Origin of the sequence: Actinomycetospora sp. (assembly GCF_036497585.1) — a bacterium.
Lineage (GTDB): Bacteria > Actinomycetota > Actinomycetes > Mycobacteriales > Pseudonocardiaceae > Actinomycetospora.
The window spans coordinates 1-56,933 of the sequence record NZ_DASXJD010000204.1 but is presented as its reverse complement, the minus strand read 5'-3'; the positions used below and the strand labels follow the sequence as shown (position 1 = coordinate 56,933).

The 56,933-nt window shown below is 74.9% G+C and carries 53 protein-coding genes and 1 pseudogene (1 of these 54 running past the window's edge); 27 read left to right on the top strand and 27 right to left on the bottom strand.

What is annotated here, in order from left to right:
- Positions 1-1,141, top strand: the end of a protein-coding gene (gene icmF / locus VGH76_RS20020) for a fused isobutyryl-CoA mutase/GTPase IcmF (RefSeq protein WP_331558478.1). The gene continues 2,111 nt to the left of window position 1, outside the view; the window shows 1,141 of its 3,252 coding nt (coding positions 2,112-3,252); its start codon lies off the left edge, out of view; the stop codon is at positions 1,139-1,141.
- Positions 1,142-1,212: 71 nt separating this feature from the next.
- Here the strand turns inward: icmF and VGH76_RS20015 are convergent, their stop codons facing one another.
- Positions 1,213-1,710 (bottom strand): hypothetical protein, encoded by a 498-nt coding sequence (locus VGH76_RS20015; protein WP_331558477.1) that lies wholly within the window; start codon positions 1,708-1,710, stop codon positions 1,213-1,215.
- A gap of 286 nt (positions 1,711-1,996) precedes the next feature.
- Here VGH76_RS20015 and VGH76_RS20010 point away from each other — a divergent pair, with 286 nt between their 5' ends.
- On the top strand, positions 1,997-2,236 hold the full coding sequence (locus VGH76_RS20010; RefSeq protein WP_331558476.1) for an SDR family oxidoreductase: 240 nt from the start codon (positions 1,997-1,999) through the stop codon (positions 2,234-2,236).
- 159 nt (positions 2,237-2,395) lie between these two features.
- Entirely contained in the window at positions 2,396-3,274 is an 879-nt protein-coding gene (locus VGH76_RS20005) for a DUF389 domain-containing protein (protein WP_331558475.1), read from the top strand.
- 6 nt (positions 3,275-3,280) lie between these two features.
- Here the strand turns inward: VGH76_RS20005 and VGH76_RS20000 are convergent, their stop codons facing one another.
- Positions 3,281-4,633, bottom strand: a complete 1,353-nt coding sequence (locus VGH76_RS20000) for a wax ester/triacylglycerol synthase domain-containing protein (RefSeq protein ID WP_331558474.1) — start codon at positions 4,631-4,633, stop codon at positions 3,281-3,283.
- 92 nt (positions 4,634-4,725) lie between these two features.
- On the opposite strand from VGH76_RS20000, the gene VGH76_RS19995 reads away from it, so the two are divergent.
- Positions 4,726-5,520 carry a helical backbone metal receptor gene (locus VGH76_RS19995; RefSeq protein WP_331558473.1) on the top strand — a complete coding sequence of 265 codons (795 nt, stop codon included), beginning with the start codon at positions 4,726-4,728 and terminating at the stop codon, positions 5,518-5,520.
- Positions 5,521-5,562: 42 nt separating this feature from the next.
- Here VGH76_RS19995 and VGH76_RS19990 read toward each other — a convergent pair whose 3' ends face one another.
- Both VGH76_RS19990 and glsA read right to left on the bottom strand, forming a co-directional pair.
- A complete protein-coding gene (locus tag VGH76_RS19990; RefSeq protein WP_331558472.1) occupies positions 5,563-6,324 on the bottom strand; it encodes an SDR family NAD(P)-dependent oxidoreductase in 762 nt (253 codons plus the stop codon).
- 13 nt (positions 6,325-6,337) lie between these two features.
- Entirely contained in the window at positions 6,338-7,447 is a 1,110-nt protein-coding gene (gene glsA / locus VGH76_RS19985; protein ID WP_331558471.1) for a glutaminase A, read from the bottom strand.
- Positions 7,448-7,524: 77 nt separating this feature from the next.
- Here glsA and VGH76_RS19980 point away from each other — a divergent pair, with 77 nt between their 5' ends.
- Both VGH76_RS19980 and VGH76_RS19975 read left to right on the top strand, forming a co-directional pair.
- The gene (locus VGH76_RS19980; protein ID WP_331558470.1) at positions 7,525-8,367 is read left to right on the top strand and encodes an LLM class F420-dependent oxidoreductase; all 843 of its coding nucleotides are present in this window, start codon (positions 7,525-7,527) and stop codon (positions 8,365-8,367) included.
- Between the two features lie 5 nt (positions 8,368-8,372).
- On the top strand, positions 8,373-8,792 hold the full coding sequence (locus tag VGH76_RS19975; RefSeq protein WP_331558469.1) for a TIGR03668 family PPOX class F420-dependent oxidoreductase: 420 nt from the start codon (positions 8,373-8,375) through the stop codon (positions 8,790-8,792).
- A gap of 92 nt (positions 8,793-8,884) precedes the next feature.
- Here the strand turns inward: VGH76_RS19975 and VGH76_RS19970 are convergent, their stop codons facing one another.
- The gene (locus VGH76_RS19970; protein ID WP_331558501.1) at positions 8,885-10,087 is read right to left on the bottom strand and encodes an MFS transporter; all 1,203 of its coding nucleotides are present in this window, start codon (positions 10,085-10,087) and stop codon (positions 8,885-8,887) included.
- 141 nt (positions 10,088-10,228) lie between these two features.
- Here VGH76_RS19970 and VGH76_RS19965 point away from each other — a divergent pair, with 141 nt between their 5' ends.
- Positions 10,229-11,134 carry a LysR family transcriptional regulator gene (locus VGH76_RS19965; protein ID WP_331558468.1) on the top strand — a complete coding sequence of 302 codons (906 nt, stop codon included), beginning with the start codon at positions 10,229-10,231 and terminating at the stop codon, positions 11,132-11,134.
- Here the strand turns inward: VGH76_RS19965 and VGH76_RS19960 are convergent.
- Both VGH76_RS19960 and VGH76_RS19955 read right to left on the bottom strand, forming a co-directional pair.
- On the bottom strand, positions 11,100-11,900 hold the full coding sequence (locus tag VGH76_RS19960; protein ID WP_331558467.1) for a glutamine amidotransferase: 801 nt from the start codon (positions 11,898-11,900) through the stop codon (positions 11,100-11,102). The genes VGH76_RS19965 and VGH76_RS19960 overlap by 35 nt on opposite strands.
- Positions 11,897-13,189 carry a MurT ligase domain-containing protein gene (locus VGH76_RS19955; RefSeq protein WP_331558466.1) on the bottom strand — a complete coding sequence of 431 codons (1,293 nt, stop codon included), beginning with the start codon at positions 13,187-13,189 and terminating at the stop codon, positions 11,897-11,899. Before VGH76_RS19955 ends, VGH76_RS19960 begins: the two co-directional genes overlap by 4 nt.
- 67 nt (positions 13,190-13,256) lie before the next feature.
- Between VGH76_RS19955 and VGH76_RS19950 the strand changes: the two genes are divergently transcribed.
- From VGH76_RS19950 to VGH76_RS19940, 3 genes are read left to right on the top strand one after another with little or no spacing between them, the layout of a single operon-like run.
- Positions 13,257-13,943, top strand: coding sequence for a response regulator transcription factor (locus VGH76_RS19950; protein ID WP_331558465.1), 687 nt, complete (start codon positions 13,257-13,259; stop codon positions 13,941-13,943).
- A 3-nt stretch (positions 13,944-13,946) separates the two neighbouring features.
- A complete protein-coding gene (locus tag VGH76_RS19945; protein ID WP_331558464.1) occupies positions 13,947-15,299 on the top strand; it encodes a HAMP domain-containing sensor histidine kinase in 1,353 nt (450 codons plus the stop codon).
- Positions 15,300-15,328: 29 nt separating this feature from the next.
- Positions 15,329-16,117 carry an SDR family NAD(P)-dependent oxidoreductase gene (locus tag VGH76_RS19940; protein WP_331558500.1) on the top strand — a complete coding sequence of 263 codons (789 nt, stop codon included), beginning with the start codon at positions 15,329-15,331 and terminating at the stop codon, positions 16,115-16,117.
- Positions 16,118-16,586: 469 nt separating this feature from the next.
- On the opposite strand, the gene VGH76_RS19935 is transcribed toward VGH76_RS19940, so the two are convergent.
- From VGH76_RS19935 to VGH76_RS19925, 3 genes are all read right to left on the bottom strand, one after another.
- The gene (locus tag VGH76_RS19935) at positions 16,587-17,288 is read right to left on the bottom strand and encodes an MBL fold metallo-hydrolase (protein WP_331558463.1); all 702 of its coding nucleotides are present in this window, start codon (positions 17,286-17,288) and stop codon (positions 16,587-16,589) included.
- An 82-nt stretch (positions 17,289-17,370) separates the two neighbouring features.
- Positions 17,371-19,350 carry a glycosyltransferase family 39 protein gene (locus tag VGH76_RS19930; RefSeq protein WP_331558462.1) on the bottom strand — a complete coding sequence of 660 codons (1,980 nt, stop codon included), beginning with the start codon at positions 19,348-19,350 and terminating at the stop codon, positions 17,371-17,373.
- Positions 19,351-19,467: 117 nt separating this feature from the next.
- Entirely contained in the window at positions 19,468-20,271 is an 804-nt protein-coding gene (locus tag VGH76_RS19925) for a hypothetical protein (protein ID WP_331558461.1), read from the bottom strand.
- Between the two features lie 101 nt (positions 20,272-20,372).
- On the opposite strand from VGH76_RS19925, the gene VGH76_RS19920 reads away from it, so the two are divergent.
- Positions 20,373-21,212 (top strand): hypothetical protein, encoded by an 840-nt coding sequence (locus VGH76_RS19920; protein WP_331558460.1) that lies wholly within the window; start codon positions 20,373-20,375, stop codon positions 21,210-21,212.
- Here the strand turns inward: VGH76_RS19920 and VGH76_RS19915 are convergent, their stop codons facing one another.
- Positions 21,213-22,901 (bottom strand): L-lactate permease, encoded by a 1,689-nt coding sequence (locus VGH76_RS19915; protein WP_331558459.1) that lies wholly within the window; start codon positions 22,899-22,901, stop codon positions 21,213-21,215.
- Between the two features lie 197 nt (positions 22,902-23,098).
- Between VGH76_RS19915 and VGH76_RS19910 the strand changes: the two genes are divergently transcribed.
- Entirely contained in the window at positions 23,099-24,631 is a 1,533-nt protein-coding gene (locus VGH76_RS19910) for an oligopeptide:H+ symporter (protein ID WP_331558458.1), read from the top strand.
- Positions 24,632-24,738: 107 nt separating this feature from the next.
- Here VGH76_RS19910 and ypfJ read toward each other — a convergent pair whose 3' ends face one another.
- Both ypfJ and VGH76_RS19900 read right to left on the bottom strand, forming a co-directional pair.
- Entirely contained in the window at positions 24,739-25,746 is a 1,008-nt protein-coding gene (gene ypfJ / locus VGH76_RS19905) for a KPN_02809 family neutral zinc metallopeptidase (RefSeq protein ID WP_331558457.1), read from the bottom strand.
- A gap of 207 nt (positions 25,747-25,953) precedes the next feature.
- Entirely contained in the window at positions 25,954-27,414 is a 1,461-nt protein-coding gene (locus VGH76_RS19900; protein ID WP_331558456.1) for a DUF4185 domain-containing protein, read from the bottom strand.
- A gap of 158 nt (positions 27,415-27,572) precedes the next feature.
- Here VGH76_RS19900 and VGH76_RS19895 point away from each other — a divergent pair, with 158 nt between their 5' ends.
- On the top strand, positions 27,573-28,787 hold the full coding sequence (locus tag VGH76_RS19895) for an acetyl-CoA hydrolase/transferase C-terminal domain-containing protein (protein ID WP_331558455.1): 1,215 nt from the start codon (positions 27,573-27,575) through the stop codon (positions 28,785-28,787).
- A gap of 89 nt (positions 28,788-28,876) precedes the next feature.
- The gene (locus tag VGH76_RS19890) at positions 28,877-29,257 is read left to right on the top strand and encodes a hypothetical protein (RefSeq protein ID WP_331558454.1); all 381 of its coding nucleotides are present in this window, start codon (positions 28,877-28,879) and stop codon (positions 29,255-29,257) included.
- A gap of 11 nt (positions 29,258-29,268) precedes the next feature.
- On the opposite strand, the gene VGH76_RS19885 is transcribed toward VGH76_RS19890, so the two are convergent.
- On the bottom strand, positions 29,269-29,583 hold the full coding sequence (locus VGH76_RS19885; protein ID WP_331558453.1) for a metal-sensitive transcriptional regulator: 315 nt from the start codon (positions 29,581-29,583) through the stop codon (positions 29,269-29,271).
- A gap of 95 nt (positions 29,584-29,678) precedes the next feature.
- Between VGH76_RS19885 and VGH76_RS19880 the strand changes: the two genes are divergently transcribed.
- The 9 genes from VGH76_RS19880 to VGH76_RS19840 are packed head-to-tail and all read left to right on the top strand — an operon-like array spanning position 29,679 to position 39,997.
- The gene (locus VGH76_RS19880) at positions 29,679-31,928 is read left to right on the top strand and encodes a heavy metal translocating P-type ATPase (protein ID WP_331558452.1); all 2,250 of its coding nucleotides are present in this window, start codon (positions 29,679-29,681) and stop codon (positions 31,926-31,928) included.
- Positions 31,925-32,275, top strand: a complete 351-nt coding sequence (locus tag VGH76_RS19875) for an NADH-quinone oxidoreductase subunit A (protein WP_331558451.1) — start codon at positions 31,925-31,927, stop codon at positions 32,273-32,275. Before VGH76_RS19880 ends, VGH76_RS19875 begins: the two co-directional genes overlap by 4 nt.
- Complete coding sequence (locus VGH76_RS19870; RefSeq protein ID WP_331558450.1) at positions 32,266-33,375, top strand: hypothetical protein; 1,110 nt, start codon at positions 32,266-32,268, stop codon at positions 33,373-33,375. Before VGH76_RS19875 ends, VGH76_RS19870 begins: the two co-directional genes overlap by 10 nt.
- Positions 33,368-34,303, top strand: a complete 936-nt coding sequence (locus tag VGH76_RS19865; protein WP_331558449.1) for an NADH-quinone oxidoreductase subunit H — start codon at positions 33,368-33,370, stop codon at positions 34,301-34,303. The genes VGH76_RS19870 and VGH76_RS19865 overlap by 8 nt, the downstream gene beginning before the upstream one ends.
- Complete coding sequence (locus tag VGH76_RS19860) at positions 34,300-34,806, top strand: NADH-quinone oxidoreductase subunit J (protein WP_331558448.1); 507 nt, start codon at positions 34,300-34,302, stop codon at positions 34,804-34,806. Before VGH76_RS19865 ends, VGH76_RS19860 begins: the two co-directional genes overlap by 4 nt.
- The gene (locus tag VGH76_RS19855; RefSeq protein WP_331558447.1) at positions 34,803-35,114 is read left to right on the top strand and encodes an NADH-quinone oxidoreductase subunit NuoK; all 312 of its coding nucleotides are present in this window, start codon (positions 34,803-34,805) and stop codon (positions 35,112-35,114) included. Before VGH76_RS19860 ends, VGH76_RS19855 begins: the two co-directional genes overlap by 4 nt.
- A 10-nt stretch (positions 35,115-35,124) precedes the next feature.
- On the top strand, positions 35,125-37,014 hold the full coding sequence (locus tag VGH76_RS19850; RefSeq protein ID WP_331558446.1) for a proton-conducting transporter membrane subunit: 1,890 nt from the start codon (positions 35,125-35,127) through the stop codon (positions 37,012-37,014).
- Positions 37,014-38,573, top strand: a complete 1,560-nt coding sequence (locus VGH76_RS19845) for an NADH-quinone oxidoreductase subunit M (protein ID WP_331558445.1) — start codon at positions 37,014-37,016, stop codon at positions 38,571-38,573. Before VGH76_RS19850 ends, VGH76_RS19845 begins: the two co-directional genes overlap by 1 nt.
- Complete coding sequence (locus VGH76_RS19840; protein WP_331558444.1) at positions 38,570-39,997, top strand: NADH-quinone oxidoreductase subunit N; 1,428 nt, start codon at positions 38,570-38,572, stop codon at positions 39,995-39,997. The genes VGH76_RS19845 and VGH76_RS19840 overlap by 4 nt, the downstream gene beginning before the upstream one ends.
- A 10-nt stretch (positions 39,998-40,007) precedes the next feature.
- On the opposite strand, the gene VGH76_RS19835 is transcribed toward VGH76_RS19840, so the two are convergent.
- Genes VGH76_RS19835 through VGH76_RS19825 form a run of 3 tightly spaced genes read right to left on the bottom strand, consistent with a single transcriptional unit; the run spans position 40,008 to position 43,445 of the window.
- Positions 40,008-41,468: a glucose-6-phosphate dehydrogenase gene (locus tag VGH76_RS19835; protein WP_331558443.1), complete on the bottom strand. Its 1,461-nt coding sequence runs from the start codon at positions 41,466-41,468 to the stop codon at positions 40,008-40,010.
- Positions 41,469-41,509: 41 nt separating this feature from the next.
- A complete protein-coding gene (locus VGH76_RS19830) occupies positions 41,510-41,902 on the bottom strand; it encodes an ACT domain-containing protein (RefSeq protein WP_331558442.1) in 393 nt (130 codons plus the stop codon).
- Positions 41,903-41,936: 34 nt separating this feature from the next.
- The gene (locus VGH76_RS19825; RefSeq protein WP_414637766.1) at positions 41,937-43,445 is read right to left on the bottom strand and encodes an MFS transporter; all 1,509 of its coding nucleotides are present in this window, start codon (positions 43,443-43,445) and stop codon (positions 41,937-41,939) included.
- A gap of 43 nt (positions 43,446-43,488) precedes the next feature.
- Between VGH76_RS19825 and VGH76_RS19820 the strand changes: the two genes are divergently transcribed.
- Positions 43,489-44,217: a M50 family metallopeptidase gene (locus VGH76_RS19820; RefSeq protein WP_331558441.1), complete on the top strand. Its 729-nt coding sequence runs from the start codon at positions 43,489-43,491 to the stop codon at positions 44,215-44,217.
- A gap of 6 nt (positions 44,218-44,223) precedes the next feature.
- Here VGH76_RS19820 and VGH76_RS19815 read toward each other — a convergent pair whose 3' ends face one another.
- On the bottom strand, positions 44,224-44,934 hold the full coding sequence (locus tag VGH76_RS19815) for a (2Fe-2S)-binding protein (RefSeq protein WP_331558440.1): 711 nt from the start codon (positions 44,932-44,934) through the stop codon (positions 44,224-44,226).
- Positions 44,935-45,073: 139 nt separating this feature from the next.
- Here VGH76_RS19815 and VGH76_RS19810 point away from each other — a divergent pair, with 139 nt between their 5' ends.
- Complete coding sequence (locus VGH76_RS19810; RefSeq protein WP_331558439.1) at positions 45,074-46,759, top strand: hypothetical protein; 1,686 nt, start codon at positions 45,074-45,076, stop codon at positions 46,757-46,759.
- On the opposite strand, the gene VGH76_RS19805 is transcribed toward VGH76_RS19810, so the two are convergent.
- The 8 genes from VGH76_RS19805 to VGH76_RS19770 form a co-directional block, all read right to left on the bottom strand.
- Complete coding sequence (locus tag VGH76_RS19805; protein WP_331558438.1) at positions 46,741-47,499, bottom strand: urease accessory protein UreD; 759 nt, start codon at positions 47,497-47,499, stop codon at positions 46,741-46,743. The two genes, VGH76_RS19810 and VGH76_RS19805, sit on opposite strands and share 19 nt — an antisense overlap.
- Complete coding sequence (gene ureG, locus VGH76_RS19800; protein WP_331558437.1) at positions 47,496-48,158, bottom strand: urease accessory protein UreG; 663 nt, start codon at positions 48,156-48,158, stop codon at positions 47,496-47,498. Before ureG ends, VGH76_RS19805 begins: the two co-directional genes overlap by 4 nt.
- Positions 48,148-48,972, bottom strand: a complete 825-nt coding sequence (locus VGH76_RS19795) for an urease accessory protein UreF (protein WP_331558436.1) — start codon at positions 48,970-48,972, stop codon at positions 48,148-48,150. Before VGH76_RS19795 ends, ureG begins: the two co-directional genes overlap by 11 nt.
- Complete coding sequence (locus tag VGH76_RS19790) at positions 48,969-49,487, bottom strand: methylated-DNA--[protein]-cysteine S-methyltransferase (protein ID WP_331558435.1); 519 nt, start codon at positions 49,485-49,487, stop codon at positions 48,969-48,971. The genes VGH76_RS19795 and VGH76_RS19790 overlap by 4 nt, the downstream gene beginning before the upstream one ends.
- A 32-nt stretch (positions 49,488-49,519) precedes the next feature.
- Positions 49,520-51,595: an urease subunit alpha gene (locus VGH76_RS19785; protein ID WP_331558434.1), complete on the bottom strand. Its 2,076-nt coding sequence runs from the start codon at positions 51,593-51,595 to the stop codon at positions 49,520-49,522.
- Between the two features lie 28 nt (positions 51,596-51,623).
- Positions 51,624-51,926: an urease subunit gamma gene (locus VGH76_RS19780; RefSeq protein WP_331558433.1), complete on the bottom strand. Its 303-nt coding sequence runs from the start codon at positions 51,924-51,926 to the stop codon at positions 51,624-51,626.
- A gap of 55 nt (positions 51,927-51,981) precedes the next feature.
- The gene (locus VGH76_RS19775) at positions 51,982-53,640 is read right to left on the bottom strand and encodes a hypothetical protein (RefSeq protein WP_331558432.1); all 1,659 of its coding nucleotides are present in this window, start codon (positions 53,638-53,640) and stop codon (positions 51,982-51,984) included.
- Positions 53,641-53,762: 122 nt separating this feature from the next.
- On the bottom strand, positions 53,763-54,770 hold the full coding sequence (locus VGH76_RS19770) for a cation diffusion facilitator family transporter (protein WP_331558431.1): 1,008 nt from the start codon (positions 54,768-54,770) through the stop codon (positions 53,763-53,765).
- A 164-nt stretch (positions 54,771-54,934) separates the two neighbouring features.
- Between VGH76_RS19770 and VGH76_RS19765 the strand changes: the two genes are divergently transcribed.
- A complete protein-coding gene (locus tag VGH76_RS19765; RefSeq protein ID WP_331558430.1) occupies positions 54,935-55,486 on the top strand; it encodes a GNAT family N-acetyltransferase in 552 nt (183 codons plus the stop codon).
- Positions 55,487-55,496: 10 nt separating this feature from the next.
- On the top strand, positions 55,497-56,135 hold the full coding sequence (locus tag VGH76_RS19760) for a class I SAM-dependent methyltransferase (protein ID WP_331558429.1): 639 nt from the start codon (positions 55,497-55,499) through the stop codon (positions 56,133-56,135).
- Between the two features lie 30 nt (positions 56,136-56,165).
- Here VGH76_RS19760 and VGH76_RS19755 read toward each other — a convergent pair.
- Positions 56,166-56,933: pseudogene (locus tag VGH76_RS19755) on the bottom strand (hypothetical protein); the annotation flags it as partial.

Genomic DNA, 56,933 nt, shown 5'->3' with positions numbered 1-56,933 from the left:
CGAGGACCTCGTCGCGCACGCGGTCGCGAACGTCCGCGGTACGGTGCAGGCCGACATCCTCAAGGAGGACCAGGGCCAGAACACCTGCATCTTCTCCACCGAGTTCTCGCTGCGCATGATGGCCGACATCCAGGAATGGTTCATCGCGCACAAGGTCCGGAACTTCTACTCGGTCTCGATCTCCGGCTACCACATCGCCGAGGCCGGGGCGAACCCGATCTCGCAGTTGGCGTTCACGCTCTCCAACGGGTTCACCTACGTCGAGTCCTACCTCGCCCGCGGGATGGACATCGACGACTTCGCCCCGAACCTCTCGTTCTTCTTCTCGAACGGGATGGACGCCGAGTACTCGGTGATCGGGCGGGTCGCGCGCCGGATCTGGGCCGTCGCGATGCGCGAGCGCTACGGCGCGAACGAGCGGTCGCAGAAGCTGAAGTACCACGTGCAGACCTCGGGTCGCTCGCTGCACGCGCAGGAGATGCAGTTCAACGACATCCGCACCACGCTGCAGGCCCTCTGCGCGCTCTACGACAACGCCAACTCGCTGCACACCAACGCCTACGACGAGGCCGTGACGACGCCGTCGCAGGAGTCGGTCCGTCGGGCGCTCGCGATCCAGCTGATCATCAACCGGGAGTGGGGCCTCTCGCTCAACGAGAACCCGCTGCAGGGCTCGTTCGTCATCGAGGAGCTCACCGACCTCGTCGAGGAGGCGGTGCTCGCCGAGTTCGACCGCATCGCCGAGCGCGGCGGGGTGCTGGGCGCCATGGAGACCGGCTACCAGCGCGGCAAGATCCAGGACGAGTCGATGCTCTACGAGGGCCGCAAGCACGACGGCTCGCTGCCGATCGTCGGCGTCAACACCTTCCTGCCGCCTCCCGACGCCGACGGCGAGGAGCCCCAGGAGATCGAGCTCTCCCGGGCGACCGAGGAGGAGAAGACCTCGCAGCTCGCGCGCCTCGACGACTTCCAGGCCCGGCACGCCTCGGAGTCCACGGAGGCGATCCGGCGGCTGCAGGACGCGGCGACCAACGGCGACAACGTCTTCACCGAGCTGATGAACGCAGCGCGGGTGTGCTCGCTCGGTCAGCTCACCGACGCGTTCTTCGGGGTCGGTGGGCAGTACCGGCGTTCCATGTAGGTGGGCGGAGCCCAGGTGAGCACTTTCCGGGGCTATGGCCCCGGAAAGTGCTCACGTGCGCGGCAGCGCACCTATTTCGTCCACGGGGCCGAGGTGAAGGCCGTGGCCCGGCTCGGGCAGGAGTCGGACACCGTCTGCAGGTTCAGGGCCGACCCGTTGACCGTCACCCGGTAGAGCCCGGGCTGGCCGGCGCACGGCGCGCCCGCGGCGCTCGTGAACGTCACGCGGTCCGCGGCGTTCTGGGCGAGCGTTCCCTGCCAGCTCTGTCCGCTGTTCGTGACCAGCTGGGTGTAACTGGCCCCGGGCCCGATGATCAGCGTCTGCGGCCCGTCGGGCGTGATCTGGTTGCGGTAGGTGCCCTGCGGGATGGCGCTGACGGGTGGCGCCATGGCGGCCGAGGCCACGGCGGGGTCCTGCGTCGTCGAGGTGGGGGCGCCCGGCGACGGCGGTGCGGCGGGGGTCGTCGTCGCCCCCGAGGTGTAACCCCCCGTGCTCATGCACGCGGCGGTCCCGAGGCCGAGCAACGCGCCGAGCAGCAGGAGCAGGAGCCCTCGGGCGAGGCCGCTCACGACCGGTTCCGCGGCGTCATCCCCGGCTCCCAGGGATCGTCGGTGATCATGCGGGCACCCCTCCTCCGCGACGTTGCCAGCACGAGTGTGACGACGTGCAACATCACCGGCACCACCCTCCTCCGTTCGGCCTACGTCAGAGCACCCGGTCGGCGCCGTGCAGGTGACCGCGCGTCCCCCCTGGGTCCACTCGTGTGACCGTCGCTCACTGTTTCCTGGCAGGACGTGTCACGAGGACGGGAGGGGCCATGGCGGGTCGGGTCGCGGGGAAGGTCACTCGATCCGCGTGAACAGCGTGCACCCCACCGGGATGGCGACCGGCATGGGCAGCGCGGCGATGCAGACCGCCCTCGGGGAGGCGATGACCGAGAACCCGCGGCCGGCCGGGATGTTCACCACGATGCTGCCGGTCGAGATCACCGCGCCCGAGGACGTCGCCGACACCGTGCTCTTCCTCGCCTCCGACGAGTCCCGCTACGTCACCGCACACGAGATCGCGCCCGACGCCGGCGTGACGGAGTACTGACCCGACCCGCCCACGCGCGAACGCCGTGTGCGATTCGTCCGGTCCGGGTAGTGCCCGGCGTCCCCGATCGTCGGTCGGCGGCGCACCGGAACGGGCGAGGAGGTCGGGTTGCACCACACCGTCGAGATTGTCCTGCCATCGGTTGCCACTGACGAGACGTTGGCGGCCCTCGAGAAGATCGACGGGGTGCTCGCGCTGTCGGTGGAGCGCGACGCCGGCATCAAGCCGCCCGGGGACGTCGTCACCGTCCACGCCCTCAACCGGTCGATCGACGACGTCCTCGCCGCCGCCTCGCACGCCCAGGACCACGGCCGCATCGCCGTCGCGACCGGCGGGATCTCGAGCATGGTCGCCACCGGCGCGCAGTCGGCGATCGACGACGACGCGGACGAGACCCCCTGGGAGGAGTTCGAGCGCTCCCTGCGCCACCACGGCCGGCTCTCGGTGAACTTCCTCGTGCTCATGGTCCTGGGCGGGGCGATCAGCGTCGCGGGCCTGCTCTCCCCACCCGTCCCCCAGGCGCTCGCCCTGGCTGCGTGCGCGGTGCTCGCGCCCGCCTTCGAGCCGGTGGCGATGCTCGGCGTCGCTCTCGTCCGGCGCAGCGCGTACGCGATCCGGCGGGCCGTCGTCTCGATCGTCGTCGGCTACCTGCTGATGGCGACGGGCGGCGGGCTCGCCTTCGTCGTGCTGCGCGCGCTCGGACTGGCCTCCCCGAAGACGCTCGCGAGCAGCGAGGGCATGCACCTGATCATCGACCCGACCGCCGCGGACTGGCTCGTCGCCGCGGCCGGCGCCGTGGCCGGCCTCGTGATCGTGACGTCGTTCCGCGAGGCGGTCCTCGCGGGCGCGCTCATCGCCCTGGCCCTCGTGCCGGCCGCGGGCGTGCTCGGCATGGGGGTGGTGAGCCTGGACGCCGGGCTGGCCCTCGAGGGGCTGCAGCGGCTCGGGGGCGACATGGCGCTCGTCGTGGTGCTCGGCGGGCTCGTCGTGCTCGGCAAGGACCGGATCGTGCACCGCGGCCGCAAGCCGCTCGCCTGAGGCCCGCTACAGGCGCGTGAGCTCGGCGTCGAGGGCGTCGGTGAACCGGTCCATCCCCTCCTGACCCCCGATGAGACCGAGGTCGGCGTCGACGCCGAGGCGCACCCGCCCGGCGTAGGAGAGCACCGAGACCCCGAGTCCGAGGTTGCCCGAGCACGGCACCCAGAACATCAGGTCGCGGACGCGCACGTCGCCGACCACCAGCTCCTCGAGCGGGCCGGGGACGTTGGAGATGATCAGGGACGCGGCGCGGGCGTAGCGGCCCACCAGGTTCTGGGTGTGCCCCGGCGTCCCGAGCCCGGCGACCGCGATCCCGGAGAAGCTCGCCAGCGCCTGGTTGGTCCGCTTGATCGTCGCCATCGCGTGGTGCATCCGCTCGACGCGACGCACCGGGTCGGGCTCGTCGGTGGGCAACGGGGGCAGGACGAGCCCGAACTCGTTGCCGAGCTCGGCGGAGACCGGCTGGTCGAGCGGGCGCAGGTTGGTCGGCATCACCGCGCGCAGCCGCGGGACGTCGGCGCCGTCGAGGTGGGTCCGCAGCGCGCCGGCGATCGACGCGCAGACGACGTCGTTGACGCTGCCGCCCGCGGCCTTCCCCGCCGCCTTCACCGCGTCCAGGGAGACGTCGGAGGTCCAGCGGGCGGCCTTCGCCACGCCGGGCCGGCCCTGCAGCGGGGACGGCTTCTCGCGCGGGGGGTTCGCCAGGAGCATGGCCGAGGACTTCACGGCCCGGCCGGTCGCGAGGAGCTCCGAGGCGCCCTCGGGGGTCCCGGAGTGCTTGATCGTCCGCCACAGCGACGACGCCCGGTCGCGGAGCTCCCGACGCATCAGCCGCAGGTCGTGCACCGGCCTCGGCTCGCGGGGCGGCCGGCCGTACGCAGCGGGCGTCCGCGGGTCGGTCACGGGGTCGGCCAACGCGTGGAAGAGGTGGCTCAGCGCGACGCCGTCGGCGAGCCCGTGGTGGATGGCGACGTGCACCGCGGAGCCGCCCGCGTACCCCGTCACCAGCTCGATCCGCCACCACGGCCGGTCGGCGGGCAGCGGCCGGGACATCAGCTCACCGACGCGGCCCGCGAGGGCGGCGTCGTCGCCGGGCTCGGGGAGCGCGAGCGTGGTGACGTGCGCCGCCAGGTCCGGTGGGGCGTCGACCCAGCGGGCCGGCCCGACGGGCCCGGTCGGCCAGGTGGGCCGCTGGCGGAAGCCGGGGTAGACCTCGACCCACCGCTCCCGCACCCGCGCGCGGAGCGTCTCGAGGTCCACCGGGCCGTCGCAGAACAGCACCCCGTGGACCACCATCCGGTTGGTCTCCTGCTCGAGCTGCAGCCACGCGGTGTCGATCCCGGATGCCCAGCGGTCCATTCGCGCCCCCTCGAAGTGTGAGGGACGCACGGTACCGGGTGACCTCGGTCATCGTGCTCCGCAGGGTCGGCGGGCCTGGCACGATCGGACCCATGGCCGACCCGACGACCGCCGAGACCGTCCGCGACGACCTGGGGAACGAGGTGGCGCTCCCGGCCCGCGTCCGGCGCGTGGTGAGCCTCGTCCCCTCGCTGACCGAGGCGATCGGGGTGACCGAGCCCGGCCTGCTCGTCGGGGTCACCGACTGGTGCACCCATCCGCTCGACCTCGACGACGCCGGCAGCGCTCCCCCGGCCCGGGTGCGCGGGACGAAGAACCCGGACGTCGAGTCGATCGTCGCCCTGGCACCGGACCTCGTCGTCGCCAACGACGAGGAGAACCGTCCCGCTGACCTCGCGGCCCTGCGCGACGCCGGCCTCGCGGTCTACGTGACCGACGTGCGCACCGTCGATGGCGCCTTCGCGAGCCTCGACGGGATGCTCGCGGCGTGCGGGCTGGAGCGCCCGGCCTGGCTCGAGGGCGCCGAGAAGGCGTGGGCCGACCTGCCGCGGGTGCCCGCCGCCGAGCGGCGCACCGCGATCGTCCCGATCTGGCGCAAGCCGTGGATGGTGGTCGGCCGCGACACCTTCACCGGGGCGATCCTCGACCGGCTCGGCATCGACAACGCCTTCGCCGACGGCGGGCCGGGCGCCGAGCGCTACCCGCGCGTCGACGTCGCCGACCTCCCCCCGCACGACCTCGTCGTCCTGCCCGACGAGCCCTACCGGTTCACCGCCGACGACGGCCCGGAGGCGTTCGACGCGCCGTCCGCGCTGGTCAGCGGGCGCCTGCTGACCTGGTACGGGCCGAGCCTGCTGGAGGCGGCGCAGGTGCTCCGCACCATGTGAACGAATGTGGTCGTCCTGACGACCACATCCGTCCTACCTGCGTCAGCTGGTGAGCAGCCCGCCCTCGACCGGCAGCGTGATCCCGGTGACGTAGGACCCGGCGTCGGAGCACAGGAAGACCAGCGCGGCGGCGAGCTCGTCGGGATCCCCGATCCGGCCGGCGAGGATCCGCGGCAGCTGGGAATCCAGGTAGCCCTCCGGGTAGCTGTCGGTCATCTCCGAGGTGAAGAAGCCCGGGGCGAGCGCGTTGACCCGGATGCCCTTGCGCGGGGTCCACTGCTGCGCGAGGTCCCGGGTGAGCCCGATGAGCCCCGCCTTCGACGCGGAGTACGCCGCCTGCGGCAGCCCCGCCGTCGTGAGGCCCAGCACCGAGGAGATGTTGACGATGACGCTGCCCGGCGCCATGACCTTCGCCGCCGCCTGCGCCATCCAGTAGCAGCCGTTGAGGTTGATGTCGATCACCTCCCGGAACTGCTCGGGGGGCTCGCGGGTCGCGGGCGCCCCGGTCCCGATCCCGGCGTTGTTGACCAGCACGTCGACGTGGTCGAACTCGGTCATCGCCGCGTCGATCAGCGTCTGGCAGTCCTCGGGCACGGCGACGTCGGTGCGCACGGCCACCGCGCGCCGGCCGAGCTTCTCGACCTCGGCCCGGGTGTCGTCGAGCTTCTCGATACGCCGGGCGCCGAGCACGACGTCGGCCCCGGCCTCGGCCAGCGTGCGCGCGAAGACGGCGCCCAGGCCGGAGGAGGCGCCGGTGACGACCGCCACGCGGTCGTCGAGACGGAAGCGATCGAGGATGCCCACGCCGCGCACCCTCTCAGGTCTGGGCCTCGACGACGACGGGAACCGTCCCGGACCCCGAACCCTCGGACTCCTCCTCGCGCGGCTCCGGGTCCAGCGCCCCGGGCTCCGGTTCCGGCTCGGGCTCCGGCCAGACCCTGGCTCCGAGACGGCCGAGCTGGGTCTCGCTGGGGTCGGCGAAGATGTGCAGGCCGAAGCGGTCGGAGAGCTCGCGGCAGACGTTGACCCCGCGCACCGAGTTGCCGTGCATGTCCAGGCCCGGCGAGAACACCCCGAGCCCGACCTGGTTGGGGATCGTCGCCAGGATCCCGCCCGAGACGCCGCTCTTGGCCGGAATGCCGACGTCGTTGGCCCACTGGCCGGCCGCGTCGTACATGCCGCAGGTGAACATCACGCCGATGACGTCGCGGACGTAGGTGCGCGGCATCGCGCGCTCCTCGGTGCGGGGGTTCACCCCGCCGTGCGCGAGGGTGGCGGCCGCGACCGAGAGCTCGGCCGTCGTCACCATCACCGAGCAGACCGAGAGGTAGACGGTGAGGATGTCGGCCACCTCGCCGACCAGCATGCCCAGCGAGCGCATGTAGTAGCTGATCCCGAGGTTGCGGTCGGCGTCCGCGAGCTGGGCCTCGAGCAGCTCCTGGTCGACCTCCAGCTCGGGGTTGCCGGTGTAGAGCCGCAGCCGCTCGAGCAGCCGACCGATCTTCTCCTCCACATCGACCCCGCCGATGATGTCGGCCGCGACGAGGGCGCCCGCGTTGACCATCGGGTTGTGCGGGCGGCGGAGGATCTCGTCGAAGGCCAGCGAGTTGAACGGGTCGCCGGAGGGCTCGACGCCGACGCGGGTCAGCGTCGCCTCCCGGCCGTTGTCCTCCAGCGCGAGCGCGTAGGTGAACACCTTGGAGATCGACTGGAGCGGGAAGCGGTGGTCGCAGTCCCCGACGGTCCACTGGGTGCCGTCGACGTGCGTGCCCGCCAGCGCGAAGAGGTCGCGCTGGGCGATCGCCTCCGGGGGGTGGTAGGTGACGACGTCCGCCGTCCCCATCCGCGCCTGGCGTTCGAGGAGCTGTTCCAGCTGGTCGTGGGCGCGTCGTACTTCCTGCTCGGTGAGGGTCTCTTCCCAGGCCACGCGCGCATGATGGACCACCGGGGCGCGCTCGCGCGCGGGCCGTGTGGTCCCGGCCGGGTCGGGGGAACCTCAGCCACGTGGATCACGGCATCATGATGTTCCCGACCGACTACGCGATCGACCCGCCGACCCTGGCCAAGGAGGTGGAGGACCGCGGCTTCGACTCGCTGTGGTTCCCCGAGCACTCCCACATCCCGGTCTCGCGGGAGTCGCCGTACCCCGGCGGCGGTGACCTGCCCCGGATGTACGCGCACACCTACGACCCGTTCGTCGGCCTCATGGCCGCGGCGGCCGCGACGACGACGCTCAAGGTCGGCACCGGCATCGCCCTGGTCATCCAGCGCGACACGATCCACACCGCCAAGGAGGTCGCCTCGCTCGACCGGCTCTCCGGCGGCCGGTTCCTGTTCGGCGTCGGCGCGGGGTGGAACCGGGAGGAGATGGCCGACCACGGCACCAACCCCAAGACCCGCATGCGCCTGCTCGGCGAGCAGATCCAGGCCATGAAGGAGCTGTGGACCCAGGAGGAGGCCGAGTTCCACGGCGAGTTCGTGGACTTCGACCGCTCCTGGGCGTGGCCCAAGCCGCTGACCCAGCCGCACCCGCCGGTGCTGATCGGCGGCATGGGGCCGGGCGTGGAGGACCGCATCCTCGACTTCGGCGACGAGTGGATGCCCCAGCGCGTCGGGCCGGACAACATCGACGAGTTCGCCGAACGGGCCGACAAGCTCCAGGCGCGGGCCGCCGACGCCGGGCGGGGCCGGATCCCGATGTCAATGTTCGGCGGGGAGACCTCGCCCGAGGCCATCGAGGGCTACCACCGGGTCGGGATGGACCGGGTGATCTACGGCGTGAGCTCGGCCGACCGCGACACGGTGCTCAAGGAGCTCGACGAGCTGGCACCGCTGGTCGGGAGCTGAGGACGGTGCCGACACTGGGGCCGGACGACGCGCGCGCACGGTTCACCGCCGCCCGCGTCGCCCGGCTCGCCACGGTCTCGGGCTCCGGGGTACCGCACCTGGTGCCCGTGGTGTTCGCGGTCGTGGCCGACCGGGTGCTCGTCGCGATCGACGGCAAGCCCAAGCGGACCCGGTCGCTGCGGCGGCTGGCGAACATCACGGCGAACCCCGCGGTCTGTCTGCTCGCCGACGAGTACTCCGAGGACTGGTCGGCGCTGTGGTGGGTCCGGGTCGACGCACGCGCGGTGGTGCGTGACGACGACGAGGCGCTGACGGAGGCCCGGGCGGCGCTCGGGGCGCGGTATCCGCAGCACGTGGCCGATCCCCCGGAGGGTCCGGTCATCGAGGTGGCCGTGACCCGGTGGTCGGGCTGGACGGCGTCGTAGCGGGGTTCCGGGGTTTTCGAGTGAAGGGCACCTTCGGTCGGATAGATCGACCGAAGGTGCCCTTCGCTCGAGAAAGGGGCGGGGCCGGCGGATCAGGCCGGGACCAGCTCCGCGGCGAAGGTCTCCTCGCGACGGCGGACCCGGCGGGTGTGCACCTGCAGGCCGCCGCTGACCACCAGCACGGCCAGGCCGGCGACGGCGAGCACGGCCCCGACCAGCGCGGGCGCCAGCAGCCCGAACCCGGCCGCGATCACCATGCCGCCGAGCCACGCGCCGAGCGAGTTCGCGACGTTCGACGCCGACTGGATCGCGGCCGAGGCCATCGTCGGGGCCTCCCCCACGATGTCCATGATCCGCGTCTGGATCGCCGGGCCGAGGGCGAGCGAGAACATGCCGGCCCCGAACAGCGAGGCGACCGCGAGCAGCGGGGTCCCGACGGTCATCGGGAACGTCGCGAGCACCACCGCGAGCGCGACGAGGCAGCCGCAGAGCGTCTTGAGCGGCGCGCGGTCGGCGAATCGGCCGCCCAGCACCGAGCCCGCCGTCATACCGAGCCCGACGACGGCCAGCAGCAGCGTCACCACCGACGGGGAGAACCCGCCGACCTGGGTGAGCATCGGGGTCACGTAGGAGTAGCAGGCGAACATCGCGCCGAACCCGAACACGACGGCGCCGAGGGAGAGCAGCACCTGCGGGTGGCGCAGGGCGCCGATCTCACCGCGCAGCGCGGCGCGGCCGCCCTCGGCGGGGGCGAAGTCCGGGACGAAGGCCCACACCGCGGCGACCGCGAGGAGCCCGATGACGCCGATGAGCACGAACGTCGCGCGCCACCCGGCGGCCTGGCCGAGCAACGTGCCGAGCGGGACACCGGCGACGTTGGCGACGGTCAGTCCGAGGAACACCTTCGACACGGCGCGCGCACGGTGCGAGTGCCCGACCATCGAGGCGCCGGCCACGGACGCGGCGCCGAAGAACGCCCCGTGCGGCAGCCCGGTGACGAAGCGGATGGCCATCAGCGAGTCCATGCCGGGAGCGAGTGCGGAGAGCAGGTTCCCGACGGCGAACGTGCCCATGAGCGCCATGAGCACGGCGCGGCGGCGCAGGGTGACGGAGAGGCCGGCGAGCAGCGGGGCGCCGACGACGACGCCGAGCGCGTAGGCCGAGATCAGGTGACCGGCCTCGGGCTCGGTGACACCGAGACCGGTGGCGACCTGCGGGAGCAGGCCCATGATGACGAACTCGGTAGTACCGATGCCGAACGTGCCGACGGCGAGGGCGAACAGCGAGAGGCCCACGGGGAAGCGGCGGAGGGGGAGCACGGCAAATCCTTCGGGATCGATCCAGCAACAGCGCGATCCAGGCTTGTCCCCACCTCGCCATAAGTCGAAGAACCCTCGCTCTAGACTTCATAAGCTGAGCTTGTCCATGCTGGACACGTGCCGACGCTGCGCCAGTTCGAGGCCTACCTCACGGTCGTCGATGAGGGCTCGTTCACACGGGCCGCCCAGCGACTGGGGGTCTCCCAGCCCGGGTTGTCCCAGCAGGTCGCCGCCCTGGAGCGCGAACTGGGGGCCTCGTTGTTCAGCCGCCTGCCCCGCTCGGTGGCCCTCACCCCCACCGGGCGCGCGCTGCTGCCGCACGCCCGCGCCTGCGTCGACGCGGCCGCCCGGGCCACCACCGCCGCGCGCTCGGTGGCCGGGACCTCCGCCGGGGAGCTGCGGATCGCGGTGGTCTACTCCGTCGGGCTCGGCCTGCTCCCGGGCGTGCTGACCCGGTGGCGCGCCGACCACCCCGGCGTCGGCGTGCGCCTGCTCGAGCAGAACAGCACGGAGAGCCTCACGGCGGCCATGACCGACGGGCAGGCCGACGTCGGGATCGGCCCGACGCCGAGCGGGTGGCGGGGCCGGGTCCGCGTCCTGGGGACCGAGGAGCTCGTCGTGCTGCTGCCGCCGGACGGCCCGCCCGACGTCCGCGGCGGGGAGATCGCACTCTCGCGGCTCGCCGACGTCGCGTGGGTCCAGTACGGGGCCGGGCACGAGCTCGCGGGCCAGCTCGAGGCGGCCGCGGACGCCGTGGGCTTCCGCCCGAAGGTGGCGGTGCGCACCGAGCAGATCGCCATGGCCCCGCAGCTGGTCGCCGCGGGCATCGGGCCCGCCCTGGTGCCCGCGGGCATCGTGCCCGCGTCGTTCACGGGTCGGATCGTGCGCCCGGTCCCGCGCGCGGAGCGCGAGCTCGCGGCCACCACCGGCCCCGAGCCCGACACGCTCACCTCACGCTTCGTGGCCCTGCTGGCGCGACGCGCCGTCCTCATGCCCCCGCACGTCGCCGAGCGCCTGTCCTGAGCCCCGGAGAGTGCGCTGCACAGGATCGACCACCGAACAGGCGGTCCACGGTCGACGCCGGCACCCCCTCGGGCACCGTCAACGGTGGCAGCTCCCCCACCGCCCGGGTGAGCAGCAGGTCGGCGAGCGCCGGGTTGCGGGCGAGGACCGGCCCGTGCAGGTAGGTCCCGACGACGCTGCCGCGCCCGCGCCCCGAGACCGCGCCCTCGAGCCGGTCACCGGTCCCGTTGCCCGCCCCCACCGGGCCGCGCCCGGGGTCGCGCAGGCGCGCCAGCGGGGCGGCGTCCGGGCCCAGCTCGGTGATGCCGCCGTGGTTCTCGAAGCCCTCCAACGGTCCGTCGAGCCCGGGCAGGAGCGGATCCGCGACGACGTCGCCGATCCGGCGGGGCCCGCCGCCGGGCCGGGTCTCCAGGTCGAGCGCGCCCAACCCCGCGACGCGGGTGCCGTCGGCGACGGTGAACGCGGTCCCGAGCACCTGCAGGCCGGCGCACACCGCGAGGGTCGGTGCGCCACGGTCGAGGGCGCGGTGCAGGCCGATCGAGTCGCGCAGCCGGTCGGCGGCCAGCACCTGGGCGGCGTCCTCGCCGCCGCCGAGGACGTAGAGGTCGCCGTCGGCCGGGACGGCGTCGGTCCAGCCGACGGACAGGACCCGGGCGGGGATCCCGCGCCAGCGCAGCCGCGTGGCGAGCACGGCGGCGTTGCCTGCGTCCCCGTAGGTGCCGAGCACCTCGGGCAGCAGCAGGACGACGGTGACGGGCTCGCTCATGTCAGCACCCGGGCCGCGTCGTGGAAGGCGGTGTAGTTGCCGACCAGGTCGATCTCGCCGACGGTGTCGCGGGTGGCGGCGACGGCGTCGTCGGCGAGCCGGTGGGCGACCCCGGCGTAGGCCAGGCGCACCGACAGGTCCTGGGCCCGGTCGCCGGCCGCGATCAGCGGGTGGCGGGCGAGCCGCTCGAACTCCACGTCCCAGAGCCAGGAGACGTCGCGGCCGTCGGCCTCGCGGGAGTTGACTGCGACGACGACGGGCCGCACCGGCCCCTCGTCGAGCAGGTCGAGGACCTGCGCCCAGCCGGCGGGGTTCTTCGCGAGCAGCAGCCGGGTGGTGCCGCCGGGCCGGACGACCGTGCGGTACCGGCCGCCGACCTGCTCGAGGCCGCGCAGCCGCGCCGCGGCGACCGCGGGCGCCACGCCCAGCTCCGCCCCGACCGCCAGCGCGAACGCCGCGTTGAGCCGGTTCGCGTGCCCGGGCAGCGCCAGGTCGAGGGAGGTGGTCGTGCCGCCGGGGCCGTGCACGGTCGCGGTGCGGGCGTCCCCGGTGAGCGTCCAGTCGCCGTCCGGGCGGGCGAGCCCGCACACCGAGCACTCCCAACGCACCCCGGCGTGCCCGACCGCGCCGTCGCAGCGAGGGCACACCCCGGCGTCACCGGTCCAGCGGGTCGGTGAGGAGACCCACACCGGAGCCCGACCGCCGGCCCCGGAGGCGGCGAGGCCCGCCCCCGCGCACAGGACGTCGTCGGCGAACGCCACCACCCGGGCCCGCGGGTGCGCCGCGACCGTCTCCCCGACCCGGCGGGCGACGGTGCGCACCTCGCCGACGCGGTCGAGCTGGTCGCGGCTGAAGTTCAGCAGGACGATCACCCGCGGGTCGGTCGCCGCCGCCACCTCGCCGAGGTAGGACTCGTCGACCTCCATCACCGCCACGCCCTGATCGGACCCCGACGTCGCTCCGCCGCGCGCGAGGTCGTCCAGCAGTGCGGTCGTGATCCCGTCGGGCATGTTGGCGCCGAGGTGGTTGGTGGCGACCTCCTGGTCCGCCCCGCCCAGGACCCGGGCGATCATCGAGGTGGTGGTGGTCTTGCCGTTGGTGCCGGTGACGAGCACGACGGTCCGCCCGGCAGCGAGCCGGGCGAGCACGCGGCGGTCGACCACCGTGGCCACGCGCCCGCCGATCACCGAGCCGTGCCGGCCCACGCGGCGTGCCGCCCCGCTCACGAGCCGGGCCGCCACCACGGCAGCCCACGCCCGCACCGGAAGCCGCCCTCGAGGCAGAGTCACGCCACGACTCTGCCCCGCTACGGGTTAACGGTCGGCAAGACGTACCGCAACAATATGGTGGAGCGCTGTGGCGCAGCTGTGGGTCATCGAGGACGACGAGACCATTAGGGGGGTGCTCGCCTCGCGGTTCGAGGCCGAGGGTCACCGGGTGCGGTCGTTCGCCGACGGCGCGTCGTCGCTCGACCGCTCGCTGCCGGGGCCGGACCTCGTCCTGCTCGACCTCGGCCTGCCCGACCTCGAGGGCGCCGAGGTGTGCCGTCGGCTGCGCCTCGGCCACCCGGACGCGGTCATCGTCGTGCTCACCGCCCGGACCGACGAGATGGACGTCGTGGTGGCTCTGGAGGCGGGGGCGGACGACTACCTGGTCAAGCCGGTCCGCTACACCGAGCTCGCCGCGCGGGTGCGCGCCCACCTGCGACGGGCGGGGGCACCGCTGCCCGAGGGCTCCACCCGCGGCGGGCGGCTCGCCGTCGGCGACCTCACCGTCGACCTCGCGGCCCGCACCGTCACCCGCGGCGGCGCGGCGGTCGCGCTGCGGGCCAAGGAGTTCGACCTGCTGGCGCGGCTGGCGGCCGAGGCCGGCGCCGTCGTCACCCGCGAGACGCTGATGAGCGACGTGTGGGACGAGCACTGGTCGGGATCGACGAAGACCCTCGACGTCCACATCGCGGCGCTGCGCCGCAAGCTCGGCGGGCAGCCTGCGATCGCCACGGTCCGCGGCCACGGCTACCGCCTCGAGCGGCCGGGGGCCTGAAGCGTGCAGGCGCGGATCATCCGGTTCGCCGTCGTGGTGTCGATGGTCGCCATCACCGTGTTCGGGCTGCCGCTGGCGGCCGGCGCGGCGCGCTACTACGTGGTCGACGAGCAGAGCGACCTCGAGGGCGACGCGCAGGTCGCCGCCGACGGCATCGCGCCCGTGCTCGCCGCTGGTCACGTCCCGTTCGACGTCTCCCCCGTCTCGGCCGCGAGCCCCGCCGCGGTCTACGGCCTCGACGGGCACAAGATCACCGGGGACGGCCCCGCGCGCCTGTCCCCGGCGCTGGGCGGAGCACTGACCGGCCGGGTGGTGCGCTCCAGTGCCGACGGCGACTTCCTCGTGGCGGTCCCGGTCCTCGACGGCGACCGCCGCGTCGGCGTCCTGCGGGCCTCGCGGCGGCAGGCGGAGTCCGTCGAGCGGACCGGGGTGACGTGGGCGGTGATGCTCGTGCTCGGGGTCGCGGCCGTGGCGGGCTCCCGGCTGGTCGCCCGGCGGCTGGCGGTCCGGCTCTCCGCGCCGCTCGAGGTGCTCGCCGCCGACGCGGCCCGCCTCGGCGAGGGCGACTTCACCGTCTCCGAGCCGACCGGGGCGGGGCGCCCGGAGCCGGTGCCCGAGATCGCAGCCGTGCACCACTCGCTGGCGGTGACCGCGACCCGGCTCGACGAGCTGGTCACCCGGGAACGGGCGTTCTCCGCCGAGACGTCCCACCAGCTGCGCACTCCGCTCGCCGGGCTGCGGCTGCGGCTCGAGGAGGCCGCGAGCCTCCCGCCGGACTCGCCGCGGGTCCGCGAGGCCGTCGACTCCGCGCTCGAGGCCGCCGACCGCCTGCATCGCACCGTCGAGGAGCTCCTGCGCCTCGCCCGGGAGCCGGCGGGGGGACACCGCGAGGAGCTCGCGGTGGCCGACCTGGTGGAGCGGGTGGTCGGGGAGGTGCGGGCGGACGTCGCCGAGGGGCGCACGGTCACGGTGCGCATCGACGACGGCGACCTGCACGCCCGCGCCTCGGCGGCCGCCGTGCGCCAGATCCTCACGGTCCTCGTCGAGAACGCGCTGGTCCACGGCACCGGGGCGGTGACCGTCACCGCCCGGGACGCGGGCCCCGCCGTCGCGGTGGACGTCTCAGACGAGGGCACCCTCGCCCTCGACGAGGCGGCCCTGTTCGCCGGCCGCCCGGGCGACCGGTCCGCTCCGGGTAGGGAGGGCGGCGACCGGGCGGGCCACGGCATCGGCCTCGCGCTGGCCCGCCGCCTGGCCGAGGCGCAGGGCGGCCGGCTGCGGCTGCGCTCGTCGGCGCCGACCACGGTCACGCTGCTGCTGCCCGGGGTGGCCGACACCCCGGACGACGGGGCGTGAGCCGGACCCCGGCCGGGAAGGCCGGGCCCATGGACCTCGGACTGGCCGGTGCACGCGCGATCGTCACCGGAGCCTCACGTGGGATCGGCCTGGCGTGCACCCGGGCGCTAGTGGCGGAGGGCGCCTCCGTCGCGCTCGTCGCGCGCTCCGCGGACGACCTGGAGGCCGCCGCCGCGTCGGTGGACGGCACGACCCTCGCCCTCGTCGCCGACACCACCGACGACGACGCCGTGCGGGCGATGGTGGCCCAGGTGGTGGACGCGTGGGGCGGCGTCGACGTGCTCGTGAACGCCGCCGCGCGGCCGGCCGGCGGGGGTGGCGTCCCGTCGCTCACCGAGCTCACCGACGACGCCGTCACCGGCGAGTTCGACACCAAGGTGATGGGCTACCTGCGCTGTGCTCGCGCCGTCGCACCCGCGATGATCGCGCAGGGCGCCGGGAGCATCGTCAACATCAGCGGGCTCAACGCCCGCCGGACGGGCTCGATCGCGGGGACGATCCGCAACGTGGCGGTCGCGGCCCTCACGGCGAACCTCGCCGACGAGCTCGGCCCGCACGGCATCACCGCGACGTGCGTGCACCCGGGGATGACCGAGACCGAGCGGATCCCGCAGCTGCTCGCCGACCAGGCGGCAGCGCGCGGGGTGTCCGAGGCGGAGGTGCGGCGCGGGCTGGAGTCGACGACGAGCCTGCGGCGACTGATCACGGCCGACGAGGTGGCCGACGTCGTGGTGTTCCTCGCGTCGCCGCGGTCGGTCGCGGTCACCGGCGACGCGATCGGTGCCGGCGGCGGCCAGCGAGGCGTCGTGCACTACTGAGAAGGGGCCGGACATGCCGGGACGGCGCCTCCCCGCGTGGGGGTGACGCCGTCCCGGGCTCGGAGGAACGTTCGGATTCGGGACCCGCTCCAGGTCTCCCGGCGCACCGCTCGTGGGGTTGCGCTCTCGTGGGCGTGCCGCGCCGTGCCTCGAGGAGCTACGGCCGGCCGTGATCCGACGAGCGATGGGGGCCGGTCCAGTGCGGGTTGTTCCCTGCGATCAATGGATCACCTGCCTCCTCGTCGGGGCTTGCGGCACGCCGTTGCGGTCGATCCAGCGGACTCTCGGGTATTGTTCAAACCGTGTGATCGGGACCACATCGACCACTCCGACCGTACTCGCCCGCGGGACCCCGTCAAGGGTTACCGACCGGTGAACAGCACTCCTCGGCGCATCGTCGTCACAGGGTGTCGGCGAGGTGCGCTCCGCGCAGGTGAGCACTTTCCGGGGTCATGGCCCCGGAAAGTGCTCACAGGGCCGAAGGCCACCTCACGGGCGGGCCGTGGCCGGGGAAGAGCCGGTCGGCGTCGAGGGAACGGAACACGGCGAGGGAGGCCTCGGCGGCCTCCGGGTCGTGGTGGAACATCTCCTCGAGCAGCTGCGGGCCGGTCAGCCTGCTCGTGGGGTGCGCCGTGACCAGCGCGTCGCCCGAGGCGACCACGCCGTCGTCGGGGAAGTGCCAGGCGACGTGCCCGCTGGTGTGGCCCGGGGTCGGGACCGCGACCGGGCGGCCCGGCAGGTCGAGGCGCTCCCCCGTGTCGACGCCCACCGCACGCGTGTCCCGGACGTCGCGCAGGCCGCCCGCGCGGAGCACGCCCACTGCCCAGCGCGCCACCCGCGGCCGCCACAACCGGGCGGCGATCGCCGCGGGCGAGACCTGCTCGAGGAACTCCCGCCGCAGGTGCGCGGCCTCTCCCTGCGAGCACAGCACCGGCAGGTGGGTCGGCAGCGCGGCCAGGCCGCCCACGTGGTCGACGTGGGCGTGGGTGACGAGCACCGCGACGACGTCGGCGACCGACCGCCCGGCGGCGGCGACCGAGGCGACGAGGGCCTCGGCGTCGTCGGGGAAGCCGGTGTCGACGAGGAGGACGTCGGTGCCCTCGACGACCACGGTCCAGGCGGCGTAGCCGGTCCCCCGGCGCGAGCCGTGATGGCGCAGCACGTCCCGCATCCTCTCAGCGTCGTCGGCACGTCGACCCCGCCGAGTGGACCACCAGGGCTGATGCGGCAACCGTGGAGGTCCGCTCGGTGCCTCAGGACCCCTGGTGCGCCGGCGCCGCGAGGTCGTAGACGGTGTCCGCGCCGACCGTCGTGGCCGTGTAGTGCGCCTGCACCCACGACTGGATCGGCGCGATCGCGGCCCCACGCCCACCGAAGCCCCCGAAGCGGCGGCCGCCGACCGCACCCGTCGTCGTCGGGGTCACGTAGTAGCGCACGAGGTGGGCGCCGACGTCGGCCCGGAACTGATCGAGGCTCGGCGTCGGGTCGGAGCCGGAGAACCCGCCGAGTCCCATCACCGAGGTGTCGCTGGCGAGCTCGAGCCCGGCCGCGGCCATCGTGGTCGGGGTCGCGGCCGCCCACTGCGTCCCGGCTCCACGCAGGAGGGCGGCGACCCGCGGGTCCGCCGAGCCGAACCCGCCCGGGCCGCCCCGCCCCGCGACGCCCCGCCCCGGCCGGGCGGTCCGACCAGCCGCCGCGAACCGGGCGCCGCGCTGGTCCCGGACCGCCGGTCCGGCGCTGGCCTCCGTCCCGGCGTGCGGGGTGACGACGGTGTCGACGGCGTAGGCGCTCGCCCCGCCGAGGGTCGCGACGAGACCGAGGACGAGCGCGGTGACGACGCCGGCGCGCCGGGCGAGCAGCGTCGGGAGCACGACGAGGAGCGCGGCGAGCACCCCGGCCGCGAGCACCGTGTCCGGCAGCCACGGCAGGAACGTCGGGCTGCGCCACAGCAGCACCGCCGACCACGCCGCGGTCCCGAGGACCCCGACGGCGAGCAGCACCCGGGCGGCCGGCTCCCCGCGGCGCGGCCACGCCTCGCGGGCCCCGATCGCGACGAGCGCGGCGATCGCCGGCGCCATGACGATCGTGTAGTACGAATGGACGATCCCCGCCATGAAGGAGAAGACCGCGCCGCTGACGAGGAGCCAGCCGCCCCAGAGCAGCGTCGCGGCGCGCAGGTGATCGGTGGCGGGCGCCCGGCGCGTGACCCACAGCAGCGCGACGAGCACCAGCAGCGCCGCCGGGAGCAACCAGGCGATCTGACCCCCGAACTCCGCGGAGAACATCCGTGCGAGCCCGGCCTGTCCACCGAACCCGCCGAAGCCCCCGGGCGGGCCGCCGGGGCCGCCTCCCCCGGGACCGCCCGGCCCGCCTCCGGAGCGGCCGACGATGCGCGAGAGCCCGTTGTAGCCGACGGCGAGCTGGAGCAGCGAGTCGTCGGTCGAGCCGCCGATCCAGGGCCGCGCCGAGGCCGGCCACGCGGCCGCGAGCGCGAGGAACCAGCCCGCGCCCACGACGATCCCGAGGAGGCCCCCGGCCAGCTGCCCGATCCGGCGGCGCCACGGCACCCCGGCGGCAACCAGGTACACCAGCGCGAAGGCGGGGACGACGAGCATCGCCACGCCCATCTTCGCCAGGAACCCGAGCCCGACGAACAGCCCGCACGCCACCAGCCACCCGGTGCCGGCCCGCCGATCCGCCGCGTCGACCGCACGGACGAGCGCGTAGGCAGCGGCGACCAGCAGGAAGGTCAGCATCGGGTCGGGGTCGTCGAAGCGGAACATGATGACCGCGACGGGGGTCAGGGCCAGCACGACGCCGGCCACGAGCGCCGCGCCCGGCCCGGACCAGCGCCTGACCGTGAGCACCACCAGCAGCGCCACGGTGGCGATCCCGAGCACCGCTTGCGGGACCAGCATCGACCACGGCGAGAACCCGAACAGGTTCGCCCAGAGCCCCATCCACCAGTTGTCGGCGGGCGGCTTGTCGACGGTGATGAACCCCGGGGCGTCGACCGCGGCGAAGAGCCAGGCGACCGGGTTGCGGGTCGAGGCCTGGACCGCGGCGGCGTAGAAGGCGTTCGCGTCGCCGTTGGCCCCGAGGTCCCAGAGGTCGAGGAGGCCCGCGAGCACGAGGACGCCCGCGAGGCCCGGGCGGAACCAGCGGGCCGTGGTGCGCGGCTCCGGTCCGGACTCCGGACCGGCGGGCGGTGCCGTGATGACGGAGGTGGTCACGGGGCACGACGATCAGCCGGATTCCTCGCCGGGTGCTGGGCATTCCCTGTGCGGCGGCTGTGCGGGAGCCCAGCGGTGTGGGGGTCCGGTGTGGCGCCGGCGGCGGGCGGTCGTCGCTCAGCCGAAGGCCGCGGCGAGCGGTTGCGGGGCCCGGGCGAGGCGTCGGGCCACCGCCAGCACGACGACGACGGCCGCCACGATCGCCGCGACCGTGACGGAGACCCCGCTGCCGGCCAGCGCCACCCCGCCGAGGGCCCACAGGGTGCTCGCGCCGTACGCGACGGGGGCGGGACCCGCCGTCGCCACCCCGGCGGCGATGACGCCGGTCGCCAGCAGCACGACCACGCCCAGCACCAGCGCGACGGTGCCCTCCCCGGGCAGCCCCGCCCACCGGCCGGTGGCCGCCGTCCCGACGACCGTGGCCACGCTGACCCATCCCGCGTAGAAGGCGACCGGCGCGTACAGGGTCCAGCGGTCGACGACGGCCACGGGCACCCGGTCGCTCCTCGGGGCGAGGGCCCGCAGGACCGCGGCCAGGCACACCAGCAGGGCGACGATCACGACCTCCGACCAGCCGACCAGCCGCTGGGAGAACACGACCACCCAGGCGGCGTTCGCCACCGCCGCCCCGACGAGCCACCAGCCGGTGGCCCGGTGCTCCGGGCGCGCCCACTGCGAGGGCAGGGCCTGCCGGACGGCCAGGACGAGCACCCAGGCGTAGATGACGCCCCAGATCGCGAACGCCCCGGGCACCGGGACGATCGGCGTGGAGTTCTCCGCGGAGACCACGCGCATCGACTCGCCGAACGCCCCGGACCCGCCCACCGCGCCGACGACCAGCTGGCCCAGGGCGGTGAGCAGCACGGCGGCCGCCCGGACGCGGTCCGTCGTCGTCCCCGGTGGGGTGGTCGTCCGGGTCACGGGCTGGTCGTGCCCCACCTCGCACCGGACGAAACCGGCGCCGGTGCGACACTCGGGGTGAAGCGCCACGACGGCCCCGGGGCGGTGAAGTGAGGGAGACGGTGCGACGCCTCGTCGTCGGTGACGGACGGCCAGGCTGGCTCGTCCCCGCGGCCCTGGGGGTGGTGGTCGTCCTGGCCCTGGTGGTGCTCGTCCTGGTGGTCGTGAACTCCGGCGTGACCCGCGTCCCGCAGTGCACCGTCACCGCCCCGCCCGACTCCCCCGGGCTGCGGCCGACCTGGAGCGGCACCCCCGAGCAGATGGACAACGCCGCGACGATCGCCGGGGTCGGGCGCAAGCTCGGCGTGCCGGACCGCGCGGTGACCATCGCGCTGGCCACGGCGATCCAGGAGTCCGGGCTCGCGAACCTGCAGAGCGGCGACCGCGACTCGGTCGGCCTCTTCCAGCAGCGCCCCAGCCAGGGCTGGGGCACCGAGGCCCAGCTGACCGACACCGTGACGTCGACGACCAAGTTCTACGACGCCCTGCTCACGATCCCCGGGTGGGCCGGCATGGACGTCACCCAGGCCGCGCAGCGCGTGCAGCGCAGCGGCTACCCCGAGGCCTACGCCGACCACGAGCCGGAGGCCCGGACCCTCGCGCTCGCCTTCCTCGGCCAGGCACCCGGCGCGCTGACCTGCACCGACCTCGACCTGGGCGCGCCGGCCCAGGAGACGGTGGTGCGGCTGGCCACCGAGGAGCTCGGCACCGCCCGGCTCTCCGGCCCCCAGTCCCCCGCGGCGGGGTGGGCGATCGCCTCCTGGCTCGTCGGCCACGCCACCCGCCTGACCCTCGACCGGGTCACCTTCGACGGCCGGACCTGGACCGCCGCGTCCGGCACCTGGGCGCCGACCGGCCCGGCCGACTCGGTGCTGGCGCTGCACCGCGCCGGCACGCCCTGATCAGGGCAGCATCCAGCCCAGCACCGGGGTCGACTGCAGGAACACCAGCAGGCACATGCCGGCGAGGAAGATCAGGCTCCACAGGAGCACCCGCCGGAAGATCTCCCCCTCGCGTCCGGCCATCCCGACCGCCGCGGCGGCGATCGCGAGGTTCTGCGGCGAGATCATCTTCCCGAGGACGCCGCCCGAGGAGTTCGCGGACGCGAGCAGCACCGGGTCGAGCCCGGACTTCTGCGCCGCCGCCACCTGCAGGGCCCCGAACAGCGAGTTCGACGACGTGTCCGAGCCGGTCACGGCCGTCCCGAGCCAGCCCAGCACCGGGGAGAGCACGGCGAAGAAGCCGCCGGTCGCGGCCAGCCACTGCCCGATCGTGATGGTCTGGCCCGAGAGGTTCATGACGTAGGCCAGCGCCAGCACCGCCATCACGGTGGCGATGGCGGTGCGCAACTCGCGCAGGGTCTCGCCGTAGGCGCGCAGCGCGTCGCCGGGCCGGATCGCGAGGACCAGCGCCGTCAGCACGCCCGCGATCAGCAGGATCGTCCCGGCGGCGGCGAGCCAGTTGAACGTGAACGAGGTCGAGGAGGCCTGCGTCCCCGACGGCGAGCGCACGTCGAGCCCCGGCCAGCGGAACTTCACGGTCACCGCGTTGAGGGCCTTGGTGATCGGCGGGATCTGCTGCACGGAGAACAGCACGATGATGATCACGTAGGGCATGTAGGCGAGGACGACGTCGCGCCGGGAGTCCGGGGGCGCGTCGGCGCGGTCCGGGGTGCCACCGCCCCCGAACGCCCCGTTGGACGGCGGGCCGTCGGGGGACCCGACGTCGGGCCCGCCCGCGGGGACCGGGACGGGGGCGCGCGACGTCGTCGCACCGGCCCGTGCCCGCACCAGCAGCACGACGGCGCCGGCGGACACCAGCGCGGCGACGATGTCGGTGAGCGGCACGGAGAGGTAGTTGGACACGGCGAACTGGGCGATCGCGAACGTCAGACCGCCGGTCAGCGCGACCGGCCAGGCCTCCCGCAGCCCCCGCGTCCCGTCGACCAGCGCCACCAGCACGAACGGCACGAAGAGCGCGAGGACGGGCGTCTGGCGGCCGACGACGGCGCCCAGCGCCGCCTCGGGCAGGTTGGTGACCTGGGCCAGCGTCGTGATCGGCACCGCGATGGCGCCGAAGGCCACGGGCGCGGTGTTCGCCACGAGGGCGACGACGGCGGCCCGCAGCGGCCGGAAGCCCAGCCCGATGAGCATGATCGTGCAGATCGCCACCGGGGCACCGAACCCGGCGAGCGCCTCGAGCAGGGCGCCGAACGAGAAGGCGATGATCACCGCCTGGACCCGTTGGTCCGACGACACCGACCCGAAGGAGCGCCGGAGCACGTCGAAGTGCCCGCTCCGCACCGTCATCCGGTAGATCCACAGGGCGTTGATGACGATCCAAAGGATCGGGAAGAAGCCGAAGGCCGCGCCCTCGGTGCCGGCCAGGACGGCCATCCCCACCGGCATCCCGTAGACGACCACGGCGACCACCAGGGCCGCCGCCAGCGCGATCAGCGAGGCGAGCCAGGCGCGGACGCGCAGACCTCCCAGCAGGACGAACAGCACGAGCAGCGGCACGGCCGCCACCAGCGAGCTCCAGGCCAGCGACCCCAGTACCGGGGCGTACTGCTGGACATATACCCCGCCCATGGACGGCCTCCGTCTCGACGTCACACCCGTGTGATGTGCGACGCATCGTGACGGAACGGTCGCAGGACGTCGAGTCCTGTTCCCCTCGCCGGAATTCCGCCTCCGACGCGTGATGAACGGCGAGCGACCGGACACGGAGCGTCAAGTTGCGGTGAGGTACTGGTGCGGACCTCTCGGATGCGACACCCTGTCCGGCCGTGACCACGACCCCCGGTTCCCCGGACGACCCCGCGGCGGCGGACCCCGCCGACGGCGCCGTCTCCACCACCACGCCCGACGCCGGCGAGGACTTCTCCGCCGACCGCCGCTTCTTCGGCCACCCGCTCGCGCTGGCCAACCTGTTCTCGGTCGAGCTGTGGGAGCGCTTCAGCTTCTACGGCATGCAGGCCGTGATGACGCTCTACCTCTACTACACGACGCAGGGCGGGCTCGGCCTCGACAAGGGCGAGGCGACGAGCATCATCGGCGCCTACGGCGGGATGGTGTACCTCGCGTGCGTCGGGGGCGCCTGGGTCGCGGACCGGGTGCTCGGCGCCGAGCGGACGCTGTTCCTCTCGGCGTGCGTCGTCATGCTCGGCCACATCGCCCTGGCGGTGCTCCCGGGGCTCGGCGGCGTCGCGGTGGGCCTCGTGCTCGTGGCGTTCGGCTCCGGCGGGGTGAAGACGGCGGCGACCTCCGTCGTCGGGTCGCTCTACCGGCGCGACGACCCGCGCGCCGACGCCGGGTTCTCGATCTTCTACATGGGCGTCAACATCGGCGCCCTCGTCGGCCCGCTCCTCACCGGTCTGACCCGGGCCGGGCTGGAGTCGTTCCACCTCGCGTTCGGCCTCGCCGCGGTCGGGATGGCGCTGGGCCTGGCCATCTACGTCACCGGCCGGAAGAACCTGCCGGCGTCGGCCTCGGCGGTGCCCAACCCCCTGGCGCCGGGTGCCTGGGTGCGCCCGGTCGCCGGCGTGGTGGCGGCGGCCGTGGTCGTGGTGCTCCTGTTCGTGTTCGACGTCCTGACCCCGGACAATCTCTCCACCGCCGTCGCGATCGTCGTCGCGCTGATCGCGATCGCGCTCTTCGCGCTGCTGCTGACGAGCCACCGGGTCACCTCCGACGAGCGCAGCCGGGTGCGGTCGTTCATCCCGATGTGGCTCGCGAGCGTCGTGTTCTGGTCGCTGTTCCAGCAGCAGTTCTCGGTCGTGGAGATCTACGCCGACGAGCGCCTGAACCGGGTGCTGGGCGGCTGGGAGATGCCCACGGAGTTCGTCAACTCCCTCGAGCCGTTCTTCGTCATCGTCCTGGCGCCGATCTTCGCGGTGCTGTGGACCAAGCTCGGGGAGCGGGCGCCGTCGACCCCGGTGAAGTTCGCCCTCGGGGCGGGCGGGATGGGCATCGCGTTCCTGCTGTTCCTGCCCTGGGCGGGCGGCTCGGGGAACTCCACCCCGGTGCTCGCGCTCGTGCTGATCCTGCTGGTCTTCGCGCTGGCCGAGATGTGCCTCTCGCCCGTCGGGCTCTCGCTCTCGACCCGGATCGGACCGTCGCTGTTCCGCTCGCAGACCGTGGCGCTGTTCTACCTCTCGGTCTCGCTCGGCTCGGCCCTCGCCGGGACGCTCGCCGGCTTCTACGACCCGTCGGTGGAGGGCGCCTACTTCGCCAGTCTCGGCGTCGTGGCCCTGGTGCTCGGCGGGCTCCTGTTCGGCCTGTCGCCGTGGATCCGGAAGGCGATGCGCGGGGTGCGGTAGGCGGACCGCCGCGTGGCCGGGAATGTGCCGGTCACGCGGCGCTCAGTCCCGCGGCCCGACGTACCGGCCGTCGGGGCCGATCTTCGGGTAGCCCCCGCCGTCCGGCGTCAACCGAGGTCGTTCGTCGAGAAGGTGTCGCAGCGGGTCGCGTCGCCGGTGGTGAAGCCGGTCGTGAGCCATTTCTTGCGCTGGGCGGACGTGCCGTGGGTGAACGAGTCGGGGTTGACCGTCCCGCCGCCGAGCTTGCCCTGGATGTAGTCGTCCCCGATGCGCTGGGCGGCGTCGATCGTGCTGGCGAGGTCGGCCGGGGTGATGCCGGTGATCAGGGCCGGCTTCCCGTTCGCGGGCTGCGAGGCGTGGTCCATCCAGACCCCCGCGTAGCAGTCGGCCTGCAGCTCGAGGCGCACCGAGTCCGACGACGCGCCCTGCCGGCTGCGGACCTTCGCCTCGGTGCCGAGCAGGTCCTGCACGTGGTGGCCGTACTCGTGGGCGAGCACGTAGGCGTTCACGAGCGGCCCGCCCTCGGCCCCGAACTGGGACTTGAGCTGGTCGTAGAAGCTCAGGTCGATGTAGACGAGGTCGTCGCCGGGACAGTAGAAGGGCCCGGCGCTGGAGTCGGCGCTGCCGCAGCGGGTGGTGGTCGAGCCGGTGAAGAACACGGTGTCGACGTTCTGGTAGCGCGGCGCGGCGCCCCGGACGGTCCGCGCGACGGACTGGTAGCCCCCACCCGACCAGTACGCCTGGATGGAGTTGATGTCGGCGACGATCGCGCAGTCGAGCTTGGAGTTCGCGTCCGCGCCGGTGCGGCACTCGCTCGCGAGGTCCGAGGTGCCCGCCCGCCCCGGGCCGCCCGGGTCCCCGAACCGGCCGGCCACCGACGACGAGGTCCCGGCGCCGCCACCCAGGTACTGGACGGCGAAGAACCCGATCACCGCGACGACGATGACGATCCAGCTCGCCTTGCCGCTGCGTCCCCGGAACAGGAAGCCGAGCAGCAGCGGCAGCAGCCCACCGCCCAGCCCTCCCCCGCCGAGACCGACCGGCCCGCCGCCACCCTCGCCGCGGTCGTCGGTGACCTGGGAGGTGTCGAGCTGGGCGTCGTCGTCGTAGCGCATCGGCTGCCCCTCGGGTCCGTGGACGGATCGGGACGATCCTGACGTAGTCCGGCACGGCCCGGGACGGCGGGCGGCGGAATCCTCGGCGACCGCACCGCGAGGGGGCGGACTCGGCTCATGATCACGACCTCTGCGGCGAGTCCTGGCGGCCGTTGGGTGTGTCGCCACTGAAGTCATGATCACGGAGGCGGAGCTACGGAGGCGGAGCTACGGAGGCGGAGCCGCCGCGGTGGGGCGCGTCGTCGTCGGGGTCGCCGAGGACGGCGGCCCATCCGACGACACGGTGGCTGCCGCCGGGGCCACGGCGCTCGAGGAGGTGGGCGCGGCCGTCGTCGTCGGGACCGCTGAGGACGCCGCCGATGCCGCCGACGTCGCCGACGGCAACGGCGGCGCCGAGAGCGAGGGCGACCGGGCGGGCAGCGACTGCGGCTGGCCGGCCGCGGGCACCGTCCCGCCCGCGGGCAGCACCGTCAGCCGGGTCTTCATGAGCTCCACGCGGTAGGTGGTGAACTGCGACATAGTGAACCAGAGGTCGGGCCCGTCGTTCCATCGCGGCGTCAGGTAGGGCGCGTAGGCCTTCGGGAAGTCCTTGGTGGTGGTGACGACCTGGGCGGCGCTCCACGGTCCGGTGGGCGCGGGGGCGGTGCGCAGCACGATCTCGCCGGTGTCGTCGACCAGGTACATCATGATCCACTGCTGGTAGTACGAGGACCAGCGCACGGAGAGCTCGCCGACCGGGCCCTTGACCACCGGCGTCGCGTGGGCCTCGCCCGCCACCCAGGTCGTGCCGTTCCAGTACCGGTAGGCGGAGGCGTCGGTGAGCTGCGCGGCGGGGACCTTGGCCAGCGACAGGTCGCCGTAGCGACCGCCGGGGATGCCGTAGACGTAGACCGTGTCGCCGGGGGCGGAGCCGGCGGGGACAGGGGCCCTCGGGTCGTCGGGGCCCCCGGGGCGCACGTACGCGACCTGCCCGAACTTCGAGTTCGCGGGCCAGCGGGCGCTCGGCTGGTCCTTCCACGTGACGCCACCGTCGGTGGAGGAGGCGATGCCCGAACCGGTGAGTCGCCAGTGGCCGGGCTGGTCGAACGACTGTACGGACATGTACTGGAGGTTCATCGTGGCGTTCTTGGGCCCGTTCGCCATGCCATAGGTCGGGATCACCGTCTCCTGGACGCCCTTGACCTTCTTCGACGCGATCAGTTCCCTCGCGTGCCCGGGACGGTCGGTGATCATCCCGCGGAACCTCAGCCCGAGCGCCGGCGTCACCGGGGGGTCGATCGACGCGATGACGTTGGAGCGCCAGTCGGTGTGGGTGACCGAGTAGAAGTCCTGGACCGCAGGCGTTCCGAAGGTGTCGCCGAAGGTCATCGCCAGGCGCGGTCCGACCATGAACATGTGCCCGAGGTCGGTGCCCTCCACCCCCCAGCGCCGGCCCGTGTCGTTGATCGACCCGGCCCCGATGAGGTCGGCGACCTTGGCGGTGGCCGACCGCTGCACCGCGACCGGCCCGCCGGCGGTGCCGAGGCCCGGGACGACCGGCAGGACCGGCACGGCGGGGGCGGCCGTCGCGGCGTGGCCGACGATGAAGACGACGACCGCCACGACGGCGGCGACGAGCGCGGCGTTGCGGCGGCCAGTGCGCCCGTTCGGCCGAGTTTGAACCCCCATGTGGGCGCACGCTAGGAAGGGACGGCGACACCGCTGCCCCACGCCACGCGTGATCACCCACAGGTGTCCCAGGGACCACCCGGGGATGCGCCCGACCGTCCGGCATGATCACGCTGCGCCGATCCCCGTCCCGCCGCGACCCCCCGGAGCACTCGTCCGTGAACGCTTCCCCGCCACCCGGCACGGAGATCGACGCCTCGGCGCTCGCCGCCCTCGTGCGTCCGGGGGCGCGCATCGCGGTCGCCGACGGCTGCGGGACCCCGCGGGCAGCCTTCGCCGCCCTCTCGGCCCTGGCCCGCGAGCGCGGTGACCTGCGCGCACTGCTGGGCTGGATGCCCGCCGCCCCCGAGGGCCTCGACCTCGCCGCGTTCGCCGACGCGCGCACCGTCATGCCCGGCTGGGGTCTGCGCCCCGCCGTCGCGGAGGGTCACGTGCGGGCGGTGCCGGTGCGGCTGTCGGCCACCCCCGCCCTGGTGACGGGCGTCCTGCGCCCCGACCTGCTGCTCGTGGGCGCGGCTCCCGACCCCGGCGGGCTCGTGCTCGGCAGTGAGGTGTCGTGGGTGCGGGCGGTGATCGACGCCGGGGTGCCGATCGCGGTCGTCGTGGACGAGGCACTCCCCCGCGCCGCCGCCGGCGCGCCGCTGCCCGACGACCGCACCCACGTCGTCGGGCGGACCCGCCTCGGCCCGGAGGAGATCGCCGGGGCCGCTGAGCCCTCCGCGGAGCACCGCGCGATCGGTCACCACGTCGCGGACCTGCTCCCCGCGGGCGCCCGCCTGCAGTGGGCGCCGGGCCAGCTGGGAGCGGCGGTCGTCGCCGCGGTCCTGGAGCGCGGCCGCCCGGTTCACGTCGACTCCGGGCTGCTCGGCGACGGCGTCGTGGACCTCGACGACGCCGGGCTGCTCGCCTCCGACGCTGTCGCCACCTACCTCGTCGGCACGCGGCGGCTCTACGCCTGGGCCGACGCCCGGGGTCGTGCCGGCCGGCCGGTCCTGCACGGCGTCGAGCACACCCACGACCCGGTGCGCCTGGCCTCGGAGCCGCCGCTCGTGGCGGTCAACACCGCCGTCGAGGTGGACCGCGACGGGCAGGTGAACGTCGAGGGCACGGCTCGCGCGATCGTCGGCGGCATCGGCGGCCACCCCGACTACGCCGCGGCGGCCACCCGGTCCCGCCGCGGCCTGTCGGTGATCGCGCTGGCCAGCACCCACCGGGGCACCCCGAACCTCGTCGAGCGGCTCTCCCGCCCGGTGACGACGGCGAGCCACGACGTCGACGTCGTCGTCACCGAGCACGGCACGGCCGACCTGCGGGGCCTCGACCGCGGCGAACGCCGGGATGCCCTGCAGGCGGTGTGGGAGCCCGACGTGTGAAGCCCCGGTGACATCGGGGCCTCGTACGGGGACACGGCGAGTGGACGCCGGGTAGCGTGGCCCGTTCGTCGACCCTGCCGGAGGACCGCATGACCGACCGTGTGCTCATGAGCGTCCCGACGGGGACGGCCGCCGAGGTCGCGCGGACCGACACCGCGCCGGCGCTGCCGCCCGAAGTGCACGGGTCGCCGGAGACCGCGCCGGATCTGCTCGCGGCCCTCGACCGGGGTGACGACGCCGCGGTGTGGGCCTGGATCGAGGCGCACACCCCGGAGCCGGAGAGCCTGCTGCTCTACGGACTCTTCGTCGCGGCCGGCGCGGTGGGCCTCATGGAGTGGCCGATCGTGGCGGTGTCCTGCCTGGGCCAGTACATCGTGGACCGGCGCTTCGGCGGCGTGGAGACCGTCGCGGCGCAGCTGCGCGCGCGGCTCGACGCGCTGACCGGGACGGCCCAGGAGCGCACCAGCTAGGACCGCACGAGCTAGGAGCGCACCAGCCGGGCGATCGCGGCCGAGGCCTCCGCGACCTTCTCCCTGGCCTGCTCGTCGCCCGCCTTCGCGGCGTCGACCACGCAGGAGCCCATGTGCTCCTCGAGCAGGGCCAGGGCAAGGGTCTGCAGCGCGCCCGTGACGGCCGAGACCTGGGTGAGCACGTCGATGCAGTACTTGTCGTCCTCGATCATGCGCGCGATGCCGCGGACCTGACCCTCCACGCGCTTGAGGCGCCGCAGGTGCGCCTCCTTGTGCGGGGAGTAGCCGTGCGGCGCGGCGGGCGCCTCGTCCGGTGTCTCGGTCACGGTGCGATCATACCCGGGTGGGGTATCCGGAAGGTCCGTTGACGTGGGTACCCCCACGGGGTATTGCTGGGGCGGTGGACGAGGAGGGCGCGACGATGACGACGGCCGCGGTACCCGCCGGCGAGCGCGCCACCACCGAGCTCGCCATCACCGGGATGACCTGCGCGTCGTGCGCGATGCGGATCGAGAAGAAGCTCAACCGGCTCGACGGCGTCACGGCGACGGTCAACTTCGCCACCGCCGGGGCCCGCGTCCGCCACCCCGCGTCGGTCGCCCTCGCCGACCTCGTGGACGCCGTCGACGGCCTCGGCTACGGCGCCGCCCTCCCGGCGGCCGACGAGGCGGACGACGAGGCCGGGGCGCTGCGCACCCGGCTGGTGGGCAGCGCGGTGGCCACCGTGCCGGTCGTCGCGCTCGCGATGGTCCCGGCCTGGCAGTTCCCCGGCTGGCAGTGGCTGTCGCTGGTCCTGGCCGTACCAGTGGTGCTGCTCGGCGGCTGGCCCTTCCACCGCGCCGCGGCGGTGAACCTGCGCCACGGCGCCGCGACCATGGACACCCTCATCTCGCTCGGCACGCTGGCCGCGCTCGCATGGTCGGTGTGGGCGCTGGTGTTCGGCGACGCCGGCATGATCGGCATGCGCCACTCCTTCAGCCTCGCCCCGGGCGGCGGCGACGCGATCTACCTCGAGACCGCGGCGGCCGTGACGACGTTCGTACTCGCCGGGCGGTACGCCGAGGCGCGGGCCAAGCGCCGCGCCGGGGCCGCCCTGCGCGCGCTGCTCGACCTCGGCGCGAAGGACGTCGCGGTGCTGCGGGACGGTCCCTCCGGCGACCGCGTCGAGCACCGCGTCCCGGTCGACGAGCTGGTCGTCGGCGACGAGTTCGTCGTGCGCCCCGGGGAGCGGGTGGCCACCGACGGCGTGGTCGTCGACGGCATCGGCGCCGTGGACGCGAGCACCGTGACCGGGGAGTCGGTGCCGGTGGAGGTCGCGCCGGGCGACGAGGTCGTGGGGGCGACGGTGGCCGTCGGGTCCCGGCTCGTCGTGCGCGCGACGCGGGTCGGTGCCGACACCCAGCTCGCCCGGATCACGCGGCGGGTCGCGGAGGCCCAGAACGGCAAGGCCGAGGTGCAGCGCCTCGCCGACCGGGTGTCGGCGGTGTTCGTCCCGGTGGTCGTCGTGATCGCGGTGGCGACGTTCCTCGGGTGGCTCGGGTTCGGCGGCGGCCTCACCGCGGGGTTCACCGCGGGGTTCACCGCGGCCGTCGCGGTGCTCGTCATCGCGTGCCCCTGCGCGCTCGGGCTCGCGACCCCGACGGCGCTCATGGTCGGCACCGGGCGCGGGGCGCAGCTGGGCATCCTGCTGCGCGGCCCGGAGGTGCTCGAGTCCACGCGGCGGGTCGACACCGTGGTGCTCGACAAGACCGGCACGTTGACCACCGGGACCATGCGGCTGGCCCACCCCGAGCGGGTCGACCGGACGGCGCTGCGGCTCGCGGGCGCGGTGGAGGACGGCTCGGCCCACCCGCTGGCCCGAGCGATCACCGAGGCGGCGCGGACCACCGGGCTGCTCCCGCCGGTGACCGGGGCGCGCAGCGTCGACGGGCTCGGCGTCACGGGCACGGTGCACGTGGGCGAGGCGGCCCACGACGTCGTCGTCGGGCGGCCGCGCCTGCTCGCCGAGCACGGTATGCCGCTCTCGCCGACCCTCGCCGCGCGCGTGGAGGCGACGCGGGCGGGCGGGGCCACCGCCGTCGTCGTCGGGTGGGACGGCGCCGCCCGCGAGGTCCTCCCCGTCACCGACACCCTGCGGGGCTCGGCACCGGGCGCCGTCGCGGCGCTGCGCGGGCTCGGGGTGCACCCCGTGGTGCTGACCGGGGACCACGAGACGGCGGCCCGGGCGATGGCCGCGCGCGCCGGGATCGACGACGTGCGCGCCGGGGTGCTCCCCGAGGAGAAGGCCGACGCGATCGCCGAGCTGCAGCGGGCGGGCCACGTCGTCGCGATGGTCGGCGACGGGGTCAACGACGCCGCCGCGCTCGCCCAGGCCGACCTCGGGCTCGCGATGGGTGCGGGGACCGACGCCGCGATCGAGGCCGGCGACGTGACGCTGGTGCGCGACGACCTCGCGGCCGTCCCGGACGCCCTGCGGCTGGCCCGCCGGACGCTCGGCACCATCCGCGGGAACCTGTTCTGGGCGTTCGCCTACAACGTCGCGGCACTCCCGCTGGCCGCGTTCGGCCTGCTCAACCCCATGATCGCCGGGGCCGCGATGGCGTTCTCCAGCGTCTTCGTGGTGGCCAACAGCCTGCGCCTGCGCCGCTTCGCCCCCGCGGCCCGGGCGTGAACGCCGCGCTCGGTCTCGCGGTCGTCGCCGGGGCGGCGCTGGTCGGCGTCGGGCTGGTCGTGGCGGTCTCGTGGCTGGTGCGGGGGGCGCGCCGTCCGCTGGTGGCAGCGCCGCACGCGGGCGGGTTACCCCCGGTGGAGCACGCGGTGTCGCGCTTCCACGTCCGCTGGTCCACGATCGCGCTGGTCTTCCTCGCCTTCGACATGGAGATGATCTTCATGTACCCGTGGACGCTCGTGCTCGCGCGCAGCGGGCCGGGGGCCGCGGTGGAGATGTTCGCGTTCCTCGGGGTGCTGCTGGTCGGGGTGCTCTACGCCTGGCGGGAGGGCGCGTTCCGGTGGTCCTAGGCCTGGCGCGCCTCGCCGCCCGCCGTCCCCACGTGCTCACCATCGCCCCGGCCCCGGTCACCGACGAGCGGCTCGCCGTGCGCCTCGCCGCCGAGGCCGAGCTCGCCCGGCGCGGGTGGCCGGCGGCGGACTCCCCCGCCGACACGGACGTGGTCCTGGTCGCGGGCGAGGTCGGGCCGCGGCTGGCGGAGGTGGTGGCGGCGGTGTGGGCGACGGTGCCCGCGCCGCGGGTGCTGGTGCGGGTCGAGTCGCCCGGGGAGCTCCCGGGAGCGCTGGACGCGGCGGTGGCTGACCTCCGCGGTGATGGCAGCAAAGCGTCGTTGCTTGCGTGGAACGGGAGAAGAGCCCCGTCGTCGCGGCACCCCGGGTCGGGAGCGACCGACGACGGTGCGGCCTTCCTGCCACCGGATGCAAGCAACGACGCTCCGCTGGCACCGACGGCCGACCCCGTCATGGCCGGCCTCGCCGACACCGACCGCGACGACCTCGCCCTCGACGTCGTCCACGCCGCGCTCGGGCCGGTCCTCCCCCACTGGCCCGCGGGGCTCGTCGTGCACGCCACCCTCGCCGGTGACCTCGTCACCGACGCCCGCGCCGACGTCCTCGACGTCCCCGGCCCCCGCGAGCCCGCCGGGCGCCGCCGCACACCCCGCGGCCCCGACCACCTCCGCCTCGACGCCCTCGTGCGCGTCCTCGGCCTCGCCGGCGCCGACCGGGCGGCCGCCCGCGCCCGGGCCCTGCGCGACCGGGACCCGGCCCCGGGCGAGCTCACCACGTTCGGCCGCCGGCTCGCCCGCTCGCGCGTCCTCGCCTGGACCCTGCGCGGCATCCCGCTCGCGGCCACCGACCACGTCCCGGTTCCCGAACCCACCGTCGAGGCCCGCGTCCGGGCGCTCGCGGCCGGCCTGGGCGGCAGCCTCGCCCCACCGGTCCGGCCGGCTCCCCACCGCGCCGCCGCCGCGCTCGTCGGGCTCGAGCTCGGCGCCGCCCGGCTCGCCCTCGCCGCGATGGACCCGGACACCGCCCTCGGCGCCGGCCCCGTCGAGCCCTTCACCCCCGCCGCGAGCGGCCACGCGCACCACCACGAGCACCATGGCTGACCCCGCGACCCTCCTCCCGCTGCTGCTGCTCGCCCCGGCCCTCGTCCTCGCCGCCGGGCTCGCCGCCGCCGCCGGCGCCGTCACTGCGGGCGACCGGCCGAGCGCCCCCGCCGTCGAGACCCTCCGTCTGCTCGCGAAGCAGCGCCGCCGCACCCCGGCCGACGACCCGTTCCTCGGACGGATCGGCCTCACGGTGCTCCCGGTCGGCGCCGTGCTCGCCCTCGCGGTCGTGCCCCTCGGGCTCCCGGGCCACCGCGGCGCGCCGGTCGACCTCGACGTCGGGATCGTGTGGTTCAACGCCATGGAGGTGCTGGCCTGGTTCGCGGTGTGGACCGCGGGCTGGGGCCCGAACGCGGTCACGGCGCTCGTCGGGGGCTACCGCGTGCTGCCACTGGGGCTGGCCTACGAGCTGCCGCACATGCTCGCGATCATCACCCCGGCGATCGCCGCGGGTTCGCTCGACCCGGCCGACGTCGCCGCCGCCCAGCACGGCCTCTGGTACGCGGTGTGGATGCCGGTCGCGTTCCTGCTCTACCTCGTCTCCACCGCGGCGATGGCCTTCTGGGGACCCTTCGCGGCGCCGCTGGGCCGGGACCTCGCGGGCGGGGCGGGCGCGGAGCACGCCGGGCTGGACCGGCTGCTGCTGCGGGCCGGCCGCTGGATGCTGCTGGTCGCCGCGGCGGCGATGGCCGTGCCGCTCTTCCTCGGCGGGGGCGCGCCGCCGCCGATCACCGGGCCGGATCCGTTCGGCGGGCCCGCGTGGGCGTGGATCGTGGTCAAGCTCCTCGTCGTCCTCGCGGTGCTGCTCGGGCTGCGCCGGGTGATGCCGGTCCTGCGGATGGAGCGCGTCGCGACGCTGGCGTGGACGGTGCTCATCCCGCTCGCGGTGGCGCAGGCGCTCGTCGTGACGGTGGTGGTGCTCGTATGACGCTGCTGGTGCTGACCGCGGCCCTCGGCGTCGTGGCCGTCGTGACCGGGCTCGGCGTCTTCGTCGTCGACTCGATGGCCCGCGCGACGTTCCTGCTGCTCGCCTCCTTCGTGGCCGTCGCCGTGGTGCTGCTGGCGTTCGGGCTGACCTATCTCGGCATCGTCGTCGTGCTCATGATGACCATCGAGATGATGATCATGGTCGTCTTCATGGTGATGCTGATGATGAACCCCGCGGGCCTCGAGCCGATGACGATGGTCCACAACCGGTGGGGCTCCCGGCTCGTCGCGCTCGGGGTGTTCGCCGCCCTGGCGGCCGGCGCCCTGCTGGTGCCCTGGCCGGTCCGGCCCGGGACGGCGGGAGACCCCACGACCGCGCTCGGCGCCGACCTCATGGGCGCCCAGATGCCGACGATGACGGTGCTCGGGCTGGCGATCCTGGCGACCATCGTCGGGACGGTGGCGCTCTCGGCGAGCAGGGGGAGCCGAGGGAGCCGGCGATGACCGAGGTGACCCTGCGGGTGGTGCTGGTCGTCGCCGCGGCGCTCGTCGCGACCGGCGTGTACGGCGCGCTCTCCCAGCAGTCGATCGTGATGATCATGATGGGGCTGGAGCTCGTCGTGAACGGGCTGATCCTCGCGGCCGGGGGAATCTGGTGGGCCGGCGGCCACCCGGGCAACGCGTCGGTGCTCGTCGTCGTCATGGTGACCGTGATGGCCCTCGAGATGGCGATGGGGTTCGCGGTGGCGCTGGCGCTCTACCGCGCCCGCCGGGTGGATCTCACCGACGACGCCGCGGAACTGGCCGGGTGAGCGCCCCCGCATGACGCTGCTCCTCGCGCTCCTGCTCACCCTGCCCGTGCTCGTCGGGCTCCTGCTCGTCACCGCCTTCCCGCGCGCCCAGGGGGCCCTGGTGGTGGCCGCCGGGTCGGTCACGACCGTGGTCATCGCGGTGCTCGCCGTGGAACTGGCCGCGGTCGTGGTCCGCGCGCCCGTCGCCCCGACGGTGCACGTCCCGCTGCTGGGCGGGATCGCGTTCCGCTACACCGTCGACGGCCTGGGCGCGGTCCTGCTCGTCACCGTCGCGGTGATCGGCGCCCTGGTACTGCTCGCGGCGGCCGGGGAGCCGCGGCTGCGGGAGGGCCGCTTCGTCGGCTCGGTGCTGATCTTCCTCGCGGCGATGCTGGCGACCGTCACCGCCGCGACGCTGCCCGCGCTGCTCGCGCCGTGGGAGGTGATGGGCGCGGCGAGCTGGGTGCTCATCGCCTTCGACCGGCGTGACCCCGCGGTCGGGCCCGCCGCGACCCGCGCCTTCCTGACGACGCGGACCGCCGACGTCGGGCTCTACGTCGCCACCGGGGCCGCGCTGGCCGCGGGCGTGCCGGGCCTGGCGCTCGCCGACACCGCCGCCGCCCCGGAGGGCTGGCGTTCGCTGATCGCGGCGGGCCTCGTGGTGGCGGCGCTGGGCAAGTCGGCCCAGCTCCCGTTCTCGCCGTGGCTCTCCGGGGCGATGGTCGGGCCCAGCCCCGTGTCGGCGCTGCTGCACTCGGCGACGATGGTCGCGGCGGGCGCCGTGCTGCTGGTCCGGGTGAGCCCGTTGCTGCCGGCCACCGGGTGGGCGGCGACGCTGGTGGCCTGGGTCGGGGCGCTCACCGCGGTGGTCCTCGGCGCCGTCGCCGCGACCCAGCGGGACCTCAAGCAGCTGCTGGCGGCGTCGACGTGCGCGCAGGTCGGGCTCATGGTCCTGGGCGCCGGGGTGGGGGCGACGGCGGGTGCGGCCGGGCTGCTCGTCGCGCACGCGGCGGTCAAGGCGCTGCTCTTCCTCGCCGCGGGCGGGTGGCTCGCGGTCCTGCGGAGCCGGTCGCTGCCGGTACTGCGCGGCGCGGCGCGGCGGCACCCGGTGGTCGGGGTGACCTTCACCGTGGGCGCCGCCGCCCTGGCCGGGCTCCCGCCGCTCTCGATCTGGTGGACCAAGGATGCGGTGCTGGCGGGGGTGCCGCTGGGGAGCCCGGATCTCCGAGGAGCGGGCCTGCTGACGGTCGCGGGACTGCTGGCGACGGCGCTGTCGGCGGTGGCCGCCACCCGCGCGGCGTGGTTCGTGTGGCGCCCGACCCGCTCGCCCTCGATCCGCCGCAGCGCCGACCGGCCGCGACGGCGGGTCCCGGTGGCCGTGACCGCGGCGCTGGTCGTGCTCGCGGTGCCCGCCGCCGCCGTGGGCGGGGTCGGCGTCCGGGTCGGGCTCGTTCCGCGGGCGGACGCCGGCGAGCTGGTGACCACCGGCGTCGTCGTGGTGTTCGCGGCGGCGGCGACCTGGGCGCTGCACACCCGCCCGATCCGGCTGCGCTCCGCCGTGCTCCCCCGCCTCGCCGCGACCGCGCGGGGATGGTTCGGGATGGAGGCGGCGACCCGCGCCGTCGTCGTGCGCCCGGTCCTCGCCCTCGCGCGGGTCCTCGACCGCGCCGACGGGGCCCTCGGTGCCGCGCTGCCGCGGGCCGCGGCGACGGTGCCGCGGCTGGCCCGGGCGGTCGAGGAGCGCGGCGAGCGACCGGTGGCGGATGCGGTGACCGGGCTCGGCGTCGGGGTACGGCGTCTCGGTGGCCTGGCCCGACGCCCGCAGACGGGGCAGCAGCACCAGTACTACGCGCAGAGTGTGGTGGCGATCGGGACGCTGGGTGTGCTGGTCGCGGTGGTCGTGATCGCGGGGGTGCGCTGATGCTGACGGCGCTGTGGCTCGCCCCGCTGGTCGTCGCGGCGGTCCTCGCCGCGGTGCCGGCCGCGCGCCGGGAGGTCGTGCTCGGCGCGTGGCTGGTGCTCACGGTCGCCGAGGTCGTCGGGGCCGGGTTCGTGTGGACGGCGGTCCCCCGGGCCGGAGGGTTCGCCTCCGAGGTCGCGGCGCCGTGGATCCCGGCGTTCGGGGTGGGCTACCACCTGGGGGCGGACGGGTTCTCCGCACCGCTCGTCGCGATGACGGCGGTGGTGTTCCTCGCCGTGGCACTCGGCTCGCTGCGCCGCCCCGACGTCGAGGACCCGGCCCGCACCCGCGCGTTCGTGCTGCTCTTCCTGGCCCTCGAGGCCGTCGGCATCGGGGTGTTCCTCGCCCTGGACCTCGTGCTGTTCTTCGTGTTCTTCGACCTGTCGATCGTGCTGATGTACTTCGTGATCGCGGGGTGGGGGTCGGGGGCCCGGACGCGGTCGGCGTTGCAGTTCTTCCTCTACACGTTCCTCGGCTCGCTGGTCATGCTCCTGGGGTTCCTCGTGCTCGCCGTCGGCGCGCGCGACCACGGCGGCATCACCTTCGACATCCCGACCCTGGCCGCGCGGAACCCGCTCGCCGGGCAGGGGGTGACCGGGGCGCTCGCCCTGGCCGCGATCGGGATCGGGCTCGCGATCAAGACCCCGGTCTGGCCCGTGCACACCTGGCTGCCGCCGGCGCACACCGACGCCCCCGCCGCCGGGTCGGCGGTGCTCGCCGCGGTGCTGCTGAAGATGGGCACCTACGGGTTCGTCCGCATCGCGATGCCGTTGCTGCCCGGGCCGTGGCGCTCGGCGGCGCTGGTGTTCGTGGTGCTCGGGGTGGTGTCGGTGCTCTGGGGCGCGCTGGTCGCCCTCGCGCAGCGCGACCTCAAGCGGATGGTCGCCTACACCTCGATCACGCACCTCGGCTACGTCGTGCTCGCCGTCGGGGCGGCGGGGTTCGTCGCTGCCGGTCCGGAGGCGCGGATCCTCGCGGTGACGGGTGCGACGGTGCAGATGGTGAGCCACGGGTTGATCACCGCGGCGCTGTTCCTGCTCACCGGGGTGCTGCGCCGGCGCGGGGGCACCTCGGAGATCGCCGCGTGGTCCGGGCTCGCCGGGCCGATGCCGCGCTTCTCCTGGACGTTCGCGCTCGCCGCGTTCGCCTCGCTCGGCCTGCCGGGGCTCTCCGGGTTCGTCGGGGAGTTCTCGCTGCTCGCCGGGTCGCTGCCCGCCGTGCCGGTGTGGACCGTCCTCGCCGCGCTCGGGCTGGCGCTCACTGCTGCCCTGTTCCTGCGGGCGCTGCAGGCGATGCTCCTCGGCGACCGGCACCTCCCGGCCCGGGCGGAGCGGCCCCCGGTGCCGCGGGCGGGCCTGGCCCGGTTCCGGGCGCCGGGGTCGCCGGACCTGCGGGTGGCCGAGACGACGGCGGTCGGGCTGCTGCTCGCGTGCTCGCTGGCCGTCGGGGTGGCGCCCGCGCTGCTGACGACGACGATCGCGCCGGCCGCCGCGCAGGTGGTGGCGCTGGTGAGCCGGTGACCGCCGACGTCGTCACGCTGCTGCCCGAGGTGGTGCTCGCCCTCGGGGCGGTGCTGGGTCTGCTCGTCGGGTCGTTCCTGCCGCCGGGGCGGGAGGCCCCGGTGCGGTGGGTCGGGATCGCGGCGGCGGTCGCGACGATCGTGGTGGCACTCGTCGGGCCCGTGGGCGCGAGCGCGTTCGGCGGGACCTACACCGTGGACGTGGCGACGACGACGGTCCGGGTCCTCGTGGCCGGGGCGGTGGCAGTGACGCTCGTGCTCGCGGGGGATCCCGGGGCCGGCGGTGCCAGCAACGGCACGATCCTGGCGTCCAACGCGAGGACGGCGCCGCTCACGCAGCGGGCCGGCCGGTCCCGGACCGCGTTCGCCGTCCTCGTCCAGCTCTCCGGGGTCGGCGCGATGGTGCTCGGCGGCGCCTCGGACCTGCTGCTGCTCGCGGCCGCCGTCCTCCTCGCCGGGCTGCCCCTCGCCGCGCTGGCCGGACTGGCCCGGGACGGCCGCGCCGCCGAGGCCGCGCTCAAGTACTTCCTGTCCTCGGCGCTGTTCGGGCTGGTCCTGCTGACCGGGGTGACGGTGCTGCTGGGCCTGACGGGCGCGAGGGCCTACGCGGCGCTGGGCCGGGTGGTCCCGCCGGTCGCCGGCGCGGTCGCGCTGCTCCTCGTCCTCGTCGGGCTGCTCATGACGCTCGGCGGCGTCCCGGCGCACTTCTGGGTCCCCGACGCCGTCGACGGCACCCACCCCGTCACCGGGGCCGTGCTCACCACCACCGCCAAGCTCGGCGGGCTCGTCGCGGTCTGGCGGCTGCTCGTCGCGGTCCCGACGGCGACGGTGCCCTGGCCGCTGCTCGTGGCGGTGCTCGGGGTCGGCTCGATGACGCTGGGGAACCTCGCCGCGTTCGCGCAGACGTCATTGCGTCGGCTGCTCGCGTACTCGACGGTGAGCCAGGTCGGCTACCTGCTCGTCCCGGTGGCCGCGGCCGCCCGCAGCCCGCTGGCGCTGCCCGCGCTCCTGGGCTACCTGGCGGCGTACGCGACGACCAACCTCGCGGTGTTCGCGGTCCTGGCCGCCCGCCCGCACGCCCTCGAGATCGCCGACCAGCGCGGCCTCGCCCGGCGCCACCCGCTGCTCGCGGTGGCGCTCGCCGTCGGGCTGCTCGGACTGGTCGGCACCCCGCCGACCGTGGTGTTCGCGGGCAAGCTCGCGGGCTTCACCGCGGCCGTGGACGGCGGCATGACCTGGCTCGCCGTCGTCGCGATCCTCAACTCGATCGCGAGCCTCTTCTACTACCTGCGCTGGATCGCGCCGGTGTTCTCCACGGGCGACCCGGTGCTGCGCGACCCGGTGGCCCCGCGCGCCCGGGTGGTCGCCGTGGTGCTCGCGGCGGCGTCGGTCGTGGGCGGCGTCCTGGTCGCCTTCGTGCGCTGAGCAGGCGTGATCAGTCGACCTGATCCCCCAGCTCCCACCCGACCGGGTCGGCCAGGTGCAGCGCCTCGGTCGGCCCCCAGGAGCCCGGCGGGTAGGAGTACAGCGGCGTGGACCGGTCAAGGGCGGCACCGGCGGCGTGCCAGACCTCCTCGAGCCCGTCGGGCCGGGTGAACAGCGTCCGGTCGCCGAGCAGGATGTCGTGGATGAGCCGCACGTAGGGCGGGAGCGGGTCCCCGCCGGCGTCGTGCAGCGAGATCTCGGTGCACTGCGTCTCCAGCGCCGACCGGGCGCCGGGGATCTCGATGTTCATCGAGATCGCCAGCGCCCCGTCGCCGGCGAGGTCGAAGCGCAGCACGTTGCCGCGTACCGGGATCGCGGCGTCGCCCTCGGACTCCGTCGAGGCGCGGTACGGGCCGCCCTCCGGGTCGCGCATGACGAGGCTGACCTTCTGGTGGCTCTCGGCCATCCGCTTGCCGGTGCGCATGAGGAACGGGACGTCCCGCCACCGCTCGGTGTCCACCCACATCCGGGCGGCGACGAACGTCTCGGTGTCCGAGTCGTCGGCGACCTGGTCGAGGTCGCGGTAGCCGTCGAACTGGCCGCGGACGACGTCGTCGCCGGTCAGCGGCCGGAACGCCTTCACCGCATCGGCGCGGGCCTGCGCGATCTCGTCGGCCGACAGGCTCTTCGGCGGCTCCATCGCGATCTCCGCGGCCACCTGGAACAGGTGGGTGACGAGCATGTCGAGCACGGCGCCGGTGGCGTCGTAGAACTCGGCGCGGTCGGCTACGTCGAGGACCTCCGGCACGTCGATCTGCACCGCGGCGACGTGGTGGCGGTCCCAGGATGACCAGAACAGCCCGTTCGCGAAGCGCAGCGCCCGCAACTGCTGTGTGGCCTCCTTGCCGAGGAAGTGGTCGATCCGGTAGATCGCCGACTCGTCGAAGACCCGGTGCACGGCCTCGTCGAGGGTGCGGAAGGCCTCCAGCGAGGTACCGAACGGCTTCTCGTAGACCACCCGGGAGCGCTCGGCCAGGCCGTGGGCGCCGAGGGCGTTGGTGATCGGCTCGAACGCGGTGGGCGGCACCCCGAGGTAGTGCACCCGCTTCACGGCGGCGCGGTCCCCGTCGCCGAGCTCGTCCTCGCCCTCCGCGACCCGGTCCACGAGCTGCCCCGCGTCGTCGACCGAGAACCCGTCCCCGGCGAAGCGCAGCCGGGCGGCGAACTCGTCCCACGGGCCGTCCTCGGGCTTCGGGCCGAACTCCCCGAGCACGCCGTGCACGTGGTCGCGGAACTCGTCGTCGGAGAGCCGCCGGCGCCCGTTGCCGATCAGCAGCCACCGCTCGGGCAGCAGTCCCTCCTGCGCCAGCCGGTAGAAGGCGGGGAGGACCAGCCGGGCCGCGAGGTCTCCGCTGGCGCCGAACAGCACGAAGACGGTCGGCGGGATGTCGGGCGTTCCGGGGTCGCTCACGCAGGTGAGCTTGCCCTGTCGGGCAAGCGATGACACGTGGGTCAGCCCTGTGTGGCGGCGGCCGAGCGCTCCAGCACAGCCAGGGCCTCGTCGCGCCGCTCCCAGGGCACGAAGAGGTGGTCGTGATGGAACCCGCTCACCGGGTTCGCGCTGATCCCGACGTCGGCCAGCGCACGGGTCACCGCCGCCAGGAACCCGACCGCCGCCAGCGAGGACCGCACCTCGAGCGTGATCCACGCGCACGGGTACTCGGCGTCCAGGCCGTCGGCCGCCGACGCCGGCACCACCACCGTCGTCCCCTCGTCCTCGGCGACCGTCACCACCGCCCCCGGCACCGACCGCGCGTCGGGAACCGTCGCGAACACGTACCGCCCCGGCCGCAGCCGCGGCGACATCCCGGCCAACAGCGCCCCGAGGTCCGTCTCGGGACTCATGGGTCGAGCTCCGCTCCGCTCCGTCTCCCGGGACTCACGACCGCGGGTACTGCTGCGGGCTGCTGACCCCGCAGTGGGCACACTCGGCCAACGGGACCTCCCCGGCGGGCCGTGGCCGCAACGGGCGCAGCAGCAGCCCGGAGAGCACCGCCCCGCCGAGCAGCAGGCACGCGGCGATGACCACGGCGCGGTGGTAGCCGGCCGAGAAGGCCACCGGGTCGGTGTAGTCGGCGCCCGCGATCCCCGCCGCCGCCGGGATCACCGCCACCGCGAGCAGACCCGCCGCCCGGGCCACCGCGTTGTTGACCCCGGACGCGACCCCGGCGTGGCGGTCGTCGGCCGCGTCCAGCACGGCCGCTGTCAGGGGGGCGACCGTCGCGGAGAGCCCGAGGCCGAACAGCACGACGGCGGGCAGCACGTCGAGCAGGTAGGACGCCCCGACCCCCACCCGCAGGAGCAGCAGCATCCCGCCCGCGGCCGTGACGAGGCCGACGGTCATCGGGATGCGTGGCCCGATCCGCGACGACAGGCGCCCGGCCCGCGCCGAGAGCAGCAACATGATCACGGTGATCGGCAGCGTCGACACCCCAGCCTCGAGCGGCGAGAACCCGGCCACGACCTGCAGCTGCAGCACGAGCAGCACGAAGAGGACCCCGAGCGCGGCGTAGACCAGCAGCGTCACAACGTTCAGCGCGCTGAACCGGGAGTTGGCGAACAGGTCGGTCGGCACCAGCGGGGAGCGGGACCGGCGCTCGACGAGCGCGAACGTCACCAGCGCGACCACACCGGCCAGGCCGGTGACGACGACGGCGGGCGAGGCCCCCGCCGTCCCCGCCTCGGTGAGCGACCAGGTCAGCGCGCCGAGACCGAGCAGCGCCAGGACGGTGCCGGGCACGTCCAGGCGTGGGACGGCCTGCGGGTCCCGGGACTCCGGCACGTGGCGCAGCGCCGCGGCGACCACGACGGCGGCCACCGGCAGGTTGATGAGGAACACCGCGCGCCAGGTCCACTCGACCAGCCAGCCGCCGACGAACGGGCCCACCGCCCCGGCCACCCCCGCGAGCCCGGACCACGCCCCGATCGCGGCCGCGCGGTCGCTCCCGTGGAACGACGCCGAGATCAGCGCCAGCGAGCCCGGGGTGAGCAGCGCCCCACCGACGCCCTGCAGCGCCCGGGCCCCGATCAGCACCTCGATCGAGGGCGCGAACCCGCACAGGGCCGAGGCGAGCGCGAACCACACCACGCCGATCAGAAAGATCCGGCGCCGGCCGAACCGGTCCCCCAGCGAGCCGCCGAGCAGGATGAATCCGGCGAGGGTGAGCGTGTAGGCGTTCACCGTCCACTGCAGCCCGGCGAACGCCGACCCGAAGTCCGACCCGATCCGTTCGAGCGCGACGTTGACCACCGTCGAGTCGAGCATCGCGAGACCGGAGCCGAGCACCGTCGTCGCGAGGACCCAGCGACCGGCCGGCGTCCCCATCCGCAGGCCCACCGCGTCGTCCGTGGCCCCGCGGGGCGCGTCGCTGGTCACGCCGCCCAGCATGACGGCCGCCCCACCCCCGCGCGCTACGGTTCGGCGCATCGCCATGACCACCTCGACCGCGCCGAGCCCGCTGCAGCCGATCGGCGAGCTGACTGCCGCGCAGACGCAGGTCGCGCTCGTCGTCGTCGGCGGGCTCGTGGCCCTGGCCGTCGTCGCGGGCGGGGCGACGTGGCGGGTCGCGCGCAGCGTCGTGACGATCGCGCACGAGGGCGGGCACGCGCTGGTCGCGATCGCCTCGGGCCGGACGCTGACCCGGATCCTGCTGCACTCCGACACGTCCGGGGTGACGGTGTCGAAGGGGCGCCGCGACGGGCCGGGGATGGCCGCGACGGCGTTCGCCGGCTACGCCACGCCGCCGCTGCTGGGCCTCGGGGCGGCGGCGCTGGTCGCCGGGGGCGCGGTCCCGACGATGCTCGGGCTCGCGATCATGGTGCTGCTCGGGACGCTCGCGCTCATCCGCAACCTCTACGGCGTCGCGTCCGTGGTGGTGACCGGAGCGGTCGTCGTGGTCGTCATCGCCTTCGGCAGCGCGACGGTGCAGTACGGGTTCGCCTGCTTCGTCACCTGGTTCCTCATCGTCGGCGGGCTGAAGACGGTGCTCGAGGTGCAGCAGAAGCGCTCCCGACGGCGGGCCGCGGACTCCGACCCCGACCAGCTCGAACGGCTCACCGGGGTGCCGGCCGGCATCATCGTGGCGATCTACGTCCTGATCGGCGTGCTCGCGCTGATCTTCTCGGGGAACCTGCTGCTGTCCTGGCCGCCGTTGTCGTGAGGCGCGTCAGCCGTTGAGCACGCAGTCGCCGCAGGTGCCACCGCCGGGGACCCGGTAGAACAGGCAGCAGGTGCGCCGGGCGAACCCGATCCCGGTGGGGTGCGAGGTGTCCTCGACGAAGCGCCCGAGGCCCTGCAGCGGCGGCTGACCGGCGATCGCGACGGCGAGGGCGACGGCCCGCGACGCCGTGTCCGGTCGTTGCGTCAGGAGCATCCGCAGCGCCCCGCCGAGCGACGAGGCGACGTTGCCCCAGGTCACCTGTTCCGAGACCGACGCCTGCGCGCCTGTGGCGTCGAGCACCGGGCGCAGCGTGGCGTCGATCTCGCCGGCGGCGGCCGCGGCGAGGTCGTCGGGTCCCGGGCCGTGCTCGACCGCCTCGGGACGCTCGATCCACAGCGGGGCGGGCCCGCCGGACCACGGCCGCCACTGCAGCCGGTCGTGCAGGCGGGGGACGACGCCGTGCAGCGTGGCGGTGCCGAGGACGAGGGCGGTGACGCGCGCCGAGACCGACAGCGACAGCAACGACGCGGCGATCCGCCGGGGCGCTCCGCCGAGTTGCTCGGCGACCTGGTCGACGCGCCGGTCGAGCACGTCGCCGGTGAACGTGTGGAAGGCCCGCCACGAGGGGTCGACGCCCTGCGCCGGACCGGTGGCGAGGGCGAAGAACCCGTCGAGGGCGGCGACGTCGTCCATCTCCCCGGTGAGGTCCGCGGCCATGTGCTCATCGTCCCGGACACGACGGGCAGTCACCGCGCTCACCCGTTCGGACCCCTTCGAGCGGCCGGGATGCGGTCGTCGGCGTGGCGTTCGTCGGCGTGCGGTCGGTGCTGTCGGGGTGATTCGTTAGGTTCGGCGCATGCTCGACTCAGGTCTGCGCTTCGCCTTCGCCTTCCTGCCGGCCGGCGTGGCGATCGTCGTCGGCCTCGTGCTGGCCGTGCAGCGTCGCCGGGTGCTGCCCGCGGTGTCCACGCCCGCGATCGCCGGCCTCGCCCTGCAGCTGGTGGCCGCGCTGCTGTCCGCCTCCACCGTCGTGGTGCTCCCGGCGCTGATCGGCTCCGGGTCGAGCGCGTCGAGCGTGCTCACCGCGTCGAGCCTCATCGGGGTCGTGACGGCGCTGCTCACGGTGCTCGGGTGGGTGCTGCTGCTGATCGCGCTGTTCCGTCGTCTGCCCGCGTCCGCCCCCACGGCGATGTCCGCGCCCACGCCGGCCGCCGGCCTCCCGGGTGCGCCGGTGCCGCCGGGTCCGCAGCGGCCGCCGTTCGGTCAGCCCCCGGCCGACGACGCGCCGACCGGGCGGCACGCCCTGCTCGACGAGCACGGTCAGGTGGTCGTCGCGCAGGAGGGCGTCCGCCTCTCGCCGCGCTCCGCGGCGCCGGCCGGAGGTGCCGCGGTCGGCGCCGCCGGGGCGGCGGGTGCCGCCGGAGCGGCGGCCGCCGCGGCCGGGCACGACGGAGACGCCCCCGACGACGACTCGACCCCGCCCACCCGGGCCGAGGAACTGCCGACCGAGGCGGTCCCGGTCGTCGGACACGTGAAGCCCGGGGCGACGCCGGAGGCCGACGCGCCCGACGAGGGTCCGGCGGGGGTCGACGAGGGCGCCGTGGGTGGGATGCCCACCGAGGTCCGCGCCGAGAAGGGCGACGCCGCGGGGCCGGTGCCCGACGCCGCCGTCGGTGGTGTCCCGACGGGTCCCGCTCGGCCCGGCGGTCCGGCGGGAGCCGGTGCCGCGGCGGGCCCCGGAGCCAGGGTGGCAGCCGCCGCCCCCGCGGGACCCGACGACGACGCGGCCACGGAGACCTTCCGGACCCACGGACCACGGCCCGCCGAGGGCCGTGCCGGGCCGGGGGCGACGCCCCGGTCCACGTCCCCCGCGGCGCCGGCGCCCGACCCGGGAACCGCCGACGTGGACGAGGCCGCCGTCGGGGGAACGCCCACGGCCGCGTCGGACCCACCGCCCGACCCGAGCGCCGTCAGCGTCGACGAGGGCGCGGTCGGCGGGGTGCCCACCGGCGCGCGGGCGGGCACGAACACCCCGGCCGGGGAGGACACCGCAGCCGAGGAGGACACCGCGGCCGGGGAGGACACCGCGGCCGGGGAGGACACCGCGGCCGACCGGCCCACGGGCAGCGGGCAGTCCCCCGAACCCGCGCACCGGCCCGAGACCGAGGACCCCGCAGCGACCGGACAGGACGCGGCGGGCGAGGGCGATCACGACCCCGCCGCCGGCACCGCGGCCGCCGCGAGCCCTGCCGGGACCGCCGCCCGGCCGGCCTCGGCCGCGCACGGCGGAGCGGGTAGCCTCTTCCGGCCGGCGTCGCCTGCAGTCCCGGAGGAGGCGGTCGACGGCACGCCGACCATCGCGCCCCGGCCCGACGAGGCGGACGAGGACGCCGACGACGAGGAGCCCGGCCCCGTCAGGTCCACCGCAGCGCAGGCGGCGGGCTGGTTCGAGCCGGTCACCAGCAGCCAGGAGGGCGGCTTCAGCGGTCCAGGGTCACCGCCCCCGGAGGCTCCGTCGGACGGTCACCACCAGGGCGACTGAGCAGCGGCCTCGCGGGCCAGGACCCCGGCGACCGCCCGCGTCGCGCCGACGGCCGTCAGCAGGCTCCCGGGCCCGGCGAGGGGCGTGCGGGCCCAGACGACCTCGTCGTCGTCCCCGCACTCCTCGCCGTCCGGGCCGGGATCGCCGAGGACGAGCAGCGACCCGACCGAGCGGGCGCCACCCGTCCCGCCGATGCCGGTCAGGGCGGCGTCGGCCCCGTCGAGCACCGTGGTCGCCGCCAGCACCGGCGCGTCACCGATCGACGCGCGCACCGTGGAGGCGCACCGCCCCCCGGCCTGCCCATTGCGGCCCAGGACCAGCTGCTCGACCACGCGTGCCCGCGTGCCCTCCGCCAGGTCGAGCCGGATCGAGGGCTCCCACACCGCGCCGTCGCAGACGACGGTCGGTTCCGGGTGCCAATCGAGCGCCGACCCGGCGGCCAGCTCGGCCTCGACCTCGAAGGACGCCGCGGCGTCGGGGTCCCGGCCGGGTTGCACCACGGTCGCGGCGGCGCTGCGGATCGCCAGCCGCTCCCCCGGGCCGAGCTCGACGTGCAGCCGCAGCCGGTCGCCGCCGAGGGGTCCGCCGCCGACGGCGACCACGTGCACGCGTCGTGGTCCGGTCCGCCGGAGCACGACCGGCGGCGCGGAGGCCCACGTCAGCCGGCCGTCGACCAGCCGCATCCGGGCCGCGGCCTCGACCGCGGACGTTCCGGGCACGGCCTCGACCACCGACGTCACGCGGGCACCGGCACCTGGGCGCGCACCCAGTCGACGACCTCGGTGATGGGCGCGGTCCGGACCGAGGTCAGCGCGGTCGGCTTCCCGTCGCGCACCCGCGCCGCGTCGGCCGCCATGCGCTCCGTGTCGGCACCGACGAGCGGGCCGAGGTCGACCTTGTTGATCACCAGGAGGTCCGCGCCCGCGACGCCCGGGCCGCCCTTGCGGGGCACGTCGTCGCCGCCCGCGGTGTCGATCACGAAGATCTGCCGGTCGACGAGCCCGTAGCTGAAGGTGGCGGTGAGGTTGTCGCCGCCGGACTCGACGAGCACCAGGTCGGGGTCGAAGCGCTCGACGAGGTCCTCGACGGCGTCGAGGTTGGCGGTGACGTCGTCGCGGATCGCGGTGTGCGGGCAGCAGCCGGTGCGGACGGCGACAATGCGCTCGGGCTCGAGGACGGCCTCGCGGCGCAGGAAGTCGGCGTCCTCGGTGGTGTAGATGTCGTTGGTGACGACGGCGACCGAGAGCTCCTCGCGCAGCACGCGACACAGCGCCGCGACGAGCGCCGTCTTCCCGCACCCCACCGGCCCGCCGATGCCGATCCGGACGGCCCGGCCGGCGTGCGGCGGGTGGTCGGGCGCGCCGCCGCCGAGGTCCTGGTCGTCGAGTCTATGAAGCAAAGAGGGCTCCTTCGGATCGGGCGTGCACCACGGCGAGCACCTCGGGCAGCGGCGTCGTCGCGGTGGGCAGGAGATCGGGCTCGTCCTCGGCGGCGGCGTCCGCTCCGACCCGGGCGGCCCGCTCGACGAGGCCGCTGTGCTCGTCGAGGGCGCGGGCGTGGACCCCAGCGAGCGCGAGCGGGTCGAGCCCGAGCAGCCGGACGCCGGCCGAGCAGACCTGGCCGACGAGGTGGTGGACGGCGAGGGCGGCGGCGGCGTGCGAGGACCCCCCGGCCGCGGCGGTGGCGACCCCGAGCACGAGGGCCTGGTGCGGGCGGGCGCCCAGCCCCTCGACGGGCGCGTGGGGCCAGGCGGCGCGCACGGTGCGCAGCATCGCCCGCCCCTGGGCCCGCGACACCTCCCGGAGCGCGGCGACCGGGGTGCGGGCGGACAGCGCGGCGTCCCAGCGCTCCCAGTCCGGGGCCGCGTCGGGTTTCGGCGAGGGGCGGCCCTTGCCAATAGAGTCGACCGAAGGTGCCCTTCGCTCAGAACCCGGTCGGGCCGGCGATTCCGACGAAGGGCGCCCCTCGCCCATAGAGTCGACCGAACGTGCCCTTCGCTCAGAACCGGGGCGCGCCGCGCCGACCAGGGCGCACGCCGCCGCCGCCCCCGCCGCGGTGACCAGCCCGGCCGTCGGGACCCGGCCCGCCAACCACGCGGCGACGTCGGCGGGGGTGCGCACCAGGCCACGGTGCACCGCGGCCTCGAGCCCCCCGGAGTGGGCGTGCCCGCCCGTGGGCAGGCGGGAGTCGGCGAGCAGCCAGAGCGCGGTCACGGCGCGAACAACACCGGCTCGCCACGCACGACGGCGGCCCCCTCCAGCTCGAGCAGGGCCCGCTTGCGGTCCGTGCCGCCGCCGTACCCGGTCAGCGAGCCGTTCGCCCCGACCACCCGGTGGCAGGGCACGACGATGCTGACCGGGTTCTTGCCGTTCGCCAGGCCCACCGCCCGCACCGCCGTGGGGGAGCCGATCGCGGCGGCCAGTTCGGTGTAGCTGCACGTCTCGCCGAAGGGGATCTCCCGCAGCGCGGCCCAGACCCGCTGCTGGAACTCGGTGCCGCGCAGCGCCACCTCGAGGTCGAAGTCCCGCAGCTCCCCCGCGAAGTACGCCGCCAGCTGCTCCCGTGCCGCGGGCACCGCGTCGGCCACCAGCCCCCCCAGCGCCTCGTCGGACGGGCCGTGCCGGTGCTCGGTCATGTACAACCCGTCCAGCACGCCGTCGAACGCCCGCAGCGTCAACGGCCCCAGCGGGCTGTCGTGCACCGAGTGCCGGACCTGTTCCCTCGTCACACCCGGCACCCTCGCAGACCCCACCGACAAACTCAGAACAGGAAGTAGCGCTGGGCCATCGGCAGCTCGCGCACCGGGTCGGGGTCGACCACGGAGCCGTCGACGCGGACGGTGAACGTCTCGGGGTCGACGGTGATCTCCGGGATGGCGTCGTTGTTCGGCATGTCCGCCTTGGCCACCGCGCGCGCCGAGCCGACGGGCACGAACCGCCGCCTCACGTCCACCCGGTCTGCGAGCCCGCCGTCGAGCGCGGCCTGGGTCACGAAATGCACCGAGGTCGCCGCCGGAGCCGACCCGTACGACCCGAACATCGGCCGGGACAGCTCGGGCTGCGGCGTCGGGATCGAGGCGTTGCCGTCTCCCATCCGCGCCTGGGCGATGACGCCGCCCTTCACGACCGCGTGCGGGCGGACGCCGAAGAACGCCGGGTCCCACAGCACGAGGTCGGCGAGCTTGCCGACCTCCACCGAGCCCACCTCGCCGTCGAGACCGTGCGCGATGGCCGGGCAGATCGTGTACTTGGCGACGTAGCGGCGCGCCCGCTCGTTGTCGTCCCCGCTCGCCTGCACCCCGGAGAGCCCGGTGACCCGCCGCTTGGCCGCGTGCGCGGTCTGCCAGGTCCGCAGCACGACCTCGCCGACCCGGCCCATCGCCTGCGAGTCCGAGCCGATCATCGAGATCGCGCCGAGGTCGTGCAGCAGGTCCTCGGCCGCGATCGTCGAGGCCCGGATGCGCGACTCCGCGAACGCCAGGTCCTCGGGGATCGACGGTGAGAGGTGGTGGCAGACCATGAGCATGTCGAGGTGCTCGTCGACGGTGTTGCCGGTGTGCGGGCGCGTCGGGTTGGTCGACGACGGCAGCACGTGCGGCTGCCCCGCGACGGTGATGATGTCGGGCGCGTGCCCGCCTCCGGCACCCTCGGTGTGGTACGCGTGGATCGACCGACCCGCGATCGCCGCGAGCGTGGAGTCGACGTAGCCCGCCTCGTTCAACGTGTCGGTGTGCAGCGCGACCTGCACCCCGGTCTCGTCGGCGACCCGCAGCGCGGCGTCGATCGCGGCCGGCGTCGCGCCCCAGTCCTCGTGCACCTTGAACCCGGACGCCCCGGCCAGGACCTGCTCGTGCAGCGCGTCCTCGCCGACGGTGTTGCCCTTGCCGAGCAGCGAGAAGTTGATCGGGGTGGAGTCGAGCGCCTCGAACATCCGCGCGAGCCACCACGAGCCCGGCGTCACGGTGGTCGCCTTCGTGCCCTCCGCAGGCCCGGTGCCGCCGGCGATCATCGTCGTGACCCCCGAGGCGAGGGCCTCGGGGAACTGCGTCGGGCTGATGAGGTGGACGTGGCAGTCGACGCCGCCCGCGGTGAGGATCAGCCCGTTGCCGGCGAGGATCTCCGTCGACGGCCCGATGACCAGCTCGGGCGCGACGCCGTGCATGGTGTCCGGGTTGCCGGCCTTGCCGAGCCCGACGATGCGCCCGTCGCGCACCCCGACGTCGGCCTTCACCACGCCCCAGTGGTCCAGGACGAGCGCGCCGGTGATGACGAGGTCCGCGGCGCCGTCGGCACGGGTGGCCCGCGACTGGCCCATCGACTCGCGGATCACCTTGCCGCCGCCGAACACCGCCTCGTCGCCGCCCCGCGGGCCGCGGCTGCGGTCCTCCTCGACCCGGATCGTCAGATCGGTGTCCGCCAGCCGGAGCCGGTCTCCCGTCGTGGGGCCGAACAGCTCGGCGTAGGCCTCGCGGCCGACCGACCAGCCGCTGCCCGGGGACCCGCCCTGCCGGCCCGCCGGGTCCTCGACGTCGAGCCGCAGGCCCGGCACCGTGCCGGAGCCGCCGAGCGCGACGAGGGTGACGTCCTTCTCGACGCCGGGCTCGAAGCGCACCGACGTGCCCGCGTGGATCGCGAGCCGCATGCCGGTGGCGGCCTCGCGGTCGAACGCCAGCGCCGGGTTGGTCGCGGAGAAGTGAACGTGCGAGCCGACCTGGATCGGTCGGTCGCCGGTGTTGGTGACGGTCAGGGTGACGACGGGAGCGCCCTCCCCGGTGACGACGTCGCCGTCGCCGGGGAGGAACGCGCCGGGTCCGTGGGCCGTGCCGCCTCCGCTCACGCCGATCCCCCGTCGCTCCGCTCGCCCCTCATTGGATCGGCTCGTGGACGGTGACGAGCTTGGTGCCGTCCGGGAAGGTGGCCTCCACCGCGACGCTCGGCAGCATCTCCGGCACGCCCTCCATGACGTCGTCGCGGGTCAGCACGTGCTGCCCGCCGGCCATGAGGTCGGCGACGCTGCGCCCGTCGCGGGCCCCCTCCAGGATCCAGGAGCTCAGGATCGCCACCGCCTCGGGATGGTTGAGCCGCAGCCCGCGCCCCTGGCGCTCCCGAGCGAGGTTCGCGGCCACGTGGAGCAGCAACTTCTCCTGTTCGTGCGGGGACAGCAGCACTCCCGGTGACCTCCTCGGCACGACGACGCAGCGGCGAGACTGTAGGTGCGCGGTGTTACGGCGATGTTGACGGCTCCGGCAGGACGTGGGCGCCGGAGCGGTCGGTCGAGAGGCACAGCGAGCAGACGTAGCCGCTGCCGGTGCCCGACGCCGTCATGTCAGGGCGCTCGAAGTCCTGCTCGCAGGACTCGCAGTGGAGCGTCTCCCCGGAGGGGTTGCCGTGCTCGTCGTGCATCGGCGCGGGGATCCCGTCGTCGACGCGGCGCAGGTAGTACCGGCCGCGGGTGGCGAGGGCGATGACCGGCGGGAGCACGAACGCGAGCACGATCGCGACCAGCGGCGCGTACGACGCCAGCGTGTCCCCGAGGGCGCCGAAGAACGCGAGGATCGACACCCCGGCCGCGATGATCATCGACCCGAAGCCGACCGGGTTGATCGCGTACAGCATGCCGCGGCGGAACTCGGGCTGCTTGGGCGAGATCCCCAGCACGTACTTGTTGATCGTGATGTCCGACGCCACGACCACGACCCACGCCATGCCGCAGTTCGCGTAGAAGCCGAGGATCGTGTTGAGGAAGTCGAACATGTTGGCTTCCATCAGGATCAGCGCGATCGCGAGGTTGACCCCGAGGAACACCAGCCGGCCCGGGTAGTGCTTCGCGACCCGGGTGAAGGAGTTCGTCCAGGCCAGCGAGCCCGAGTAGGCGTTGGTGACGTTGATCTTGATCTGGCTGATGACGACGAGGATCACCGCGAGGGTGAGCGCCAGCCAGGTCGGCATGATGTTCGTGTAGGTGACCAGGAACTGCTGCACCGGCTCGTTGGCGAACCCGGCCCCGCCGGCGACGTTCGCGATGAGGTAGACGGCCAGGAAGAGGCCGATCACCTGCTTCGCCGCCCCGAAGATCACCCAGCCCGGCCCGGCGAGCACCATCGCGCTCCACCAGCGCCGCGAGTTCTCCGGCGTGCGGGGCGGCATGAACCGCAGGTAGTCGATCTGCTCGGCGATCTGGGCGATGAGCGAGAGGCAGACGCCGGCCGCGAGCATCACCGAGCCGAGGCTCGGCGAGCCCTGGCCCTTCTCGCCCTGGTAGGCGAAGAACGTCGTCACCGACTCCGGGTGGCTGATCAGCAGGTAGACGAACGGCAGCACCATGAGGATCAGCCAGACCGGCGTCGTCCAGAGCTGGAGCTTGGAGAGCAGGCTCATCCCGTAGACCACCAGCGGGAAGATGATGATCGTCGAGACCGCGTAGCCGATCCACAGCGGGATGCCCAGCCCGAGCTGGAGGCCCTGCGCCATGATCGAGCCCTCGAGGGCGAAGAAGATGAACGTGAACGTCGCGAAGATGACGTTCGTGACCACCGAGCCGTAGTAGCCGAAGCCGCTGCCGCGGGTGATGAGGTCGAGGTCGAGGTTGTACCGGGCCGCGTAGTACGCCAGCGGGAAGCCGGACAGGAAGATCACGACCGCGAAGACCAGGATGCCCCAGAGGGCGTTGACGGTCCCGTAGGAGATGCCGATGTTCGCGCCGATGGCGAAGTCGGCGAGGTAGGCGATCCCGCCGAGCGCGGAGACGGCGACCATCCCCGTCGACCACCGTCGGTAGCTGCGGGGTGCGAACCGCAGCGTGTAGTCCTCGAGGGTCTCGTTGGCCTTCGCCGCGCCTGCCGGCGCCGACGACGCCTCCGCGGGTTCCACGTCCTGTGACACGCTGGTGTTCCTCCACGCCCCGCCCGGGATCGGCACCCCGATCGGGGCAGCCACCGAGCATCGTGCGTGAGCGGACGGTGAAGGCGTTTGCGGTGATGTCACCGCTTCGTTAACGCCTGCCGTCAGGGAAGCGGCCCGTAGCCCGGTGACGCGGGGACGCCCCGCGGCGGCGCGCAGTGCTCCTCGTGGTCGGCGTGGTCGGCCGTCTCGATCTGCAGCGTCGAGTGCTCCACCCCGAAGCGCTCGCGAAGCGTGTCCGCCGCGCGGTCGAGGACGCTCCCCCCGACGGCACGGCCCTCGCAGTGCGGCGTCGCGTGGTCGGCGACGACGAGGTGGGCCGAGGCGGCCGGAACGCGGTCGCTGATGACCCAGACGTGCAGGTCGTGGACCTCCTCGACGCCCGGGACCTCGGTGAGCGCGGCCCGGACCTCCTCGACGTCGACGCCGGGCGGGGCACCCTCGAGCAGCACGTGCGCGGTGGCCCGCAGCAGGGCCAGGGTGCGCGGCAGCAGGATCGCGACGATGACCAGCGAGGCCACGACGTCGGCGTAGGGCCAGCCCGTGAGCAGCAGGACGCCGGCCGCCACCATGACCGCGACCGAGCCGAGGGCGTCCCCGAGCACGTGCAGCGCGGCGCCGCGGACGTTGAGGTTCTCCCGGTCGCCGCCGGCGAGCACCGCGAGCGAGACGAGGTTCCCGACGAGGGCGACCGCGCCGAAGAGCAGGAGCGCGACGCCGGGGATCCCGGGCGGGGTGTCGGCGAGCAGTCGCTCGACGCCCTCGATCGCGACCCAGACGGTGACGGCGAGCAGCGCGAGAGCGTTGACCGCGGCGGCAAGCACCTCGGAGCGGCCGAGACCGAACGTCCGCCGGGCGCTCGGCGGGCGCTGCGCGAGCCGGGCCGCGACGACGGCCATCAGCAGCGCGGCGACGTCGGTGACCTGGTGGCCGAGGTCGGCGAGCAGCGCGAGCGAGCCGGTGAACCAGGCCCCCACGGCCCCGCTGAGCAGCACCAGTGCGGTGATGACGAGGGCGACGGTGAGGCGCCGGCCGTCGGCGTCGGTGCCGTGCGCGTGCCCGGCGTGGCCGCCGTGCCCGTGACCGTGGCCGGCGTGGCCTCCCTGCCCCATGGGCGCGACGATACATGCACGCATGCGCATGTCGTAACCGACGCGCGCCGTGTCCCGGCCTACACCGGCAGCGACAGCGTCGGTCCGAACGCCAGGGTCGCGAGGTGGTCGTGGGTCCCGCCGTCACGGTTCCACCAGGGCGGATCGGCACTAGCGTCCCGTCCGTGCAGGTCACGTTCCGCCCGGTCACCGGCCACGACTTCGGGCTGATCGGGCGCTGGCTCGCCGAGCCCCACGTCGCCCGCTGGTGGGCCCACGAGACCTCCCCGGAGGCGGTGGAGCGCGACTTCGGCCCCACGCTGCGCGGCGAGGAGCCGAGCGAGGACCTCATCGCGCTGCTCGACGAGGAGGACGGCGGGGGGCGCCCGCTGGGCCTGTGCCAGCGCTCGTTCTGGCACGCCTACCCCGACGAGGTCGCCGAGTACGCGCCCTACGTCCTCGTCCCGCCCGACGCGATGACGATCGACTACCTGGTCGGCGACCCCGACGACGTCGGGCACGGCCTGGGGAGCGCCCTCGTCCGCGCGCTCGCCGACGACACCTTCGCGAGCCACCCGAGCTGCGGGCAGCTGCTCGTCCCGGTCGCCGCCGGCAACGTGGCCTCGCAGCGGGTGCTCGTGAAGGCCGGCTTCGTGTTCGTCACCGTGGCGCGCGCCGCGCCGGACAACCCCGTCGACCCGCCGGAGCAGCGGGTCCACCGGCGGCTGCGGTCGTAGGGTGCGGCGCGTGTCCGGTCCCTCGTCGAATCCCTGGCTCGCGGTGACCGGCGGGAGCGCGGGTCCCGGCTACGCCGCCCGGTTCGCCGAGCTCGCCGCCGAGGGAGCCGACCTGCACGGCGAGGCCCGCCGCGTCGACGCCCTGCTGGCCGGGCTCGGCCGCCGCCCGGGCGACGTGCTCGACGCCGGCTGCGGCACCGGCCGCGTCGCCGCGCACCTCGCCGAGCTGGGCCACCACGTCGTCGGCGCCGACCTCGACGCCTCGATGCTCGCCGAGGCCCGTGCCGCCCACCCGGACCTCGACTGGCAGCTGGTCGACCTGTCGCGACTCGACCTCGGCCGCCGGTTCGACCTCGTCGTCGGGGCCGGGAACCTCTGGCCGCTGCTGACGCCGGGGACCCACGCCCGCGTCGTGGCACGCCTCGCCGCGCACCTGCGCCCCGGGGGCCTGCTGGTGCAAGGCTTCGGGCTCGACGCCGACCACGTGCCGTTCACCCTGCCCGACGGCGTGCCGTTCCCCGACCTGGTCGCCTACGACACCGCGTGCGTCGGTGCCGGGCTCACGCTGCGCGCACGGACCGCCGACTGGGACGGCCTCGAGCCCTACGACGGCGGGGGCTACGCGGTGAGCGTGCACGCCCTCGGGTGAGGTCGTCGTCTGGGACGGGGTCGGTCGTGCTCAGTACTGCCCGGGGGACGACCCGGAGCCCGAGGTCTCGGACCTCGTGGGCGTCGGCTCCGAGCTCGACGAGTGGTGGGTGCTGCCGTGCGACCCGGAGCCGGTCCCGGACCCCGAACCGGACCCGGAGCCCGACTGCTTCTCCGGGGCGTGCGCCACCGCGGCGACACCCGCAGCGTTGGCCGTCGCGGGCGCCGTCGTCGTGCTGGCGACGGCCGGCGCGACGGCCGGGGCGGCACCGCGACCGGTGAGCGCCGCGGCGGTGGCGACCCCGGCCGCGGCCAGGACCAGCGCGACCAGGGCGCAGATGACGCCGATGCGGATCCGGCGTCGCCGCGTCCGGGCGGCCTCCTCGTCGGTGGACTTCCCGAGCGACGGCGGGGCACTTCCGGCGGCCGCGGCCGCCGGTGAGTCGTCCGGCAGGAGCGACGTGCGGTCGTCGTCCTTGCCCGCCGGCGGTCCGCCCGGGGGCCGTCGTCCGCCCGACGGCGGCCCGCCCGACGGCGGCGCGGGCCGGTAGGGCCCGGCGGGCGCCGCCGCGAGGGGCACACTCCCCGGCGGCGGGCGCATCCCCCGCACGCCGGCCGAGGGCGGGCCCACGGCGGGGAGCCGCGCGGAGCGCTGGCCGGGGTCGGAACCCGGGGACGACGGCGTCCGGGTCGGCCGGGCGACCTTCTCCGTCGCTCCCGGGGTGACGGCGGCCGCGCCGGCCGCCGGGGTCGCGGGCGTCGCCGGGGCACGCCCGGGAGCGCGTCCGCCCCCGGCCAC

Excerpts from the sequence above, each read along its gene's own strand:
- VGH76_RS19935 (WP_331558463.1), bottom strand. The coding sequence starts at position 17,288 with ATGCGGGACGTGCTGCGCCATCACGGCTCGCGCCGGGGGACCGGCTAC.
- VGH76_RS19940 (WP_331558500.1), top strand. The coding sequence starts at position 15,329 with ATGGACCTCGGACTGGCCGGTGCACGCGCGATCGTCACCGGAGCCTCA.
- VGH76_RS19830 (WP_331558442.1), bottom strand. The coding sequence starts at position 41,902 with ATGAGTCCCGAGACGGACCTCGGGGCGCTGTTGGCCGGGATGTCGCCG.
- VGH76_RS19900 (WP_331558456.1), bottom strand. The coding sequence starts at position 27,414 with ATGGGGGTTCAAACTCGGCCGAACGGGCGCACTGGCCGCCGCAACGCC.
- ypfJ (WP_331558457.1), bottom strand. The coding sequence starts at position 25,746 with ATGCGCTACGACGACGACGCCCAGCTCGACACCTCCCAGGTCACCGAC.
- VGH76_RS19890 (WP_331558454.1), top strand. The coding sequence starts at position 28,877 with ATGACCGACCGTGTGCTCATGAGCGTCCCGACGGGGACGGCCGCCGAG.
- VGH76_RS19770 (WP_331558431.1), bottom strand. The coding sequence starts at position 54,770 with ATGGGGCAGGGAGGCCACGCCGGCCACGGTCACGGGCACGGCGGCCAC.
- VGH76_RS19915 (WP_331558459.1), bottom strand. The coding sequence starts at position 22,901 with ATGGGCGGGGTATATGTCCAGCAGTACGCCCCGGTACTGGGGTCGCTG.
- VGH76_RS19960 (WP_331558467.1), bottom strand. The coding sequence starts at position 11,900 with ATGAGCGAGCCCGTCACCGTCGTCCTGCTGCTGCCCGAGGTGCTCGGC.
- VGH76_RS19845 (WP_331558445.1), top strand. The coding sequence starts at position 37,014 with ATGCTGACGGCGCTGTGGCTCGCCCCGCTGGTCGTCGCGGCGGTCCTC.
- VGH76_RS19820 (WP_331558441.1), top strand. The coding sequence starts at position 43,489 with ATGACCACCTCGACCGCGCCGAGCCCGCTGCAGCCGATCGGCGAGCTG.
- VGH76_RS19860 (WP_331558448.1), top strand. The coding sequence starts at position 34,300 with ATGACGCTGCTGGTGCTGACCGCGGCCCTCGGCGTCGTGGCCGTCGTG.
- VGH76_RS19825 (WP_414637766.1), bottom strand. The coding sequence starts at position 43,445 with ATGCTGGGCGGCGTGACCAGCGACGCGCCCCGCGGGGCCACGGACGAC.
- VGH76_RS19815 (WP_331558440.1), bottom strand. The coding sequence starts at position 44,934 with ATGGCCGCGGACCTCACCGGGGAGATGGACGACGTCGCCGCCCTCGAC.
- VGH76_RS19810 (WP_331558439.1), top strand. The coding sequence starts at position 45,074 with ATGCTCGACTCAGGTCTGCGCTTCGCCTTCGCCTTCCTGCCGGCCGGC.
- VGH76_RS19850 (WP_331558446.1), top strand. The coding sequence starts at position 35,125 with ATGACGCTGCTCCTCGCGCTCCTGCTCACCCTGCCCGTGCTCGTCGGG.
- VGH76_RS20000 (WP_331558474.1), bottom strand. The coding sequence starts at position 4,633 with ATGGACCGCTGGGCATCCGGGATCGACACCGCGTGGCTGCAGCTCGAG.
- VGH76_RS19880 (WP_331558452.1), top strand. The coding sequence starts at position 29,679 with ATGACGACGGCCGCGGTACCCGCCGGCGAGCGCGCCACCACCGAGCTC.
- VGH76_RS19995 (WP_331558473.1), top strand. The coding sequence starts at position 4,726 with ATGGCCGACCCGACGACCGCCGAGACCGTCCGCGACGACCTGGGGAAC.
- VGH76_RS19865 (WP_331558449.1), top strand. The coding sequence starts at position 33,368 with ATGGCTGACCCCGCGACCCTCCTCCCGCTGCTGCTGCTCGCCCCGGCC.
- VGH76_RS19855 (WP_331558447.1), top strand. The coding sequence starts at position 34,803 with ATGACCGAGGTGACCCTGCGGGTGGTGCTGGTCGTCGCCGCGGCGCTC.